We start from the raw sequence: 57,671 nt of genomic DNA on the forward strand, positions 1-57,671 counted from the left end.
TGGGTGCGGACGCCCGCACCGACGGCCACCACGCCGTCGTCCGCGGGCGGCCCGAGCTCTCCAGCGCGCCGGTGTGGGCCAGCGACATCCGGGCGGGCGCCGGGCTGGTGCTGGCCGGGCTGTGCGCACGGGGCACCACCGAGGTCTGGGACGTCGCGCACATCGACCGCGGCTACCCGCGGTTCGTGGAGAACCTGTCCGCGCTGGGCGCCGACATCCGACGCGTCGCGGGCGAGCCGGAGCGGTAGGGCGGGTCCGCCCGCTGCTGCTCCGAACGGCCCAGCAGCCCGGCGGGCCGGCCCGCGCCGTGTCACCCTTCGCGTCAACTCGACGAGGAGGCCCGTCATGGTGAGCACCCCCGACGCCGCCGACGTCTCGCAGGCCGGCCGCAAGGCGGGCCGCGGGGCGCGGGACGCCGCGCACTCGACACCGGTGCGCGTCGCCGCCCGGGCCGGCATCGCCGCGAACGGGGTGGTGCACCTGCTGATCGGGTGGCTCGCCGTCCGGATCGCGCTCGGCTCGGGCGGGCAGGCCGACCAGAACGGCGCCCTCGGGGCGATCGCCGCCGAGCCGGCGGGCCGGGTGTTCCTGTGGGTGCTGGTCGTCGGGTTCGTCGCGGTCGTCCTGTGGCGGACCGTCTCGGCGGTGTGGGGCTTCCACTACATCGGTGACGGCACCAAGCGCACGGTGAAGCGGGTCGTTGCCGGCGGGCAGGCCGTCGTCTACGCGGTGCTCGCCGTCACCGCGGCGACCACCGCGATCAGCGGACGCACGTCCGGTGGTGGCGGTGGTCGGGCGACCGCCGGACTGCTGGGCCTGCCGGGCGGGCAGGTCCTCACCGCGCTGCTGGGGCTGGGGGTGCTGATCGGCGGCGGGGTGATGGCCTGGAACGGCTACCGGACGACGTTCACCGAGGACCAGGACCTCGGTGGCGCCGACACCCGGCTGCGGCGGATCAACGCCCGCACCGGACAGGTCGGGTACATCGCCAAGGGGATCGCGATCGGCGTGCTGGGCGTCCTGCTGGGCGTCGCCGCACTGACCTTCGACCCGCAGCGCGCCAACGGGCTGGACTCCGCGCTCAAGACGCTGCGCGAACAGCCCTACGGGGTGTTCCTGCTGGTCGCGGTCGGCGTGGGGATCGCCTGCTACGGCGTGTTCTGCTTCCTCGACGCCCGCTACCACCGGGTGGGCTGAGCGCTCAGTCCAGCGAGCGACGGCTGAGCACCACGCGGGCGTCCCCGACGTCCCGGGGGAAGACGAGCAGTGCCCAGCCGCCGTCGTCGGCGCGGGAGGTCGTCGCCCGGATGCCCTCGGAGCGCAGCCGGTCGCGCAGCACCCGCGCCGCCTCCGGCCCGGGTACCCGGGAGACCTCGGTGAGCAGGCCGGTCGCGACCGGGTCGTCCGGGTCGTCGGTGGGCAGCGCGTGGTGCTTCTGGTGGCCGTAGGTCCAGCGCAGCAGCAGCGCGAGCACCGCCAGCACGATCGCGATGCCGATGACCGAGCCGAGCCGCGGGACCAGGTCCAGCTCCATCCACCGATCGTCGCACCCGGACGGGCGACACGCCCTGTCCGAGGGGGCGGGTGGTGAACCGATCCAGCGCTCGGTTTCCCGTGCGGATCGCGTACTTTGCCGAACATGCCGACTGTGACGAGGGGCGACTCCGTGCCCGCCGTCGGCTACTGACGAGTAGGATCTGTCCGCATCACAGGCAGTGCCGACTGTGCTCCCGCGACGACACGGAGGTCCCGGTGCCGTACCCCACCGATCGTGAGCGCGACCGTCCGTGGGTGATCCGCACCTACGCCGGTCACTCCTCGGCGGAGAAGTCCAACGAGCTGTACCGCCGCAACCTGGCCAAGGGCCAGACGGGGCTGTCGGTGGCCTTCGACCTCCCGACCCAGACCGGCTACGACCCCGACGACGAGCTCGCCAAGGGCGAGGTCGGCAAGGTCGGCGTGCCGGTCAGCCACATCGGGGACATGCGCACTCTGTTCGAGGGGATCCCGGTCGCCGAGGCCAACACCTCGATGACGATCAACGCCCCGGCGATGTGGCTGCTCGCGCTGTACGTGGCCGTCGCCGAGGAGCAGGCGGAGCAGTCCGGTCTGGACTACGCCGAGGTCCGGGCGAAGCTCGCCGGGACCACCCAGAACGACATCGTCAAGGAGTACCTGTCGCGGGGCACCTACGTGTTCCCGCCCGGGCCCAGCCTGCGGCTGATCACCGACATGGTGGCGTGGTCGGTCGGTGAGATCCCGAAGTGGAACCCGATCAACATCTGCAGCTACCACCTGCAGGAGGCCGGGGCGACGCCGACGCAGGAGCTGGCCTACGCGCTGTCGACCGCGATCGCCGTCCTCGACTCGGTGCGCGACTCCGGGCAGGTGCCGCCGGAGAAGTTCGGCGACGTCGTCGGACGTATCTCGTTCTTCGTCAACGCCGGCATCCGGTTCGTCGAGGAGATGTGCAAGCTCCGGGCGCTGGGCCGGGTCTGGGACGAGATCACCCTCGAGCGCTACGGCGTGCAGAACCCCAAGCAGCGACGCCTGCGCTACGGCGTGCAGGTCAACTCGCTCGGGCTGACCGAGGCGCAGCCGGAGAACAACGTCCAGCGCATCGTGCTGGAGATGCTCGCCGTCACCCTGTCCCGGGACGCGCGTGCCCGCGCCGTGCAGCTGCCGGCCTGGAACGAGGCGCTCGGCCTGCCGCGGCCGTGGGACCAGCAGTGGGCGCTGCGGATGCAGCAGGTGCTGGCCTACGAGACCGACCTGCTGGAGTACGAGGACATCTTCGACGGCTCCCGGGTCGTCGAGGCGAAGGTGTCCGAGCTCGTCGAGGGCGCCCGCGCGGAGATCGACCGGGTGCAGGAGATGGGCGGGGCGGTCGCGGCCGTCGAGTCCGGCTACATGAAGGGCGAGCTGGTCAACTCCCTCGCCGCCCGCCGTCGCCGGCTGGAGTCCGGTGAGGAGGTCGTGGTCGGGGTCAACAAGTTCGACACGACCGAGCCCAGCCCGCTGCAGGCCGAGGGCGCCGACGCGATCTTCACCGTCGACCCGGCCACCGAGCGGGCCGCGGTCGAGGCGATCCGCGAGTGGCGGGCCGCGCGGGACCAGGACGCCGTCGAGGAGGCGCTGCGGGCGCTGCGCGACGCGGCCAAGACCGAGCAGAACCTCATGCAGGTCTCGATCGACTGCGCCAAGGCGGGCGTGACCACCGGGGAGTGGGCCGGGGCGCTGCGCGAGGTGTTCGGGGAGTTCCGGGCCCCGACCGGAGTGGCGGGGGCGAGCATGTCCGGCGAGGGCGCCACCGAGATCTCCGAGGTCCGCGAGCGGGTCCGTGCCACCGGTGAGGAGCTGGGCCAGCGGCTGCGCATGCTGGTCGGCAAGCCGGGCCTCGACGGTCACTCCAACGGCGCCGAGCAGGTCGCCGTGCGTGCCCGCGACGTCGGGTTCGAGGTCGTCTACCAGGGGATCCGGCTGACGCCGTCGCAGATCGTGGCGGCCGCGGTGCAGGAGGGCGTGCACGCCGTCGGGCTCTCGGTGCTGTCCGGGTCGCACCTGGAGGTCGTGCCCGCGGTCGTGCAGGGGCTGCGGGACGCCGGGGCCGGGGAGGTGCCGGTCGTCGTCGGCGGGATCATCCCGCCCGAGGACGAGAAGCGGCTGCGTGAGGGCGGGGTCGCGGCGGTGTTCACGCCGAAGAACTTCCGCCTGACCGGGATGATGGACGAGATCGTCACCCTGATCCGGGAGTCGCAGGGTCTGGGCTGACCGTGCCGGCCGGGCGGTACGCACCGCCCGGCCGGGAGCTCAGCCCTCCTCCTTCTCGCTCCCGCGGCGGCTGAGCAGCTTGAACCCGGGGATCCCGACGATCGCCTGCCGGACCTCCTTGAGCACGTCCAGGAGCTCGTGGACGTCCGGTCCGACACGGTCCAGCGTCGTGAGGATCGGCATGATGTCGTCCTCCATGTGCTCGGTGAACTTCGGGAGCTGGTCCACCAGCCGGATCGCGGCGCGCACCTCCTCCTCGGAGAGCTCGTCGACGAAGCGCTGGGCCAGCGGCGCCGCCCGGCGGGCCAGCGGGCCGTAGAGGTCCAGCAGCTCACCGGCCTGCTCGCTGGCGCCCGCGGCCTGCCCGACGACCTCTCCGGCGCGGTCGGACACCGCCTTCGCCGCGGTGACGACACCGGTCGCGTCGGTGGTGACGGTCTCGACCTGCCCGATGAGGCCGCCGGCGCGCTCGCTGATCTCGCCGACGGTGCGGATGAGCCCGCCCGCCTCGCCGGTGACGGTGTCGACCCGCGCGAGCAGCCCGCTCGCGTTCCCGGTGACCACCGAGACCTGCTCGACGATGCCCTCGGCGTTCTGCGAGACCGTGGTGACCCGGCGGACGAGGTCGCCCGCCTCCTCGGACACCGTGGTGACCCGCCGGACCAGCTCGCCGGCCTCGTCGGAGACGGTGGTGACCCGCCGGACCAGGCCGTCGGCCTGCTCGGACACGGTGGTGACCTTGCGGACCAGGGTGTCGGCCTCGTCGGCGACCCCGCCGACCCGCGCCACCAGCTCCTCGGCGTTCCCGGCGACGCCGGTGACCCGCCCGACGAGCTCCTCCGCGTTCCCCGCGACGCCGGTGACCCGGGCGACGAGCGCCTCGGCCTGCTCGGCGACCGGGCGGATCCGGGACACGAGCCCGGTCGCCTCCTCGGCGACGGTGTCGACGGTCCCGATCAGCCCCTCGGCCCGGTCGACGACGCCGTCCACCCGGTCGAGCAGCTGCTCGGCGCGGGTCGCGATCGTGCCGATCCGGCCGACCAGCGAGCCGACCTCCTCCAGCAGCTCCCCGGCCCGCGCGGGCAGCCCGGCGACGGTCCCGGCGAGCTCGCCGGTCGCCTCGACCACCGACGCAGCGCCGGTGAGCAGGTCGGACGGGCCGGGGACGTGGATCCCCGCGATACGCAGTGCCATGACCGGGATCCTTGCACTCCCCGGCGGCGCGCGTCGGTCACGAGTCCGGGGTGCGGGCGCAGAGCTCGTCGACGGTGAGATCGCGCGGCGGCAGGTTCGCCGCGGTGAACCCGAACGGCGCGGCGAGCTCCAGCCAGCGCCCGGACTCCTGCAACGCGGTGAGCCCGCGGTCGAACTCCTCGCGGAAGGCACTGTCGGCGGGACGGAACGCGAACGCCCCGGCCCCGACGACCGGGCGTCCCGCGACCTCGGGGGCGAACGCGGCGGTCACCTCCAGCCCGATGCCCGCGTTGCGGCGGACCTCGTCGAGCAGCGCGATGCGGGTGAGCGCGCCGACCTGCGCGCCGCCGTTCGCGACCTCGCGCACCAGCGCGCCCTGCGAGTCGACGGTGACGATGTGGTCGGCGTGGATGCCCGCGGCGAGTGCGTACTCCTGCTCGGCGCTTCCCTCGAGCACCGCCAGCGTCGCCCCGGAGCGGCGGACCCCGGCCAGCGTCGCGACCCCGAGGGGGTTGCCGGCCGGGACCACCAGGCCGGTACCCGCCACGTAGTCGGGGCGGGAGAACGCGACCTGCTGGCAGCGCAGCGCGGTGATGGTCAGCCCGACCGCGATGACGTCGAAGCGGCCGTCGAGCAGACCGGGGATGAGCTGGTCGAACCTCGTCTGGACCGCGGCGAGGCCGCTGCCGCCGAGGCCGGTGACGACCGCGCGGGCCACCTCCGGGCTCTCCCCGGTGACCCGCCCGGAGCCGTCGGTGTAGCCGAACGGGCGCTCCCCGGACAGCCCGACGACGACGTCGCCGCCGGCGCGCAGCCGCGACAGCGGGTCCGACGGCCCGCCGCAGCCGCCCAGCAGCGGCCCGGCCAGCGCGGTCCCGCCGAGGGCGGCGGCCGCCCCCAGCAGACGGCGCCGGCTCAGCCGGGTGGTGGTGCGGATGTGCATGGTCCCGCGAGCCTAGGTGCCGATCAGTCGGTCCACTGCGGGGCCCGCTTCTCCAGGAACGACGCCATGCCCTCGCGGGCACCCCCGGACTGCGACATCGACGCCATCACCTCGGCCGCGACGGCGTAGGCGTCGGCCTCGGGACGGTCGAGCTGGGCGTAGAGGGTCTGCTTGCCGACGGCCTTGGACAGCCTGCTGCCCCGGGTCGCGCGGGCGAGCAACTCGTCCACGCGGGCGTCGAGGTCGTCGTCGGGGACGGCGTAGTTGACCAGACCCCAGTCGGCGGCGGTGGCCGCGTCGATCGGGTCCCCGGTCAGGGCCAGCTCCATCAGGCGTTTGCGGCCGATGTTCCGCGCGACCGGGACGGCCGGGGTGTGGCAGAACCAGCCGCCCTTGCCGCCGGGCAGCGCGAACGTCGCGGACTCCGCGGCGACGGCGAGGTCGCAGGACGCGACGAGCTGGCAGCCCGCCGCCCAGGCCGTCGCGTGCACCCGGGCGATCACGACCTGGGGCACCGACTGGACGGTGTGCATGACCGTGGTGCACAGCCGCAGCAGGGAGCGCACCCCGGCGAGGTCGCGCTCGGCGACGTCGCCGAAGTCGTGGCCGGAGGAGAACGCCTTGCCCTCCCCGGCCAGCACGATCCCGGTCGCGTCGCTGCGTCCCGCGCTCTCGAACGCGTCCAGCAGCTCCCGCAGGTGGCCCTCGGTGAGGGAGTTGCGTCGCTGCGGGCGGTTCATCGTGATCCGGACCGTGTCGCCGTCCTGCTTGACCAGCAGGTGCTCGTAGTCGGTCATGCGGGGAACGGTAGCCCGGAATCTGCTCGCCGCCGAGACCCCGGCGCGCTACCGTGACCCTGTGACCGGATTCGTCGATCCAGTCATGAAGCACGGAGGGGGAGCGGTGGCGGTATCGGACGGACCGGGTGCGGAGGACACCGCCCGGATGGAACGGGTGCTCGACGCGGCGGGCGAGCTGCTCGTGCGGCAGGGCTACCGGCGGGTGACCATCGAGGACGTCGCGCGCCGGGCCGGTATCGGCAAGGGCACCGTCTACCTGCACGTCCGCACCAAGGACGCGCTGTTCCTCACCGTGCTGCTGCGGGCGCAGCGGCGGCTGTTCGCCGACCTCGCCGACCGGATGCTCGTCGAACCGGTGGTCGCGCTGCCCTGGGGGATGTCGCGGATGTTCTACCTGCGGCTGGCGGAGGACAACGTCGCACGGGCCTTCTACCGGGGCGACGACGAGGTCCTCGGCCGGCTCGCGCACGAGGCCGCCGGGACGCTCGAGGGGCTCGGGCGCCACCACGACGGCGCCGTCCGGGAGCACTTCCTGCTGCTGCGTACCGCCGGTCTCGTCGACGACGACCTGCCCGTCGACGAGCAGATCCACGTGTGGGGCGCGGTGTCCCGGGGGTTCCTCCTCTCCGACGGCCCGGGTGGCACGTTCGCGCCGTCCGGGCCCGAACACACCGCCGCCCTGATCGAGCACAGCCTGTCCCGGCTGCTGGCCGGGCCCGCCCCCGCGGCCGGTGCCGCGGGCGTCGCGGCGGAGGTCGCCGCGCTGTACCGACCGCTCGTCGACCACATCGACGAGGAGTGGAGACGACGCGTCCGCCGACCCGAGCGCGCGAGAGAGGCAGTGGTGAGATGACCGCACCGAGCACTCCCGGTGGAGCCGTGGACCTGATGGACCCGGCCGTGACCACCGACCCGTACGCCGCCTACGGGCGGCTGCGCGAACAGGCCCCCACCGCGACCGTGACGATGATGGGCAGCCCGCCCGCCGTCCTGGCCACCCGCTACGACGACGTCCGCACCGTCCTGACCGATCCGCGTTTCGTGACCGACCCGGCGCTGGCCGGCGGGCCGGACAACCGCGAGATGATCATGGAGCAGATGGGGGTCCCCGCCGACGTCGCCGACTACCTGCTGCGCACCATCCTCACCGTCGACGGCGCGGAGCACACCCGGCTGCGCAGGCTGGTGTCGCGGGCGTTCACCGTGCGGCGGGTCGCGGCGCTGCGCCCGCGGGTCGAGGAGATCACCGCCGCACTGCTCGACCAGGTCGCGGCCGCCGGGGCCGGCGGGGCACCGGTCGACCTGGTCGAGGCGCTGGCCTACCCGCTGCCGATCACGGTGATCTGCGAGCTCGTCGGGGTGCCGGAGGCCGATCGCGCGCAGTGGCACGAGTGGGGCGAGATCCTCACGACGATGGACCGCGAGCGGACCGGCCCCGCGCTGCGGGCGGCGATCGCGCACGTGCACGCCCTCGTCGACGCCCGCCGGTCCGAGCCCGCCGACGACCTGATCAGCGCGCTCGTCGCCGCGCAGGATGAGGACGGCGACCGGCTCTCGGACCGCGAGATGGTCACGATGATCTTCGCGATCGTCATGGCCGGGCACGAGACGACCGCGCACCTGCTCAGCAACGGTGCGCTGGCGCTGCTCGGCGCCCCCGACCAGCTCGCCGCGCTGCGGGCCGACCCGGCGGGCTGGTCCGCCGCGGTGAACGAGCTGATGCGGGCCCGCGGCCCGGTGCAGTTCACCCAGCTCCGCTACCCGACCGTCGACGTCGAGCTGGGCGGCACCGCGATCCCGGCCGGGACCCCGGTGATCGCCGGGCTGCTCCCGGCCAACCACGACCCGCGGGCCTTCGACCGTCCCGACGAGCTGGACCTCGCCCGTCCGACCGGCCGTGGCGAGGGGCACGTCGGGTTCGGGCAGGGCGTGCACTACTGCCTGGGCGCCGCGCTGGCCCGCCAGGAGGGCGAGGTGGGGCTGCGGATGCTGTTCGAACGGTTCCCCGGGCTGCGCCTCGCCGTGCCCGCCGAGGAGGTCGTCTGGCTGCCCCGCCCCGGGTTCAGCCGGGTCGCGGCGCTGCCGGTGCGCGTCGGGTGACCCCCGGGGTGATCGCCGGATGATCGCCGGGAGTGGAGCCCAGGGTGCAGCCGACTGCACCCGGCGCTCCACTCCTGGCGATCATGGAGCGCCGATCATGGAGCGGCGATCACGAACGGCGGCCGTGCGCACCGGTCAGGTGCCCGCGTCGTGCAGGGTGAGCAGGGTCCAGGCGGCGAGTGACTGGGCGTCGGTGAGCTCGCCGCGCCGGATCATCGCCGTCAGCTCGGCGGCGGTGAACCAGGCGGCGCGCATGTCCTGCTCGGAGTGCTCACGGCGCGGCGGCCCCGCGGTCAGCCCGGTCGCGAGGTAGACGTGTCCGCGCTGGCTGGACATGCCCGGCGCGCAGTCGAGCGTGCCGAGCAGGGTCATGTGCGCCGCGGCCAGCCCGGTCTCCTCGACGAGCTCGCGCACCGCCAGCTCGGCCGGGTCCTGGTCGGCCCGGTCGGGTGCGGTGCCCGCGGGGAACTCCCAGCGGCGGCCGCCCACCGGGTAGCGGTACTGCTCGACGAGGTGCAGGCGGCCGTCGTCGTCGCGGGGGATCACCAGGGCGTAGGTGGGCTTGTCGACGACGCCGTAGAGCCCTTCGGTGCCGTCCGGGAGCCGGATGCCGTCCTCGCGGACGCTCATCCAGTCGTTGGCGTACACCTGCCGGGTCGAGGTCTGCTCGATCACCCGCCCAGGGTGATCCATCCACTCGGCCCTACAGTGAGGCGGGTGCGTCTCGTCATCGCCCGCTGCCAGGTGGACTACGTCGGACGGCTGACCGCCCACCTGCCCATGGCCCCCCGGTTGCTGCTGGTCAAACGGGACGGCTCGGTGAGCATCCACGCCGACGACCGTGCCTACAAGCCGCTCAACTGGATGTCCCCACCGTGCTGGCTCACCGAGGAGCCCGGTGTGTGGACGGTGCGCAACAAGGCCGACGAGTCGCTGGTCATCACCATCGACGAGGTGCTGCACGACTCCAGCCACGAGCTGGGCGTCGACCCGGGCCTGGTCAAGGACGGCGTCGAGGCCCACCTGCAGGAGCTGCTCGCCGCGCACCCGGAGACCTTCGGGGAGGGCCACACGCTGGTCCGGCGCGAGTACATGACCGCCGTCGGCCCGGTCGACCTGCTGCTGCGCGACGGGAACGGCGCGCACGTCGCGGTCGAGGTGAAGCGCCGCGGCGAGATCGACGGCGTCGAGCAGCTCACCCGGTACCTGGAGCTGATGAACCGCGACCCGCTGCTCGCGCCGGTCGAGGGGGTGTTCGCGGCCCAGCAGATCAAGCCGCAGGCCCGCACACTGGCCGTGGACCGCGGGATCCGCTGCGTGACCGTCGACTACGACGCGCTGCGGGGCATGGCGCGCGACGACCTGCTCCTGTTCTGAGGCGGCTGTCCCGAGGCGGCCTCCCCGGGCCGGCGCGGCCCCGCCGGGCCAGCACGGGCCCGGCCGGGCCTTGCCGCGGCGTCTAGCCTGGTCACGTGAGTGCCACCGCCGCTGACTCCACCCCTACGACCGCCGCCGTCCCCGCTTCCGGGGACTTCGCGTCGCTCTCGCCCCGTACCGGCGAGGAGCTGGCCCGCTACCCCGTGCACGACGGCGAGCACGTCCGCGCCCGGGTCCGGGACGCCGCCGAGGCCGCCGTCTGGTGGGACGGGCTCGGCTTCGACGAGCGCCGCCGCAGGCTCGCGGCGTGGAAGAAGGTGCTGGTCGCGCAGCTGGACCGGGTCGCGGGCGTCGTCGCCGCCGAGACCGGCAAGCCGCTCGACGACGCCCGGCTCGAGGTCGTGCTCGCCATCGACCACCTGGACTGGGCCTCGGCGAACGCGAAGAAGGTGCTCGGGCGGCGCTCGGTGTCCCCGGGCCTGCTGATGGCGAACCAGGCGGCGTCGGTGGCGTACCGGCCGCTGGGCGTCGTCGGCGTCATCGGGCCGTGGAACTACCCGATCTTCACGCCGATGGGCTCGATCGCCTACGCGCTGGCCGCCGGCAACACCGTGGTGTTCAAGCCCTCGGAGCTGACCCCGGGTGTCGGCCACGAGATCGCCCGCACGCTCGCCGAGGCGGTCCCCGAGGTGGGCCGGTACCCGCTGCTGACCGTCGTCACCGGGTTCGGGCCGACCGGCGCCGAGCTGTGCCGCGCCCCCGGCATCGGCAAGATCGCGTTCACCGGGTCCGCCGCGACCGGACGCCGGGTGATGGCCGCCTGCGCGGAGAACCTGGTGCCGGTGCTCATGGAGTGCGGTGGCAAGGACCCGCTGATCGTCGACGCCGATGCCGACCTCGACGGCGCCGCGGACGCCGCCGTCTGGGGCGGGATGTCCAACGCGGGGCAGACCTGCGTCGGGGTGGAGCGGGTCTACGTCGTCGAGTCCGTCGCGGGCCGGTTCCTGGAGAAGGTGCGGGCCGCGGCGTCGGCGCTGCAGGTCGGCACCGCCACGAACGAGGGCGACCTCGGGCCGATGACCATGCCGTCGCAGACCGAGATCGTGCGCCGGCACGTCACCGACGCCCTGGAGCGCGGCGGCCGCGCGATCGTCGGTGGCGCCGACTCGGTGCCCGCCCAGGGCGGGTCGATCTCCCCGGTCGTCATCGCCGACGTGCCCGAGGACTCCGTCGCGGTCACCGAGGAGACGTTCGGCCCGCTCGTCGTGGTCAACCGGGTGCCCGACGTCGACGAGGCGGTCCGCCGCGCCAACGCCACCGGATACGGCCTCGGCGCGACGGTGTTCTCCGCGAAGCGCGGGGAGCAGATCGCGCAGCGGCTGCGCTGCGGCATGGTCTCGATCAACGGCGTGATCTCCTTCGCCGGGATCCCGTCGCTGCCCTTCGGCGGGGTGGGGGAGTCCGGCTTCGGCCGCATCCACGGCGCCGACGGGCTGCGCGAGTTCACCCGCGCCCAGTCGATCGCCCGGCAGCGGTTCGGGATGCCGATCGTGGTCACGAGCTTCAAGCGGACCGCGCGGACGATGCAGACGCTCGTCGGGATCGTGAAGGCCCGGCACGGGCGCTGAGGCGCCTCTCCTCCCCCGACGACCAGGGCCCTCCCGCACGTCGGGGTGGTCCTGGTCGCATGTTACCCACTGGTAGCACCTCTGGATGACAGGATCGGCGCCGACGCGGAAGACAAGGTTGTCGAATCGGTGGAGGTTGCAGCGTGGCACGTGAGTTCCGGACCGTCGGAGTGGTCGGCCTCGGCACGATGGGGGCAGGCATCGTCGAGGTGTTCGCCCGCAACGGTCTCGACGTGATCGCCGTCGAGGTGGATGACGCCGCGGGGGAGCGCGGCAGGGCCCACCTCGCGGCCTCGACCGACCGCGCCATCGAGCGCGGCAAGCTCACCCGGGAGCAGGCCGACGAGCTCCTCGGTCGCATCACCGTGACCACCACCCTGGCCGACCTGGCACCGGCGCAGCTGGTCGTCGAGGCCATCCCGGAGAGCCTGGACGCCAAGACCGCGCTGCTGGCCGAGGTCGACAAGGTCGTCGCCGAGGACGCCATCCTCGCCTCGAACACCTCGTCGCTGTCGGTCACCGAGCTGGCCGTGCGCACCACGCGCCCGGGCAAGGTCGTCGGGATGCACTTCTTCAACCCGGCGCCGGTCCAGAAGCTGGTCGAGGTCGTGCGGACCGTCGTCACCGAGCCCGACGTCATCTCCGACGTCCAGGCGTTCGCCGACTCCCTCGGGAAGGTACCGGTCGTCATCGGCGACCGCGCGGGTTTCATCGCCAACGCGCTGCTGTTCGGCTACCTCAACCACGCCGCGAAGATGTACGCCGAGCGCTACGCCAGCCGCGAGGACCTCGACGCCGGCATGCGCTACGGCTGCGGCTACCCGATGGGCCCGCTGGTCCTGCTCGACCTCATCGGCCTGGACACCGCCTACGAGATCCTCGAGACGATGTACGGCGAGTCGCGCAACCTGATGCACGCGCCGAACCCGGTGTTCAAGCAGATGATCACCGCGGGCCTGCTCGGCCGGAAGACCGGGCGCGGCTTCTACACCTACTCCGCACCGCACAGCTCCACCGTCGTCCCCGACGGGGAGACCCCGGCCTCCGCCGTTCCCGAGGACGTGACCCTGCGCGACGTGGCGCGGGTCGGCGTGATCGGCACCGGCACGATGGCCTCGGGCATCGTCGAGGTGTTCGCCAAGGCCGGCTACGACGTCGTCGTCCGCGGCCGCAGCGACTCCAAGGTCGAGGGCTCGGTCGCGCTGGTCCGCAAGTCCCTGGACAAGGCGGTCGCCCGCGGGAAGCTGGACGAGGCCGGCCGCGACGCCGTCCTCGCCCGGATCAGCGGCACCACCGAGCTGGAGGACATGGCCGACGTCGACCTGGTCGTCGAGGCCGTCGCCGAGGAGCTCGACGTCAAGCGGGCGATGTTCGGCGCGCTCGACGAGATCTGCAAGCCCGGCGCGATCCTGGCGACGACGACCTCCTCGTTGCCCGTCGTCGAGTGTGCCGCGGCCACCCAGCGCCCGGGCGACGTGATCGGCATGCACTTCTTCAACCCGGCGCCGGTGATGAAGCTGGTCGAGGTCGTGTCCACGATCGGCACCTCGCGCGACGTGGCGGCCACCGTCCTCGACGTGTGCCAGAAGCTCAAGAAGGTGCCGGTGAGCTGCGGCGACCGGGCCGGGTTCATCGTCAACGCGCTGCTGTTCCCGTACCTGAACGACGCGGTGAAGATGCTGGAGGCCCACTACGCCACCGCCGACGACATCGATGCCGCCATGAAGACCGGTTGCGCGCTGCCGATGGGGCCGTTCGAGCTGCTCGACGTCGTCGGGCTCGACGTGTCGCTGGCGATCCAGAAGTCCCTGTACGCCGAGTTCCACCAGGCCGGGTTCGCCCCCGCGCCGCTGCTGGAGCACCTGGTCACCGCAGGCCGGCTCGGGCGTAAGACCGGTCACGGCTTCCGGGACTACACCAAGCGGTAGCGCTTGCGACACTGGTCGCATGGCTCGTGGACGCGGCAGGCGGCCCCGCCCCTCGGAACGGGGGCGGGGCCGTCCCGTCGCGCCACCGCTGGGCAGTGGCATGACGACCGACCTGGAGAGCGGCCGCGACGGCGAGCACTACGTCCGCCGGGTTCCGGGCGGCACCACGGTGAAGCACTACCGGTGCCCCGGCTGCGACCAGCTGCTGCCCTCGGGAATGCCCCACGTGGTGACCTGGCCCGCCGACGACGGCCGCGGCGTCGAGGAGCGGCGGCACTGGCACCTGCCGTGCTGGAACGCGCGGGACCGTCGTCGCGCGGGGTTCCGGCGGCACTGAGCCGAGCGGGGCCGACCCGGGTCAGCGGGTGCGTGCGGCGCGCTTGCCGCCGCTGTAGCCGCTTCGGGCCCGCGGCGAGGGCCGGGGACGGCCGGATCCGGACGACCCGCTGCCCGTCGACCCGGTCGGGGACCCCGACTCGTCCTCCGCGGTCGCGGCGGACCGGCGCTCCCGCGCCGCTACGGCCTCCTCGACCGTGCGGGGTGCGCTCGCGGGGGTGTCGGCCGAACCCGACGCGGGAGCCCCGGTGGTGTCGGGCGCGACGGCCCCGGACCCCGCAGGGGCCTGCTCGGCGGGCAGCCGGTCGACCGAGGACCGCTCGGCGGGCGGCTGGTCGACGGGCAGGTCGGCCAGGTCCGGGCCGGCGTCGAGGTCGTCGACGCCGGACTCGATGAGCGCGCGGGCGGCGCGCAGCTGCTCGGTCAGCCGGGCGCGCAGCCCGGTGAGCTGCTCCACCCGGCGCCGGGCGGCGGCCGTGGTCTCCTCGGCGTCGCGGCGGGCGTCGGAGCGGATCTTCTCGCCGTCGGCGTGGGCCTGGTCGAGGTCGCGGCGGATCCGCTCGGCGGCCTCGCGCTCCCGGCGGGAGATGTCGGCCTCGAGGGCGTCGCGCTCGGCGAACAGCGAGGTCAGTGCCTCGGCGCGGCGCTGGTCCATCGCGATCCGGAAGTCGTGCTCGACCTGCTCGCGGCTCTCCCGGGCCGCGGCGTCGGCCCTGGTGATCCGCTCGGTGACGGTGCGCTCGGCCTCGGCGAGCTCGCGTTCGGTGGTGCTGCGCCGCTCGGCCAGCTCGCGCTCGGTCGTGGTCCGCAGCTCGGTCAGCTCGGCCTCGGTGCGGCGGCGGAGCTCGGCCAGCTCGGTCTCGGTGCGCTCGCGCAGCTCGGCGAGCTCGCGCTCGACGCGGGCCTGCTTCTCGTCGAGGCCGCGGTCGCGCTCGGCGGAGCGGCGGGCGGCCTCGGCCGCGTGGGCCTCGGCGTCGGCGACGGTCTGCTCGGCCCGGGCCCTGGCGTCCTCGATCAGGGCGCGGGCCTGCTCCTCGGCGCGGCGGCGCTGCTCGGCGACCTCGCGGTCGGCCTTGGCGTGCATCTCGGAGACCTCGTCCTCGGCGAGGCGCAGCATGGAGCGCAGCCGCTCGCTCATGCCCTGCACGTTCTGCGGCGGGCCGGCGAGCCGGTTGACCTGCTGCTGCATGGCCTCGGCCCGGGTACGCGCGTCGTCGAGCTCGCGACTCAGCCGGGTGTTCTGGGCGACCGCGGCGTCACGGTCGGCGGCCAGCATGCGCACCTGGGCGTCGAGCCGTCGCAGGTGGCTGTCGACCTGCGCCTGGTCGTAGCCGCGGCGCGCGATCGAGAAACCGGTCCGGGGTACGGGTACGTCGTGGTCGCCGGCCATGTCGTTCACCGTACCGTCGCGGGGGTTGCCGGACCGTAAGTTCACGGCCGGGGGTCACCGGGTTCACCCCGCTATGGACAAAGGGCCCGTCCGTGTGACACGGACGGGCCCTTCGCGGGGACGAACCCCGGCGGCGTCAGACGCCCCGGAAGCGGTTGATGCCATCCAGGTGCTTCGCGCGCTTGTCCGGGTTGGTCACGCCGAGCCCCTCCTCGGGGGCCAGCGCCAGCACGCCGACCTTGCCCTGGTGCAGGTTCTGCTTGACGTCGTTCGCGGCCTGGCCGGTCTCGGCCAGCGGGTACACCCGCGACAGGGTTGGGTGGATCATGCCCTTGGCGACGAGCCGGTTGGCCTCGTAGGCCTCGCGGTAGTTCGCGAAGTGCGAGCCGACGATCCGCTTGAGGTTCATCCACAGGTAGCGGTTGTCGAACTCGTGCATGTAGCCCGAGGTCGAGGCGCAGGTGACGATCTGACCGCCCTTGCGGGTGACGTAGACCGACGCACCGAAGGTCTCGCGGCCCGGGTGCTCGAAGACGATGTCGGGGTCCTCGCCGCCGGTGAGCTCGCGGATCTTCGCGCCGAGCCGCTTCCACTCCTTCGGGTCCTGGGTGGTCTCGTCCTTCCAGAACCGGTAGCCCTCGGCGTTGCGGTCGATGACCAGCTCCGCGCCCATGTCGCGGCAGATCTGGGCCTTCTCCTCCGAGGAGACGACGCAGATCGGGGTGGCGCCGCCGTTGAGGGCGAACTGGGTGGCGTAGGAGCCGAGGCCGCCGGAGGCGCCCCAGATCAGCACGACGTCGCCCTGCTTCATGTCGGCGCCGTTCTTGCTCACCAGCTGGCGGTAGGCGGTGGAGTTGACCAGGCCCGGGGACGCGGCCTCCTCCCAGGTGAGGTGGTCCGGCTTCGGCATCAGCTGGTTGGACTTGACCAGGGCCAGCTCGGCGAGGCCGCCGAAGTTGGTCTCGAAGCCCCAGATGCGCTGCTCCGGGTCCATCATCGTGTCCGAGTGCCCGTCCGGGCTCTCCAGCTCGACCGAGAGGCAGTGCGCGACGACCTGGTCGCCGGGCTTCCAGGTGTTGACGCCGGGGCCGGTCCGCACGACGACGCCGGCGAGGTCGGAGCCGACCACGTGGTAGGGCAGGTCGTGCCGCTTGGCCAGCGGCGAGAGCTTGCCGTAGCGCTTGAGGAAGCTGAACGTCGAGACGGGCTCGAAGATCGAGGTCCAGACGGTGTTGTAGTTGATCGCGCTGGCCATCACGGCCACGAGCGCCTCACCGGGGCCGAGCTCGGGGACCGGGACGTCCTCGACGCGCAGGCTCTTGCGCGGGTCCTTCTCCTTGGTGGTCAGACCCTCGAACATGTCCACGTCCTCGGCGCGGACGGTGACGCCCCGATAGTGCTCGGGAACCTCCAGGCCTCCGACGTCGGTGAACTGCCCGGCGAGGATGGCGTCGCGGATGTCCTTCACTGCTGGCCTCCGATGGCGACGTTGTCAGGGGAGTCGGGTGGCTCACCCGATGGTGCTTGGGATACCGCAAGTTACTGCGTAGTATCTTAACCGTAGGTCGACGGTGAGGGTGATACCCGAAGCGCACTTCGTGATCCACTCCACCGGACGCCCGTACTGTCCTTCGGGACGGGGTCGTGCCCCGGCCGTCCCTCCGCTCGTCAGTGCGCGTCCGCGGCCGGCTCGACGAGCTCGACCAGCACTCCGCCGGCGTCCTTCGGGTGCACGAAGTTGACCTTCGAGTTCGACGTGCCACGACGCGGGGCGTCGTAGAGCAGGCGCAGGCCCTTCGCCCGCAGTGCGTCCGCCGCGGCGGCGACGTCGGTGACCCGGTAGGCGACCTGCTGCAGGCCCGGGCCGTTGCGCCCGATGAACTTCGCGATCGTCGAGTCCTCGTTCAGCGGGGCGAGCAGCTGCACCTTCGTGGCGCCGGCCGCCTCGCCCGGTGCTCCCAGCATGGCCTCGCGCACGCCCTGCTCGGTGTTGGTCTCGGTGTGCACCGCGACCAGGCCCAGGTTGTCCGCGTACCAGCGGATGGCCTCGTCCAGGTCGGGCACCGCGATGCCCACGTGGTCCACGGCCACGACCAGCGGCGACAGGGCGTCCTCGGTTGTCGTCATGGGGGCTGAAGCTACCGGTTCTACTCGCCGGTAGGAGTCTGTGCCGCTGGTCCCCCCCACCGTTCGGTGCGTCCGGACGGGTCGTCGCCGTGGGTATGGTGGCGGCCCACCTGACAACGAAGCCTGATGGAGGACCCCGTGTCCGGAACCGTGATCGTCGCCGGCGCCCGCACGCCGATGGGCCGTCTGCTCGGCTCCCTGAAGGGCTTCTCCGGGGCCCAGCTGGGCGGTGTCGCCATCAAGGCCGCGCTCGAGCGGGCCGGTGTGGCTCCCGACCAGGTCCAGTACACGATCATGGGCCAGGTCCTCACCGCAGGCGCGGGACAGATCCCGGCGCGCCAGGCGGCGGTCGAGGCCGGCATCCCGATGGACGTCCCGGCGCTGACGATCAACAAGGTCTGCCTGTCCGGCGTCGACGCCATCGCGCTGGCCGACCAGCTCATCCGCGCCGGCGAGTTCGACATCGTCGTCGCCGGCGGCCAGGAGTCGATGACCCAGGCACCGCACCTGCTCACCAAGTCCCGCGAGGGCACCAAGTTCGGCGACACCACCCTCACCGACCACATGGCCTACGACGGTCTGTTCTGCGCGTTCGACCAGGTCGCGATGGGCGCCTCCACCGAGAAGTACAACGAGCGCTACGGCCTGACCCGCGAGGAGCAGGACGCCTTCTCCGCCCGCTCGCACCAGCGCGCCGCCCGCGCCGCCCAGGACGGCACCTTCGACCAGGAGATCGCCCCGGTCGAGATCCCGCAGCGCAAGGGCGACCCGATCGTCTTCTCGACCGACGAGGGCGTGCGCGGCGACACCACCACCGAGGGGCTCGGCAAGCTCCGCCCCGCCTTCGCCGCCGACGGCACCATCACCGCGGGATCGGCCTCGCAGATCTCCGACGGCGCGGCCGCGGTGGTCGTGATGAGCAAGGCCAAGGCCGAGGAGCTGGGCCTGGACTGGATCGCCGAGATCGGTGCGCACGGCGTCGTCGCCGGTCCGGACGCCTCGCTGCACGAGCAGCCCGCGAACGCGATCGCCAAGGCGTGCGAGAAGGAGGGCATCCAGCCCGCCGACCTCGACCTCGTCGAGATCAACGAGGCGTTCGCCGCGGTCGGCATCGTCTCGGCCCGCAAGCTCGGCATCGACGAGGAGAAGGTGAACGTCGACGGCGGCGCCATCGCCCTCGGTCACCCGATCGGCATGTCCGGTGCGCGGATCGCGCTGCACCTGGCGCTCGCGCTCAAGGCGCGCGGCGGCGGCGTCGGCGCGGCCGCGCTGTGCGGCGGCGGCGGCCAGGGCGACGCGCTGATCGTGCGCGTCCCCTCCGCCTGACCGTCCCGACCTCCGTGTGGTCCACGTCGGCCCCCGCCTCGGCGGGGGCCGACGTGCATCCACCCCGTCCGTCCCGACGCCCGTTCGTCCCGACAAGGAGCCCGACCGTGCCCGGACCGCCGGACCCCCGCGACCTGGTGGAGCGCGCCCGCCGCGGTGAGCAGCTCGCCGTCGCCCGGCTGATCTCGATGGTGGAGAACGCCGGTCCGCAGCTGCGCGAGGTGTCCGCGGCACTGTCCCCGCACACCGGACGGGCGCACGTCATCGGGCTGACCGGGTCGCCGGGGGTGGGCAAATCGACGTCGACGTCGGCGCTGGTCACCGAGCTGCGGGCGCGCGGGCGCCGGGTCGGGGTGCTGGCGGTGGACCCGTCCTCGCCGTTCAGCGGCGGGGCGCTGCTGGGCGACCGGGTGCGGATGGGCGACCACGCCGACGACGACGGGGTCTTCATCCGGTCGATGGCCACTCGTGGGCACCTGGGCGGGTTGTCCTGGGCGACGCCGCAGGCCCTGCGGGTGCTCGACGCCGCGGGCTGCGACGTCGTGCTGATCGAGACCGTCGGCGTCGGGCAGTCCGAGGTGGAGATCGTCGGCCTCGCCGACACGACCGTCGTGCTGCTCGCGCCGGGGATGGGCGACGGCATCCAGGCGGCCAAGGCCGGGATCCTGGAGATCGGCGACGTCTTCGTGGTCAACAAGGCCGACCGTGAGGGGGCCCGCCGCACGGTGCGCGAGCTGCGGAACATGCTGCACCTGCGTCTCCCGGACGGCGGCGAGGGAGGCACGGACGCACCCGGCCTCGGTGCCGAGCCGTGGGAGCCCCCGGTGCTCTCGACGGTCGCGTCCCGCGCGGAGGGGATCGCGGCCGTCGCCGACGCCCTCGACGAGCACCACGCCTGGGCCGAGAAGTCCGGCGAGCGGGAACGACGGCGCCGTGAGCGGACGCGTCGCGAGATCGAGGGCATCGGGATGGAGCAGGTCCGGGCCCGGATGGAACGCGTGCGCGGCGGTGACGCGCTCGACGCCCTCACCGAGCGGGTGCTGGGCGGGGAGCTGGACCCGTGGGCCGCTGCCGACGAGCTGCTGGACCAGGCGGACTGAGCCGACCCGCCTCCGGTCAGGGGAGTGTGGTCCCGGGCAGCGCCGCGAGCCGGTCGAGGACGCGCTGCGACCCGGTCCGCAGGGCGAGTGCCCTGGCCCGGGCGTGTGCGGCCCGCGCGGCGGCGCCGTCGCCGGCACGCAGGGCGGCGAGCACCTCGCCCAGTGCGAGATCGGTGCGCTCGCGGACCGGGCGCTGCGGTGGGCCGTCCTCGACGGTGAGCCACGCGGGGGCGGTGTGGACGTCGATCGTCGGCAGCGCCGTCGTATCGGTTGGGCCGGTCTGTTCGGTGTCGGCGTCCGGTGCGGCGACGCCCGGCAGCTCGGCCGCCAGGCGTTCCCGCCGGTGCCGCGCCGTGTCCGCGGTGTCCGGGTCCCCGGCCCGCAGGGCCGCGGACTCCGCCTCGACGTAGGCCGCCCACGCCCGGTCCGGGGCGGCGTGGTCGCGTTCCTGGTCCCCGAGCCGCAGTGCGGCCGCGGCGAGCAGTCCGCCGAGTGCCCGCACGAGGTGCGGGTCCTGCGCGTGCGCGGCCGGCTCGCGCAGCTGGGTGACCACGGCGGTCACCGCGTCGTGGGCGGCGGCGGTGCCCAGCCGGTCGTCCAGTGCGCTGGTCGCGGCCCACTGGGCGCGCAGCAGGTCCAGTTCCTCCTCCCCGACGGCGGCGGTCCGCTCCAGCGCCGCGCGCAGCCGCGTGGCCCCGTCGAGGGGGCCCGGCCCGGGTTCGTCGGCGAGACCGAGACCGGCCGGGGTGGTCTCGTACAGCTCGGCGAGGAGCGCGCGGTGCGCGGCGTCCGGGACGGCGTGGCCGTTCTCCCAGCGCGACAGCTGGGTCTTCAGGCTCGCGGCCCGCGCGGTGCCGCCGGTCCCGGCGACGAGCGCGGCCAGCGCACGGGCCGCCTCGGACTGGGACCAGCCCCGCCGGTCGCGCGCGGCCCGCAGCGCCGGGCCGGCACCGGGCCGGTCGGACGGGGGAGGAGGAGCGTGCACGCGGCCGAGTCTGTCGGTGCCCCGTCGTAGGGTCAACACCGTTGACGCAACCCGCATCATCACCTGCCTCGACACCCCGGAGTGTGCCCCGTGGACCTCATCGACTACCTGGCGTGCGTGGGCCTGTCCGGCCTCAGCGGCGCGTTGGCCGGGCGGGCCGCGGTGCGGCGGATGCTGTGGCCCCGGCCGCCCCGCGGCTCGGTGATGCGCAGCTGGCGCGGTCCGGGACACGGCGGCCCGCCATCGGGTGGTGGGCCGCGCCGGCGGAGACGGCCGGGCTGAGGTGGGCGGGTCAGGCGAAGTCGCCGGCGGCGCGGCGCACCGAGCGCAGCAGCGCGGTCAGCTGCTCCTCCTCGGCCGGGTCCAGCCCGGTCAGACCGAAGTCGATGCCGGTCACCGCGGCGGTGGCCTTCTCCAGCCGGGCACGCCCCTCGGAGGTCAGCTCGACCAGGGTGGCGCGGCGGTCGGTGGGGTGCGGCATCCGGCGGACGAGGTCGTCGCCCTGCAGCCGGTCGACGATGTTGGTCACGCTCGTCGGGTGCAGCTGCAGCCGCTCGCCCATCACTCGCATCGGGAGGCTGCCGCGGCGCGCGAAGTCCAGCAGCACCAGCGCCTCGTAGCGGGCGAAGGTCAGCCCGTGCGGCCGCAGCGCCGTGTCGACGGCCGAGAGCAGGATCTGCTGCACGCGCATCACGCTGGTGACCGTCGCCATCGTGCGGGCGGGGCCGACCCGCTCCTCCCACAGTTCGGCCGCACGCTGGATCGGGTCGAAGGGGAGCGACCCGCGGGATGCCATGGTCCGACGCTAGCAAGTGCCGTGACCGGGTCCGTTCCGCATGCCGGGCGTGGCACGGTGTCGGCATGCTCTTCGCCTTCAGCATCGCCCCGTCCGGTTCGGACTCCGGCGACGGCAGCGTCGGTGCCGCCGTCGCCGAGGCCGTCCGGGTGGTCCGCGAGTCCGGCCTGCCGAACGAGACCACCTCGATGTTCACCACCATCGAGTCCGAGACCTGGGACGAGGGGATGGCGGTGGTCAAACGTGCTGTCGAGGCCGTCACCGCCGTGTCGCCCCGGGTCAGTCTGGTCCTGAAGGCCGACATACGGCCCGGGTACCGGGGGCAGCTGCAGGCCAAGGTGGAGCGGGTCGAGGAGCACCTGCGCGGAGGCGGTGCGTGAGCGCCCCGGTCGCACCGGGAGCCGGGGAGCCGGGCCCGGCCCGGGTCGTGCTCGTCCACGGCGCCTGGCACCGCGGTGCGTCGTGGGCGCCGGTGGTCGAGGCCCTGGCGGCCCGGGGAGTGGAGGCGGTCGCGCCGAACCTCCCGTCCGACGTCGCGGGGGTCGGCCACACCGAGCTCGTCGACGCGGTCCTGGCCGTCGCCGGTGGTGGTCCGGACGGGTCGGTACCCGGGGTCGAGGGTCCGCCGGTCGTGCTGGTCGGCCACTCGCTCGGCGGTCTCGTGGCCACCGCGGCCGCCGGCCGCATCGCCGACCGGGTGCGAGCGCTGGTCCTCGTCGCGGCACTCGTTCCCGAGCCGGGCCGTCCCTACCGGGACCGGATGCGTGCCGAGCGCGACCTGATGGTCGCCGGTTACGACGCCGAGGTCCGTCGTGGCCCGGGGGTCAGCACGTACTGGCCGGACGCGCGGACGGTCGCCGACGGGCTCTACCGGGGCGTCGCGGACGAGCTCGACGCGGCGGGACGTGACGGGCGGGCCGTGGTCGCGGACGCGGCGGCGCAGCTGAGACCCCAGGACTGGTCGCTGCTCGTCGAGCCGTGCCCGGTGCCGTCGTGGCCCGCGGTGCCGACAGTGTCGGTGGTGTGTGCGGGGGACCGGGTCGTCAGTCCCGTCGCGGGACGGCGGGAGGCGGACCGGGTCGGGGCGCGGCTCGTCGAGTTCGCGGGCGGGCACTTCCCGATGCTCACCCGGCCGGAGGAGACGGCGGACCTGCTGGCCGGGCTCGCCGCGCCGGCCTGACGGGAGGTGCCACGGCCCGGGCGCCGGGACGACGACGGCCGGTGGCGGGAGACCCGTCACCGGCCGTCGGGCGCCCGGACCGGGTCCGGAGGCCGTGTCGTCGTCGCGGCGTGCCGCGAGGAAGGCCGTGCTCAGCCCGCCATGATGGTCGAGAAGTAGTACACGCCGGCGAGGATGCCGACGAAGCTGACGGTCATGCCGATCTGGGCGAGCTTGGTCATGCCCGGCTTGCGGTAGGCGAGGAAGCCGGTGACCAGGCCCGCGGCACCCAGGATCCAGGCGGCGATCGGCACGAGGAACGCGGCGATCGCGATGATGCCCAGCGCCACCGACGCGTAGGCCAGGGTCGGCTTGTCGGTCGTCTGCATGTTGCTCATCGGGGTGGAGCCCTCCGTTGTGCGCCGGGGAGCCGGCGATCGTTCTGTCGGGGAAGGGAACCGCGGGGTGGGGCAACCGGGGGAACGCCCCGCCGCGATCACGCAGAGTCAGCATCGAGTCCCTGCAGGGTGTTCAACGAGTGGCGAGGCCCGGTGTTGCTCCGCCGGTCCGGTGATCGTGGGGGCGACCCCGCCGGTTCCGCCGGGTTCCGGGGCTCCGTGCCGTCGTCGGCTCTGCGGGCACGGGTAGGTCGGTCACCGGGGACCTGTCCCGGTGCGAACTTGCTTACCGGGTAAGCGAGTTCACGCAGGTGGGTGCCGCCGGCTCTCTCCCGGGGCGTGGTGGTGCAGCTGCGGCATCGGCGGTGCCGTGCGGGCGTCGGACCCCGGCGGACATCCCGGGACGTCGGGGCGGGGCGAGGAGACGTGGGACGCGTCGCGCGGGGGTGCGTCCGACCGGGCGGGGCGGGTCACGCCGGACACACGGACGTGCCAGGATGGATGGCGTGTCTCGCCCAGATCCTCGTCAGGCGGCCCAGCGTGCGGCGATCTCCTCGGCCATGGCCGGGGCGGTCGACCTCTCCGGGCTGAAGGCCCGTGCCGATGCGGCGAACCGGCCCGCCCCGTCCGGCGGTGCCGGGGGCGGTCCGCCCGCGCCCGGCGGGGGCGGGAGCTCCTGGGTCGTCGACGCGACCGAGCAGGGCTTCCAGGCCGAGGTCCTCGAGCCGTCCCTGCAGGTGCCGGTCGTCGTCGAGCTGTGGGCCAGCCGCTACCCGCGCGAGGAGCAGCTGTCGGCCGAGCTGGAGCGCCTCGCCTCGACCGGCGGCGGTGCGTGGCGCCTGGCCCGGGTCGACATCGACACCCAGCCCCGGGTGGCCCAGGCCTTCGGCGTGCAGCAGGTGCCGATGCTGGTCGTGCTCGTCGGCGGTCAGCCCGTCGACGCGGTCAACGGCGCCATCCCCGAGGACCGCGCCGCCGAGTGGGTGAAGTCCCTGCTCGACGCGCTGCGCGACCGCATGCCCGCCATCGCCGAGGGCGAGCGCCGGGCGGCCGCGGCCGGTTCGGACGAGCCCGTCGAGGAGCCCGAGGACCCGCGCTTCACCGCCGCCGAGGACGCCCTGGAGCAGGGCGACTACGCCGCCGCCGAGGCCGCCTACACCGCGATCCTCGACAGCGAGCCCGCCAACGAGCAGGCGAAGGCGGCGCTGGCGCAGGTCCGCTTCCTCGCCCGTGCCGAGCAGGCCGACCCGTCGTCGATCGCGCGGGCCGACGCCGCACCCGACGACGTCGACGCCCAGCTCGCCGCGGCCGACGCCGAGCTGGCCGCCGACCGGGTCGAGGCCGCCTTCACCCGGTTGGTCGACACCGTCGCCCGGACCGCGGGCGAGGACCGTGACCGGGCCCGCGGGCACCTCGTCGGGCTCTTCGAGCTCTTCCCGGCCGACGACCCGCGGGTCGCCACGGCCCGGCGCGCGCTCGCCCGCGCCCTGTTCTGAGCCGGACCCGCCCCGATGGCCCACGGCCGCAGGCACCGGCGCCCGCGGTGACCGTCGCCGCTCCTGCCGGGACGCCGGCTCCGCGGTGGGCGTCGGCGGCGCGCGACCGCGTGCACCGTCTCGCGCGGGCGGTGGCGCCGGTCGTCGCCGTCGCCGCGCTGGTGACCGCGGCGCTGCTGTTCGTGCTGGGCGGCCCGCCGCTGCTGCGCTGGATCCCGGCGACCGACATCGCGCGGATGCACGTCGACTTCGACACCTTCCGGGCCTCGGCGTACGCGCTGCTCCAGCACGGTCCGGGCAGCGCCGCGATCTACGACACCGGCGCCCGGCTGCACAACCTCAACCCGCCGCTGCTGTCGGTGCTGCTCGCGCCGCTGGCCCTGCTCGACCCGGTCACCGGCTACCGGCTGCTGACGGCGCTGTCGATGCTGCTCGTCGCCGGGTCGGTGCTGCTGGTCTGCCGGGAGCTGCGGCTCGGCCGCCGCTGGACGACCGGTGCGCTCCTGGTGGTGCTGGCGTCGTCGCCGCTGCACGGCACGCTGCTGCTGGGCCAGATCTACCCGCTGCTGCTGGCCGGGCTGACCGCGGGCTGGGTCGCCGAACGGCGCGGGCACCCGCTGCTGGCCGCCGTCTGCTACGGCGTGACGGTCGCCCTCAAGCCCTCGCTCGCGCCGGTGCTGCTGCTCCCCGCCGTGCAGGCCCGTCGGCGGCCGTTCCTGGCCGGGATCGCCGCCGCGGCGGTCGCGACGCTGGTCGGCGTCGCCGTCGCCGGGTGGCCGACGGCGTTCCAGTGGCTGACGATGGCGCTGGCCGAGCCGGTCGGCCCCACCCCGGACAATGCGTCCCTGCCGGGCCAGGCGCTCCGCTGGGGGATCCCGACCGTCGTCGGCACCCTGGTGGGCGCGGCGATCGTGGTCGGCACGCTCGTCCACCTCGGGCGGCGCACCCGCCGGTACGGCCTCGACCCGGCCGCGGGCACCGCCCCGGGTGGGACGGCGCTGTTCGCCGTGCTCGCCACCGGTCTGCTGGCGGCGCCGATCGCCTGGCACAACTACCTGCTGCTGCTCCTGCCCGGGCTGCTGGCGCTCGCCGCGTCCGGCCGGGCGGGGGACACCCGTCGCCGGGTCGTCGTCGCGATCGGGTGTGTCGCCGTCGTCCCGGTGAGCTGGTCCGACCTGTGGGCCGACGGCGGCTGGGCGACCCCGCTCGGACGGACGCTCTACACGACAGTGCTCCTGGCGACCTGGTGGTCCCTGCTGCGCCCGGCCGTCGGGCCGGTGCCCGGCGGTCCCGTCCGCACTGCGGACGAGCCGTCCCGCGCACCGGCCTGACGGTCCGGGCCCCAGGGGATCAGTCGCCCGCGGTGGTCCCCGTGTCCGAGGCGCCCGTGCCGGAGCTCCCGTTGACGAACGAGCCGGTGCGCACCGCCCGGACACCGACGGTGCCGGGGGCGGGCGCGACCGAGGTGGAGACCGGACCGGGGTCCGGGGCGTCCTCGGCGTCGTCCGGGCCCGGGTCGACGAGGTCGGCGGGCGTGACGACGACCTGCAGGTCGTCGTCCGGGGTCGCCGGTGCCTCGACGTCGGTGTCCTCCGGCTCGTCGGGCAGCGCGGCGGCCGGCAGCGGCGGCGGGACCGTCGCGGCCGGGGCGGCCTCCTGCGCCGGGACGGACAGCACCGGGCCGCCGGTGTCCTCCGGCACCAGCCACAGCACCCCCGACGGCGGCAGCCGCAGCACCGCCGACGCGGGCTGGCCGTGCCACATGACCTGCTCGGCGCGCACCCGGCCCAGGTTGCCCACCCCGGACCCGCCGTAGGCCGACGCGTCGGTGTTGACGACCTCGGTCCAGTTCCCGGCGAACGGCAGCCCCACCCGGTAGTCCTCACGCGGGGCACCGGAGAAGTTCGCGACGCAGGCCAGCACGGTGGCACGGCCCTCGGCGTCGACGCCGTGGCGCAGGAACGAGAACACGTTGCCCTGCGCGTCGTTGGCGTCGATCCAGGCGAAACCGTCCGGGGTGGTGTCCCGCGACCACAGTGCGGACTGCGCGCGGTAGGTCCGGTTCAGGTCCGCGACGAGCGTGGTGATCCCGCCGTGCAGCGGGTCGTCGCTCTGCAGGTGCCAGTCCAGCGACCGCTGCTCGGACCACTCCCGCGGCTGCCCGAACTCACCGCCCATGAAGAGCAGCTGCTTGCCGGGGTGCGCCCACATGTAGGCCAGCAGCGCACGGACCCCGGCGGCCTTGTTCCAGTCGTCGCCGGGCATCCGGGTCCACAGCGACCCCTTGCCGTGCACGACCTCGTCGTGGCTGATCGGCAGCACGTAGTTCTCGCTGAACGCGTACATCAGCGAGAACGTCATCTGGTTGTGGTGGTAGCTGCGGTGGATGGGGTCGCGCCCGGTGTAGTCGAGCGTGTCGTGCATCCAGCCCATGTTCCACTTGAGCCCGAACCCGAGACCGCCCATGTAGGTGGGCCGGGTGACGCCCGGCCAGGCGGTGGACTCCTCGGCGATCGTCACGACGCCCGGGTGCTCCCGGTAGACGGTCGCGTTCATCTCCTGCAGGAACGCGACCGCGTCGAGGTTCTCCCGGCCACCGTGGACGTTCGGCAGCCACTGGCCGTCGGCACGGGAGTAGTCCAGGTAGAGCATCGAGGCGACCGCGTCGACCCGCAGGCCGTCGACGTGGAAGGACTCCAGCCAGTACAGCGCGTTCGCGACGAGGAAGTTGCGCACCTCGTTGCGGCCGAAGTCGAACACGAGCGTGCCCCAGTCGGGCTGCTCGCCGCGGCGCGGGTCGGCGTGCTCGTAGCAGGCGGTGCCGTCGAAGCGGGCCAGCGCCCACTCGTCGCGCGGGAAGTGCGCGGGAACCCAGTCGACGATCACGCCGTAGCCCGCCCGGTGCAGCCGGTCGACGAAGTACCGGAAGTCGTCGGGCGTGCCGAACCGCGAGGTCGGGGCGAAGTACGAGGTCACCTGGTAGCCCCAGGACCCGCCGAACGGGTGCTCGGCCACGGGCAGCAGCTCGACGTGGGTGAACCCGGTGGTGTCCAGGTAGGCCACCAGCCGCTCGGCGATCTCGCGGTAGTCCAGGCCCGGCACCCACGAGCCGAGGTGCATCTCGTAGATGCTCATCGGCTCCTCGTGCGGGCGGACCTGCGCGCGGGCGGCCATCCACGCGTCGTCGCCCCACTCGTGGACGTCGCGGGTCACGACCGACGCCGTCTGCGGCGGGATCTCGGTGGCGAAGGCCATCGGGTCGGCCTTGTCACGCCACCGGCCGTCGGGGCCCAGGATGCGGAACTTGTAGCGGTCGCCGACACCGACGCCGGGCAGGAACAGCTCCCAGACCCCGGAGCTGCCCAGTGAGCGCATCGGCAGCGCCCAGCCTGCCCAGCCGTCGAAGTCGCCGGTGACCCGCACACCGCGGGCGTTCGGGGCCCAGACAGCGAAGCTGGTCCCGGCGACCGGGCCGGACGGGGTCTCGTAGTCCCGGACGTGTGCGCCGAGGACGTCCCACAGTCGTTCGTGCCGTCCCTCGCCGATGAGGTGCAGGTCCATGTCGCCGAGCGTCGGCAGCCAGCGGTACGGGTCGTCGACCGTCTGCTCGGTCGTGCCGCCGGCGCCGTCGCCGTAGGTCACGAGCAGCCGGTAGTCGCCGCCGGAGCCGGGGACGAGGCCGGAGAACAGTCCGGCGTCGTGCACCCTCGTCAGCTCGCAGGCCTGCGCGCGGTCACCGTTCGGCAGCACCGCCACCGAGACGGCGTGCGGCCGCAGGACACGGACCACGGTGCCGTCGACGTGCGGATGCGCGCCGAGGACCGAGTGGGGGTCGTGGTGGGCACCGCCCAGGAGCCGGTCGGTCGTCGCCGGGTCCGGTGCGTACGCATCGGTCTCGGAGCGGGTCGCTCGGGTCTCCTCGGAGGTCACGGCGGAACCGTACTGCGAGTGACGGATGCTCGCCGCGTGCGGTCGCACAGTGTTGCCGGATCGCAGTCGAGCGTGAGCGGAGCCGGGTCAGTCCCGCCCGCGCCGTCGCCGGTGGCGCCGCAGTGCCCGTTCGAGGACCGCCTGCAGCGCGACGGCGGCGTCGTCCCAGGTCTGCTCGGCGGCGCGGGCGCGCACCGCATCGGAGCGCTGCGTCCACGTCGTGTCCAGCCCGCGCACGGCGGCGGCGAACCCGGCGTCGTCACCCGGTGCGACGAACACCCCGGCGTCGCCCGCGACCTTGCGGAAGGCCGGGATGTCGGTGACCACGACCGGGCAGCCCCGCGCCATGGCCTCCAGCACCGGGAGCCCGAACCCCTCGTCGCGGGAGGCGGAGACCAGCGCGGTGGCGCCGTCGAGCAGGGCGCGGTAGCCGTCGTCGTCGACGCCGTCGTGGAACACCGGCCGGGCCGGTGCGGCGAGCCGCTCCAGCTCCGCGCGCACCCCCGGCGGGACGGGGGAGACCAGGTGGAGCTCGTGGTCGGGCAGCCGGGCCGCGGCCCTGGCCACGGTCGCGACGTCCTTGTAGGGCATGAACGACCCGGCGTAGACGATCCGGTTCCCCGACGGGCGGGACCGCGGCGGCGTGCCGGGCGGCAGGTGGAAGTCGGTGGCGTCCGGGACGACGGAGACCTCCCGGCGCGACAGCCGGTGCTCCGCGACCAGGGCCGCGGTCGCGGCGGACACGCACGCGACGGCGTCGGCGCCGGCCAGCAGCAGCCGCTGCGGCCACCACGACAGGTGGTAGGCCCGCCACACCGCCCGCACCGGCGCGGGCAGCCACGGCGGTGGCGCCGGGTGCCGGTAGTAGATGAGGTCGTGCACGGTCAGCACGACCGCGTAGCGGCGGCCCAGCGTGCCCATCGTCTGCATCGGACTGAAGACGACCGCATCGGGTGACCCGTCGGTGCCGTCGGTGCCGGACGTCCCGGCGGTGCCGTGGTTGCCGGACGTCCCGGCGATGATCCGGTTCACCCGCCGCGCGACCAGCGGCTCCCCGGCCCCGGTCGGCGACGGCAGGGTGTGCGCGGGCCGGTCGGGCAGCCCGTCGCGCTGGCGCGGGTCGGACACCAGCAGCTCCACCGGGGTGATCCGGTCCAGCGCGCGGACCAGTCCGGTGGTGTAGCGGCCGATGCCGTCCGGGCGTCCGGGACGGATGTAGCGGCAGTCGACGAGCACCCTCACCGGTGCAGGAAACCCCGTATCTCCCGGGCCGCCCACGCCGGGGCCTCGTAGTGCACGAGATGGCCGGTGCGGGGCAGCAGGACCAGCCGGGCGTCGGCGAAGGCGGCGGCGAGCGCGTGCTGCCCGGCCGGTGGGGCGACCCGGTCGCGGGCCCCGGCCAGCAGCAGCGTCGGCACCGTGATGCGGGGCGCCCACGGCCGCACCGAGCCGGAACCGGCGGCGCGGAAGCACTCGAGCAGCGACGCCGTCGTGGCGAAGGTGCCGAAGTGGGCACGGTGCTCGTCGGAGATCCAGTGCCGCAGCAGCGGGTCGCGGGTGGTGGTCATCGAGACGGTCGCGGCGTCGGCGAGCAGCCGGTGGCGCAGCACGCCGTCGAGGCCGAGCCGGGCGGCTCCCTCGTGGAGCAGCGCGGTGGCCGCCGTCCCGAGGCCGGTGATGCCGCCGGCCCCCGAGGCGGGCTCGGCGATCGGGTTGACCAGCACCAGGGCCCGGGGGGTGGTCGCGGCCGCGGCGCAGACGGCCGCGGCGACGATCGACCCGAACGAGTGCCCCAGCAGCACCGTGTCCGGGCCGAGGTCGGCGAGCAGCGCCGAGGCCCATCGGGCGTAACCGTCGACGTCGTGGGTGCGGTCGGTGAACGGCGGCGACGCCCCGAACCCGGGCAGGTCCGGCACGACGACCCGATACCCGGTCAGCCGCGACGCCAGCGGCGCGAGCCCGTGGTGGCTGCCGCGCAGCCCGTGCAGCGCCAGCACCGGCGCCCCGTCCGGGTCGCCGAAGGTGTGCACGACGGTGCGGGCACCGTCGACCGGGCGCTCGAGGGCGGGCGTGAGCGTTTCGGTCACCGCCGGGTGTCCGCGTGCCGGCGGGCGCGGCGCCCCGAGCGGAACGCACGCACCGGGACGACCGGGCGGGCCTTGGTCCGGTACAGCTCCTCGAAGGTGTCCACCGTGGCCGCCAGCGAGTGCTCGGACGCGATCCGCAGGCTCGCCGCCCCCAGCACGGCGGCGCCGTCGGGGTCGCCGAGCACCCGGGCCAGCCGGTCGGCGAGCGCGGCGACGTCGCCGTGCGGGTAGCGCCAGCCGTTCTCGCCGGGGCGGGCCAGGTGCGGCAGCGCACCCGCGTCGACGGCGACGACCGGCTTCCCGGTCGCCATCGCCTCCAGGGTGACCAGGCTCTGCAGCTCGGCGGTGCCGGCGTTGCAGAACACGTCCAGGGCCGGGTAGACGTCGGGGATCTCGTCGTCGGTGAGCCGGCCGGTGAAGGTGACCGCGTGCTCCAGGTGCTGGGCGTGGACCAGCGCGCCCAGCCGGGCCCGCTCCTCGCCGTCGCCGACGACGACCAGCTGCGCGTCGGGCACCGCACCGGCGCGCAGCAGCGCGGTGGCGCGGACCAGCTCGTCGACGTGCTTCTCCCGGTCCAGCCGCCCGACGAAGCCGACCAGCGGCACGTCGGCGGGAATGCCGTGCCGGGCCCGGAAAGCGGGCCCGCGACCGGTGGTGTCGGGCCGGAAGCGGCCGAGGTCCAGACCGTTGGACACCGGCAGCACCGGGCCGGGGACACCGCCCTGCTCGGCCATCGACGCGGCCAGCGGGGTCGGCGCGGTGACCAGCCCGGCCCGGCTGAGCACGCGCACCGCGTCCCACCAGAACAGCTTCTTGAGCCCGGACTCCGGCAGGTGCAGGAAGCTGATCGCCGGGATGATGTTCTCCGGGATCATGTGCGTGGTCGCCATCGACGGGACGCCGAGGTCGGCGGCCGCGGTGAGCAGCATCCGGCCCAGCACCATGTGGCTCTGCACGTGCACGACGTCGGGCCGGACCCGGCGCAGGATCGCGCGGCAGGTCTGGCGCAGCCCGGGCGGCGGGCAGAGCCGGAAGCCCGGCGGCTTGGGGACGCGGCAGGAGCGGACCCGGTGTTCGATCACCGGCCCGACCCGGCACGGTGGCCTGCTGCGCAGGCCGCGCGAGGGCGCGACCACGTGCACCTCGTGCCCGCGGGCGGCGAGCTCGGCCGCCAGCCGCTGGCCTGCGTAGCTGGCCCCGTTGACGTCCGGTGCCCAGGTGTCGGCCCCGATCAGGACGCGCACGCGTTCTCCTTCCGCGAGGTCGTGGCACGCACCCACAGCGCGCGCCCGGCCACGAGCACCAGGCCCACGCCCAGCCCCACCGCCACGATGATCCACGGCCGGTCGGCCAGCTCCGCGGCGAACCGGCCCCCGACCACCCAGCCGATCCCGACCAGCAGCGCCGAACGCAGCGCCGTCAGCGGGACCACCCAGGCCACGAACCGCCGGTACGACACCCCGGCCAGGCCGATGGCCAGGAACGCGGGGATCGCGCCGACGTCCACCAGTTTCGCGCCCAGCACCACCCTGCCCGGACGGCCCCCCACCTTTGCGCGCAGCACCTCCCGGCGACCCGCGGTCAGACCCAGCCGGACCAGCAGCGGAGCGATGCCCGGGCGGCGCCCGCCGCGGCCGAGGACGTAGAAGACGGTGTCGGCGACGACGTCGGCGGCGAAGGCCACCAGCCACACCGCCCACCAGTCGAGCAGCCCGGCGCCCGCGAGCGAGCCCGCGACGACGCTGACCACCGGGCCCTCCACCAGCACACCGAGGAAGAGGACGGCCAGCGTCACGCCGAGCGTGGGCCCGTCGGGCCGCTGGACCAGGCCCAGGACGCCGTCCAGACCGTCCACACCGAGCAGACCGGCCGGGGTCACGACAGGTCCCCGGGCCGTGTGGTGGGTGGTCGTCTCACGGTGGATGTCCTCCTGGTCGGGGAGGATTCCACGATCCCGTGCCGGGCCGCCCGGGGAGTCGGGCGTCGCCCCGGCGTCGTGGCGCGGAAGCTCCGGTGACCACCGGGTGTCGCCGGCGGCCCGGAGCTGCTACGCGGTGGTGTCCCGCTCGATCGCGGCGAGCGGGATGGGCAGCCAGGTCGGACGGCTACGGGTCTCGTAGAGCACCTGGTAGACGGCCTTGTCCAGCTCGTAGGCCCGCAGCAGCGCGGCGTGCGCGCGCGGGTCCTCACCGGCGCGGGCGGCGTAGCCCGCGCAGAACGCGTCGCGGTTCGCGGCCGACCAGTCGTGAGCCAGGCGCGCCTCGGCGGTGTCCGAACCGAGACCTGCCTCGGGCGTGTCGGACCGGGTCAGCAGGTGGTGGAAGGCTGCGTAGTCGAAGGAGAACAGCATCCCGACGACGTCGCGCACCGCGGAGTCCGGCGCGCGCCGCTCCTGCGGGGAGGCGGCGGGCTCGCCCTCGAAGTCGATGATCAGCCAGCGGCCGTCCGGGCGGCGCAGGGTCTGGCCGAGGTGCAGGTCGCCGTGCACCCGCTGCACGACGACGGGCGCGCCCAGCGCGGCCACCTCGTCGTAGACGGCGCGGATGGCGGGCACGTGCGGGGCGAGCACGGGCACCTGGTCGGCGATCTCGGTGCATCGCCGGGTCCAGTACGCCGCCAGCTCACGCGGGTCGGTCTCGCTGGTCCCGAGCTCGGCCCGCAGCGCGACGTGCACGTCGGCGAGTGCCTCGCCGAGCGCGCGGGCCTCGCCGGTGAAGTCGACCCGGTCGCGCACGGCCGCGGTGGCCCGTTCCCACCCGTCGTGCGAGCCGGCGGCGAACTCCTGCAGCAGCGCGAAGGTGGCGGGCGCACCGTCGAGGACGCCCTCGATCCCGCCCTGCAGCGCCGCGACCGAGGTCGACCCGGCCGCGCGCAGCGCCCGGTGCAGCTCCAGGTCGGGGTTCAGGCCCGGCGACAGGCGCCGGTACACCTTGAGGATGGAGCGCTCGCCCCAGCGGACCGAGGTGTTGGACTGCTCGGCGTCGACGACGCGGCCGGTCTCGGACAGCGGCAAGACGGCGCCCGGCTCGGGGACGAACGACAGGTCACCGACGGTCGCGCCCTCGGCGACCAGCCGCAGCAGCAGCGCGGTGACGGCCGGGTCGTGCAGGCCGTCGTAGAGGACCTGCCCGTCGTGGTCGCCGATCGGTGCGGCCCCCACCGGGGCGTGCGAGGCACGGGCCAGCAGCAGCTGGTAGTGCCGGTCCGGCCCGTCGGCGAAGGACACGGCGAGGACCAGCACCTCGAGCCGGGTGACGCCCTCTGCGGCGGGCAGCGGGTGCCGTGCCGCGACGGCGACGCCGGTCAGCGGGCGCCCCTTCTCGGCGAACCAGCGACGCCCGGGCAGCCAGTCGCGCAACAGGCCCGGGAGCGTCGTCAGGTCCTCGGATGCTCCGCTCGGCCGCACGCGTCGTCCCCCTCCTGCCGGGCCGTCCGCCCGGCGTGTGACACCCACCGCGGACGTCTCGGGGGACCGCCCGCACCACGTCGGAGCACCGGGCGGAGCCCCCCGGGCCCGCAGGTGAAAACCCTAACCGGGACAGGCCGACCCGGCCGGGTCAGGACGTCGGGTGGGCGGTACTGTCCGTGTCGGATCGACCACCCGCTGGTCACGGGCGGTGATCGCGCTTCCGTCCGGCATCCCCGTGCCCGGAAACCCATACTGGACGTGGTGCCCGCGGGTACCCCGCGACGGTGCGCACGCGCCCGCGTGCGGATCTCCGTCGCAGGGCGCACCGTGGGCCCGACGTGCCCAGTACCTGCCCTGACCTGCCCCCAGAGCGACCGGAGGACCGGCGGCGTGACCGAGCGAGAGTCGAAGGCCGACATCCCCCCGACGATCCCGGAGACCCAGGCCCGGATCACCCCGGCCGATCCGCTCGCCGCCGTCGAACCGGTGCCCGCCGAGGCCGAGCACGTCCCGGAGCCACCGGACGTGAACTTCGTCGAGTACTACCACGAAGCACGCCCGCGCACGCTGCGTCACCGGGCCCGGGTGCGGTCCACGGTGCGGCGCCGCTCGGTGGCCCAGGACGGGCCGGCGTCGGGGGAGAACCCGGTCTACGTGTCGTGGCTGCTGTCCCAGTCGATGCTCGGCCACGCCGACGAGCTGGCCCGCCAGTTCTCCGGGCAGGGCTCGATGTGGCAGAACCCCTACGCCAGCCCCGGGCCGCGACACGCGGTCGAGACGGCGTCGGTGTGGTTCACCGCCTACCCGATCTCGCTGATCACCGCCTCGGGCGAGTCGTTCCTGGCCGCCCTCGGCGACGAGGAGCTGTGGCAGGCGTTCGAGACGATCGGCATCGAGGGCGTCCACACCGGGCCGGTGAAGAAGGCGGGCGGGCTCTCGGGCTGGCAGCCCACCCCGAGCGTCGACGGCCACTTCGACCGCATCTCCAACGAGCTCGACCCGGCCTTCGGCACCGAGGAGGAGTTCCGCGCGATGTGCGCGACCGCCACCTGGCACGGCGGCACGATCATCGACGACATCGTCCCCGGCCACACCGGCAAGGGCCCGGACTTCCGGCTCGCCGAGCTCGCCTACGGCGACTACCCGGGCATCTACCACATGGTCGAGATCGAACCGTCCGACTGGGGGATGCTGCCCGACGTGCCGCCGGGGAAGGACTCGGCCAACCTCGACGCCGCGACCGAGGAGGCGCTGGAGAAGGCCGGCTACATCGTCGGCCGGCTGCAGCGGGTCATCTTCTACCGCGAGGGTGTGAAGGAGACCAACTGGTCGGCGACCGGCGAGGTCACCGGCGTCGACGGCGTCGTGCGGCGCTGGGTGTACCTGCACTACTTCAAGGACGGTCAGCCGTCGGTCAACTGGCTGGACCCGACCTTCGCGGGCATGCGGATGGTCATCGGCGACGCCCTGCACTCGCTGGCCGACCTCGGGTCGGGTGCGCTGCGCCTGGACGCGAACGGCTTCCTCGGCGTGGAGAAGGCGGGCTCCGGCAACCCCGGCTGGTCCGAGGGGCACCCGCTGTCCGAGGCCGCGAACCACCTCATCGCGAGCATGGTCCGCAAGGTCGGCGGGTTCACCTTCCAGGAGCTGAACCTGACCGTCGACGACATCAAGGTCACCTCCGAGGCGGGCGCGGACCTGTCCTACGACTTCATCAACCGCCCCGCCTACCACCACGCGCTCGCGACCTCGGACACCGAGTTCCTGCGGCTGACCCTGCGCACCGCGCTGGACCTGGGCGTCGACCCGGCGTCGCTGGTGCACGCGCTGCAGAACCACGACGAGCTGACCTACGAGCTCGTGCACTGGACCGCGGGGCACACCGAGGAGCTGTTCCACTTCCGCGGTGAGGAGATGCGCGGCGGGGACCTGGCCGACACGATCCGCCGCGACCTGTGCGACGTGCTCACCGGGCCGGACGCGCCCTACAACCTGATCTTCACGACCAACGGGATCGCCTGCACCACCGCGACCGTCATCGCCGCGTCGCTCGGCATCTCCGCGCTCGACGACATCGGGCCCGACGACGTCGAGCGCATCCGGCGGGTGCACCTGCTGCTGGTCATGTTCAACGCCTTCCAGCCCGGGGTCTTCGCGCTGTCGGGCTGGGACCTGCTCGGGATGCTGACGCTGCCGCCGGAGTCGGTCTCGGATCTGCTGAACTCCGGGGACACCCGGTGGATCTCGCGGCCCGCGCACGACCTGATGGGACGCCGGCCGGGTGCCGAGCGGTCCTCGTCGGGCATGCCCCGCGGCCGCAGCCTCTACGGGTCGCTGCCCGACCAGCTGGCCGACGAGACGAGCTTCGTCCGCCAGATGCAGGCCATCCTGGCCGTGCGCAAGCGCTCCGGGGTGGCGACGGCCCGCCAGGTCGACGTGCCGGACGTGTCGCACCGCGGCCTGCTGGTGATGGTGCACCTGCTCGACGACGACCGGACCAGCGTGACCGTCCTGAACTTCGCCGACGAGCAGGTGGACGCGTTCGTCCGGTCGGAGCACCTGGCGCCGGGCGCGACGGTCACCGACCTGTTCTCCGGCGAGGACCTGGGGGTCGTCGACGACCTGAACGGGTTCCGGATCGGGATGTCGCCGTTCCGGGCGACCGCCGTCGTCCTGGAGCCCCCGGCCGAGGACGCGGGAGCCTCCTGAGCCCTACCGCATGAACGGGCCCCTCGTACGAGGGGCCCGTTCATGCGACGAGGGGTTGGGGCTCGCTCAGAGCAGCGGGGCCTGCGCCGGCAGCGCGATCACGTGCGCGACGTGGTCGGTCGGGACCAGCCGCACGAAGTTGTACTCGCCCCAGCGGTAGGTCTCGCCCGACACCTCGTCGTGCACCTCGACGACGTCGGTGTAGCGCAGCCCCAGCGCCGGCATGTCCAGCTTCAGGGTGCCCTGCTGCGGCGCGTGCGAGTCCAGCGTGCACACCACCAGCACCTGGTCGCCGGTGGACGGGTCCAGCTTGGAGAACGCGATGATGTTGGTGTTGTCCACCTCGTGGAAGTGGATCTCGCGCAGCTGCTGGAGCGCCGGGTGGGCGCGGCGGATCTCGTTGAGCCGGGTCAGGTACGGCTCCAGCGAGCGGCCCTGGTTCAGGGCGGACTCGAAGTCCCGCGGACGCAGCTCGTACTTCTCCGAGTCCAGGTACTCCTCGCTGCCCGGCTTGACCGGGGTGCCCTCGTACAGCTCGAAGCCGGAGTAGACGCCCCAGGTGGGCGCCATCGTCGCGGCCAGGGTCGCCCGGATCGCGAACATCGCCGGGCCACCGGTCTGCAGCGACTCGTGGAGGATGTCCGGGGTGTTGGTGAACAGGTTGGGGCGGCACTCGTCGGCGTGCTCGGCGTGCATCGTCGCGAAGTCGGCGAGCTCCTCGGCCTCGGTCCGCCACGTGAAGTACGTGTAGGACTGGGTGAAGCCCAGCCGCGCCAGCCCGAACAGCCGGGCCGGGCGGGTGAACGCCTCGGCCAGGAACAGCACCTCCGGGTGGGTCCGCTTGACCTCCCAGATTAGCCAGTGCCAGAAGTTCGGCGGCTTGGTGTGCGGGTTGTCGACCCGGAAGATCTTCACCCCGTGCTCGACCCACTTCAGCACGACGCGCAGGCACTCGGCGTAGATGCCGGCCGGGTCGCGGTCGAAGTTGAGCGGATAGATGTCCTGGTAGCGCTTCGGCGGGTTCTCCGCGTAGGCGATCGTCCCGTCCGGGCGCACGGTGAACCACTCCGGGTGCTCGGTGACCCAGGGGTGGTCGGGCGCGCACTGCAGCGCCAGGTCGAGCGCGACCTCCATGCCGAGCTCGTTCGCCCGCGCGACGAACGCGTCGAAGTCGTCGAAGTCGCCCAGCTCCGGGTCGATCGCGTCGTGCCCGCCCGCGGCGGAGCCGATCGCCCACGGGGAGCCGACGTCGCCCGGCTCGGCGTGGGTGGAGTTGTTGCGGCCCTTGCGGTGCACCGTGCCGACCGGGTGGATCGGCGGCAGGTAGACGACGTCGAAGCCCATCCGCGCGATGCGGTCGAGCTCCTTCGACGACGTCGCGAACGTGCCGTGCACCGGGCGGCCGGTCTCGTCGCGGCCGCCGGTGGAGCGGGGGAAGAACTCGTACCAGGAGCCGTACAGCGCACGGGGCCGGTCGACGAAGATCGTCCGCTCCGGACCGCGGGTGATGAGCTCCCGGACGGGGCGCTCGGTCATGATCGCGACGACGGCGTCGAACAGGGCCGGGGCGACCCGCGCGCGCAGCGGCAACGCGGTGTCCCGCAGCGTGTTCGCGGCGCCGAGCAGCAGGTCGCGGTTCTCGGACTCGGCCGGGCGACGCCCGACCCTGGCGAGCAGCCGCGCGCCGATCTCGAGGTCGTTGGCCAGCTCCTCGGCCGTCTGGCCCGCGGCGATCTTCTTCTCCACCGCCGAGCGCCAGGTCGCCCACGGGTCGCTCCACGCGTCGACGCGGAAGGTCCAGCGACCCTCGGCGTCAGGACGGACCCAGGCCACGAAGCGGTCGGTGCCCACCCCGTCGGGCTGCATCCGCACGTACTGCGCGTCCCCCGGCGTCCCGTCGGCCGACAGCGGGGTGAACACGACGTTCGCCGCGACGGCGTCGTGTCCCTCCCGCCACACGGTCGCCCGGATCGGGACGACCTCACCGACCACGGCCTTCGCCGGGTCTCCGCTCTGCACGAACGGGGTCACGTCGTCGATTCCGAGCCGACCGGTCATCGGCTGCACCCCCAGGAAATTGTCACCGTCGGTAGATGTCCCCACCAGAGTCGAGACGGCCAGTCTGACGCCGCCACGTCACCTGTCGCCACACCCGCGGGACCATCGGCGTGAACGGATCGGAACGGATGTGGACGGAACCGATTCGACGTGCACGGACCCACCGATCCCGCGGCAGTGCGACCCTACCGGTGAGACCCCGTCCCGGCCGGGCGGGACGCCGCGTGCGTGTCGGTGTTCCCGGCTACCCTCGCGGCCGTGAGAGCCCTCCGCCGTTTCACCGTCCGTGCCCAGCTCCCCGCTCCGCTCGCGCCGCTGCAGACACTGGCGACGAACCTTCGGTGGACCTGGCACGCGCCGACCCGGGACCTGTTCGCCTCCCTCGACCCCGACGCGTGGGACGCCTGCGGCCACGACCCGGTCCGCCTGCTCGGTGAGATCCCCACAGCGCGCCTGGCCGAGCTCGCCGCGGACGAGGCGGTCGCCGCCGAGGTCGCCGAGCGGGCCGCGGAGCTGGAGACCTACCTGTCCGAGCCGCGCTGGTACGCCGAGGCCGGCGCGGACAGGCCGTCGGCGGTCGCGTACTTCTCGATGGAGTTCGGCGTCTCGGAGGTGCTGCCGAACTACTCCGGCGGGCTCGGCGTGCTCGCCGGTGACCACCTCAAGGCCGCCTCTGACCTGGGCGTCCCGCTCGTCGCGGTGGGGCTGCTGTACCGGTCGGGGTACTTCCGCCAGTCGCTGTCGCTCGACGGCTGGCAGCTCGAGCACTATCCGGCGATCGACCCGCAGGGGCTGCCGCTGCAGCTGCTCACCGACCCCTCCGGCGCGCCGGAGCTCGTCGAGGTCGCGATGCCGGGGGACCGCACGCTGCACGCGCGGATCTGGCAGGCGGCGGTCGGGCGGGTCCCGCTGCTGCTGCTCGACACCGACATCGCCGAGAACGCCGCGGAGAGCTCCGACGCCGGTGGCGGGGCGGACCTGCGCGGGGTGACCGACCGGCTCTACGGCGGCGACCAGAACCACCGCATCCAGCAGGAGATCCTGATCGGCGTCGGCGGGGTCCGTGCGGTCCGCGCGTTCTGCCGGCTCACCGGGCACCCGACGCCGGAGGTGTTCCACACCAACGAGGGGCACGCCGGGTTCCTCGGCTGCGAGCGGATCCGCGAGCTGTGCACCGGCTCGGCCGTGACGTCGAACGGCGCGGGCCCCGCGTCGGCGTCGGCGTCGTCCGGCGGGCTGGATTTCGACGAGGCGCTCGCCGCCGTCCGTGCGGGCACGGTGTTCACCACCCATACCCCGGTGCCGGCGGGCATCGACCGGTTCGGCCTGGACCTCGTGCGGCACTACCTCACCGACCGGCTGCTGCCGGGCCTGCCGACCGACCGGCTCCTCGCGCTGGGCGCCGAGGAGGACCCCGAGACGTTCAACATGGCGCACATGGGCCTGCGCCTGGCCCAGCGCGCGAACGGCGTCTCGCGGCTCCACGGCAGCGTCTCCCGGGAGATGTTCGGCGGGCTGTGGGCCGGGTTCGACCGCGACGAGGTGCCGATCGGCTCGGTCACCAACGGCGTGCACGGTCCCACCTGGGAGGCGCACCAGGTCACCGAGATGCTCGGCGAGCCCGGGAGCAGCGCCGCCGAGGTGTCCGACGCCGAGGTCTGGGGGCTGCGCAACACGCTGCGGTCCCGGCTGGTCGACGAGGTCCGTCGCCGGGTCCGCGCCGCCTGGCTGGAGCGGGGCGCCTCCGAGCCGGAGCTGGGCTGGACCGACCACGTCTTCGACCGCGACGTGCTCACCGTCGGCTTCGCCCGCCGGGTCCCCACCTACAAGCGGCTCACGCTGATGCTGCGCGACGCCGACCGGCTCCGCAGCCTGCTGCTCGACCCGCAGCAGCCGGTGCAGCTCGTCGTCGCGGGGAAGTCGCACCCCGCCGACGACGGCGGCAAGGCGCTCATCCAGCAGATCGTGCGCTTCGCCGACGACGCGGGCGTGCGCCACCGCATCGTGTTCCTGCCCGACTACGACATGTCGATGGCGCGCTACCTCTACTGGGGCTGCGACGTCTGGCTGAACAACCCGCTGCGCCCGCTGGAGGCCTGCGGCACCTCGGGCATGAAGTCCGCGCTCAACGGCGGGCTGAACCTGTCCATCCGCGACGGCTGGTGGGACGAGTTCTACGACGGCGCCAACGGCTGGGCGATCCCCACCGCGGACGGCGTCGAGGACCCGACCCGGCGCGACGACCTCGAGGCGAACGCGCTCTACGAGCTCATCGCCACCCAGGTCGGCCCGGCGTTCTACGACCGCGTCGATGGCGTCCCGCACCGCTGGGTCGAGATGGTCCGCCACACCCTCACCACCCTGCGGCCGAAGGTGCAGGCCACCCGGATGGTGCGGGAGTACGTGCAGGACTGGTACACCCCGGCTGCCCGCGCCGCTGCCGACGCGGCCGCGTCGGACTACGCCGTCGCCCGCGACATCGCGCTGTTCCGGGCCCGGCTGGACAAGGCGTGGAACCACGTCCGGATCACCGGCGTCGACGCGTCCGGGCTGCCCGACACCCCGGTCGTCGGGTCGCCGATGACGGTCCGGGCGGGGGTGGACCTGGCCGGGCTGGACCCGTCGGACGTGACGGTCGAGGCCGTCGTCGGGCGGGTCGACACCTCCGACGAGCTGGCGGACCCGGTGACCGTTGCGATGCAGCACCGCGGTGACGGGTCCTGGGAGGTCGCCGTGCCGCTGCCGCACGCGGGGCTCACCGGGTACACGGTGCGGGTGCTGCCGCACCACGCGCACCTGGCGTCGTCGGTCGAGCTGGGGCGGATCGTCCTGGCGGGCTGAGGCCGGCGGGTGTCGTCCGCCCGCGTTCAGGGACCGCAGACGTCGAGCGGGGGGTGGGTGCCCGCCACCTCGCCGTGCTGCGGGAAGTACCAGGTCAGCGTGCGGTAGGCGGGCTTGCCGTCGCAGCTGCCCGGGTCGGAGGCCACGACCGTCGCGCGCTCCTGGGTCGCCGACGCCAGCGCCTCGCCCGGGGCGGCGTAGGCGGCCGTTCCGCTGCCGGTCGCCGTCGTGTCGCCCCAGTTCTCCCAGGTCAGGTGCTCGATGACCCCGGTGGAGTCGGCGCCGCCCAGGTCGACCAGCGACGGCCGCACGGTACCGAGGCCGCGGGCCTGCGACCGGCCGGAGGAGCCGAGGACCACGCTCGACCCGTCGACGATCATCGCCGTGTCCTCGGAGGTCGGGACGGCGAGCGCGGTCGGGCCCACGGCCGTCTCCGCGCCCCGGGACGGTGCGATCAGTGTGGAGCCGGAGCACCCGGTCGCGATCAGTCCGGTCAACAGGACCGCGGCGGCGCGGGCCGCCGTGCGGGCCACCTCAGCCGCCGCAGCACCCGCCGCCGCAGCAGCCCCCGCCGCCACCGGCCGGCGCCATCGCGGGCCGGGACGCGGCACCGGACCGGCCGCCGAGCGCGATCGTCGACAGCAGCTTCACGGTGTCCGCGTGCCCGTGCGGGCAGTCCGCCGGGTCCGACGACGCGGCCATCGGCCGCTCGACCTCGAACGTCGTGCTGCACTCGCGGCAGCGGAACTCGTAGCGCGGCATGCGCGGAGCCTACGCCGCGGGCCGCGCCGCTCCCAGCCCTCGCGGTGAGGGTGCGGTGGTCAGCGGCTCCGCAGCAGGCGCACCGAGCGGGGCGGCAGGACGATCGTCGCGCCCGCGTCGACCGGCGCGGTGTCGGCGGGGGTGCCGTCGGGCGTCGTGGAGTCCAGGACCGGGTCGAAGCCGTGCTCGGCGGGCAGCACGCAGTCGACGGGCTCCTCCCCGGCGTGCAGGGCCAGCAGCCAGTAGTCGGCCAGCAGTACGACCAGAGTGCGACGGCCCCCGTCGTGCCAGTCTCCGGGCTCCATCGGGCGTCCGGACGGGTCCCACCAGAGGACCTCGCCGTCGACGTAGAACTGGTCGCGGTGCAGCACCGGGGACTCGCGGCGCAGCGCGGCGACGCGTCCGGTGAACGCCTCCATCGCGGTGGTCTCGTCGGTGGTGGTCCAGTCCACCCACGAGGTCTCGTCGTCGCGGCAGTAGGCGTTGTTGTTGCCGCCCTGGGTCCGCCAGCGCTCGTCGCCGCCGGTGATCATCGGCGTGCCGATCGACAGCAGCAGCGTCGCCATCATCGCCCGGGCGGTGGCGATGCGGGCGGCGCGGACGCCCGCGTCGTCGGTCTCGCCCTCGACGCCGTGGTTCTGCGAGCGGTTGTCGTCGGTGCCGTCGCGGTTGTCCTCGCCGTTGCCCTCGTTGTGCTTGCGCTCGTAGGAGACGAGGTCGCGCAGGGTGAAGCCGTCGTGCGCGGTCACGAAGTTCACCGAGGCCCACGGGCGGCGTCCGGACAGCTGGTAGATGTCGGAGCTGCCGGTCAGCCGCGACGCCAGCTCGGCGACGCCGCCGTGGCCGCGCCAGAAGTCGCGCACCGCGTCGCGGTAGCGGCCGTTCCACTCCGACCAGGCGACGCCGAACCCGCCGACCCGGTAGCCCTCGCCGGTGGCGTCCCACGGCTCGGCGATCAGCTTGGTCGTCGACAGCGTCGGGTCCTGCGCGATCGCGGTGAGCAGTGCCGAGTCCGGGGAGAACGGCCCCGACCGCGGCCGGCCGAGCACCGAGGCGAGGTCGATCCGGAACCCGTCGACGCCGTAGGCGTGCACCCAGTGCCGCATGGCGTCGCAGACGAGCCGGATCACCGTGGGGGAGCCGGCGTCGAGGGTGTTGCCGGTGCCGGTGATGTCGGCGTCGTGCCCGGACCCGCCGAGCGAGTAGTAGGCCGGCGCGTCGAGGCCGCGGTAGGACAGCGTGGTGCCGCCGACCCCGCCCTCGCAGGTGTGGTTGGGGACGATGTCGAGGATGACCTCGATCCCGGCCGCGTGCAGGGTGTCGACGAGGTAGCGGAACTCCGCGACCTCGTTGCCGGGGTCGCTGGCGTAGCCCGCGTGCGGGGCGAGGAACCCGAGCGTCGCGTAGCCCCAGTAGTTCGACGCGCCCCGCTCCAGCAGCGGCGGTTCCGGCGCGTTCGCCTGCACCGGCAGCAGCTCGACGGCCGTCACCCCGGTCCGCTGCAGCTGCGCGATCACCGCGGGGTGCGCCAGGCCGAGGTAGGTGCCGCGGTGCGCCTCGGGCACCTCCGGGTGCAGCCGGGTCCAGCCGCGCACGTGGATCTCCGAGATCACCGTCTCCGACCACGGCACGTCCGGCCGGGACGGGCGCGGCGCGAGGTCGGTCGAGGTGACGACCGACAGCGGCACCGAGCCGAGCGAGTCGACGGTGCTGGGCCGCCCCGACATCGGGTCGCCGTCCCACCCGCGGGCGGCGACGAGGTCGGTGACGGTGCCGGTGATCCGCGCCGCATAGGGGTCGACGAGGATCTTGTTCGGGTTCGCTCGCAGACCGTGGAACGGCCGGTACTCACCGTGCACCCGGTAGCCGTAGCGCTGGCCGGGGCGCACACCGGGGACGTGGCCGTGCCACACGCCGAAGGTGTGCTCGCGCAGCTCCACCCGGCGCTCCGTGAGCTCCTCGCCGTCGGTGTCGGAGCCGTCGACCAGGCAGACCTCGACGGTCTCGGCGCTGGTGGTGGCGACCGCGAAGCGGGTCCCGTGGTCGTCGGGGTGGGCACCGAGGGGGAAGACAGGCACGATCGGCCAGGATAGGGGGGTGACTTCGCCCCGAACCCCCGCCGCGCCCGGTGTCACAGAGATCGACGACGAGGATCTGGTCGTCGGTATGGACGCCGCCACCGTCCGTCGTGGTGACACCGTGCTCCTCGACGCCGTCGACTGGCGGGTCGAGCTCGACGAGCGCTGGGTCGTGCTCGGCCCCAACGGCGCCGGCAAGACCACCCTGCTGCGCCTGGCCGGTGCCGAGCTGCACCCGACCTCGGGCACCGTCTTCGTGCTCGGCGAGCGGATGGGCCGGGTCAACGTGTTCGAGCTCCGCACCCGGATCGGCCTCACCTCGGCCAACCTGGGTGTGCGCATCCCGGGCGACGAGATCGTCTCCGACGTCGTCGTCTCCGCTGGGTACGGCGTGCTCGGTCGCTGGCGCGAGGAGTACGAGAACGACGACACCGGCCGGGCCCGGCAGCTGCTCGACCAGCTCGGGATGGGTCCGCTGGCCGGGCGCGCCTACGGCACGCTGTCCGAGGGCGAGCGCAAGCGCACCCTGATCGCCCGCGCGCTGATGACCGACCCGGAGCTGCTGCTGCTCGACGAGCCCGCCGCCGGGCTGGACCTCGGGGGCCGCGAGGACCTCGTCACCCGGCTCGCCGACCTCGCCGACGACCCGTACGCCCCGGCGTCGGTGCTGGTCACCCACCACGTCGAGGAGATCCCGCCGAACTACAGCCACGGCCTGCTGCTGCGCGAGGGTCGTGTGGTCGCCGCGGGGCTCCTGGACGAGGTCATGACCTCCGAGCCGCTGTCGGAGACGTTCGGGCTGCCGCTGACCGTCGAGCGGCGTGGCAACGGACGGTTCACCGCCTACCGGCGCGACTGACCCCCCGCCACGCGGGCAGTGGGGGAGGCGCCGGTTGGCGAGGGATCTTCCTCGGGATGGGCCGTTCGGCGTCTTCCCGAGGTACGTCCGGGCCGGTCGCGCGCGATGGTCGTGGTCAGCTGCGGGCCGGAGAACCCGGCCGGCACGACGACCGGACGGAAGGTGCACCGATGGCGGCTCCCCGACGCGACGACCCCACGCGGCCCCAGCGCCGCACTGCGGCCCCTCGGCAGTCACTGGTCGTGGGACTGACCGCGCTCACCGCCGTCGGGGTGTTCGGGGCGGCCGTCGCCGGTGCACCGGCCGGGGAGACCGGCGACTCCACCGAGGAGTGGGCCGCCTGGGCAGCGGGACAGCGGAACGAGGCGCTGCAGCCGGACGACGCGGAGATCCGGGCGTCGCGCGATGCCGCCCCGGAGTCCGCGCCGGAGCCCGCTCCGACCCCGTCGGCCGCGGCGGAGCCGAAGCTGCCCTCGCTCGACGGCGTCGGTGTCGACGAGCCGGAGGTCGTGGCCCCCGAGACGCTGTTGCCCGCGGTGCCGTCGGCGCCGTCCGTGCTCGGCCCGGTCGTGGCCTCCGCACCGGTGGCCGCCGCGCCCGTCGCGCTGCCGGTCCCCGTGGCGTCGGCTCCGGTCTCGCTGCCGGTGCCGGCAGCCCCCGTGCGCGAGGTCGTGACGCCGGTGGCCGAGTCGGCCGGAGAGGCCACCGACACCGTGGCCGCGTCCGCCGGAGACGCCACCGACACCGTGGGCGGGGCCGTCGCGACGACGCTCGACCGGCCCGTGGAGACCGTGGACTCCGCCGCCACCCCCGTCACGTCCCTCGTCGCCGCTGACCGGCCGTCCGAGGCGTCCGGTTCCGCGACGTCCGAGGGGGCCGCGGACGTGCCGACCGGTTCCGCCCGGCAGGCGGAGGTCGCCGAGGCCCTCACCGCGTTGGGCATGCTGCCCGAGCCCGCTGCCCCGGCGGAGAGCGGCTCGCCGCAGCAGACGGAGGAGCCCGTGGCCGAGGGCACGCAGCAGGCCGCACCGGTCCAGTCCGACCCGGCACAGCCCGCTCCCGAGCAGCCCGCACCGTCACAGCCTGCACCGGCGCAGCCCGCACCGGCGCAATCCGCTCCGGAGCAGCCCGTTCTCGCGCAGCCCGCACCGTCGTCGAGCGATCCCGCGCCGGAGGAGGGGACACCCGCCGCGGAGGGCACGCCGCAGTCCGCTCCGGTGGCCGCCGCACCCGAGGAGGTCTCGGAGCGGGAGGCGCTCTCGCTCGCCGACCAGTGGATCGCGCGGATGTCGGCCGGGGCGACCGAGCGCGGGCGGTTGTCCGAGCTGGTCGCGCAGGCGCCGTCCCGCGGGGCCGCCGTCGCCGGTCAGCCGGAGCGCGCGCCCGGTGTCGACGGCACTTCCGCCCGGACCCCCACCGGCTCCGCCGCGGACGACGCGACGCCGGCCCGGACCGCCGCGGAGGTGGCCACCCAGGACGCGACCGGGCCGGCCGGGGTCGCCCTCCCGCGTGCCGAGGAGAGGACCGACCGCGCGATCGAGCAGCAGGCGGTCGAGTTCATGCTGGCCCAGCAGCAGGCCGCCCAGCAGCAGGCGGCGGAGCAGAAGGCAGCTGAGGAGAAGGCGGCCGAGCAGCAGGCGGCCGAGCAGAGGGCGGCTGAGCAGAGGGCGGCTGAGCAGAGGGCGGCCGAGCAGCAGGCGGCCGAGCAGAAGGCGGCCGAGCAGAAGGCCGCCGAGCGGAAGGCGGCGGAGCGCAGGGCCGCCGCGCAGGAGGCGGCCGAGCAGCGGGCAGCCGAGCAGCGGGCAGCCGAACGGCAGGCTGCCGAGGAGCGTGCCGCGCGGCAGCAGGCCGAGGAGCAGCAGGCCTCGGAGCAGTGCTCCACCGACGCGTCGTCGCTGTCGGTCTCGGTGAAGCAGAACGACGAGGGCAAGGTGACGGCCGTCCGCATCTCCGGATTCGACGAGCACTGCTCGGGCCGTACCGCTCACGTCACCGTGAGCACCGACGACGGCGGCACGTCCGCGACGAAGACGATCAGCGGTTCCTCGGTGACCGTGTCCCTGGACGAGCCGGTCGACCCCTCGTCGGTGAGGTCGACCGAGGTGTCGGTCGGCTGAGGACGGAGGCCGGACAGTGCAGGACCGGACGGCGCAGGACCCGGCGACGGGCGATGCCACCGACGAGTGGGTCCCCGTCGACTGGACGGTGACCTGGGACGCGGGGCGCCCGAGCGGGTCCACCGGAGGAGCCGGACAGGTCTCCGGCCCGGCTCCCGGGGCCGGTCCGGAGACGGATCCGCCGGTCCAGCCACCCCCTGCCCCGTCGTCGGCGCCGGACCTCCTCCCGCCCCCGGGCCGCGATTCCGTCGACATCGGTGCGCCGGCCCGCGGCTCTGCCGAGATCGGTGCGCCGGTCCGGGACCCTGCCGACACCGGGTCGCGAGTCCGGGACCCTGCCGACACCGGGGTGCCGGTCCGGGACACCACGACGACGGCCGGGTCCCCCGGGCCGCAGGCGGGAGCCGGGGACGCGGCCGATCCGGAGACCCGTGCCCTGCGGGTGACGCCGCAGGCAGCTCCGCCGAGGTCCCCCGAGCGGACGGGAAGTGCGACCGGGGAGACCACGACCCCCACGACCCCCGCGACCCCCGCGACGACGGCGATCCCGGTGGTCACCGGCCCCACCACCCCCTCCGGCGGGAGCACCACCCCACCGGTGGGCACCGGCTCCACGGCCGGTCCGGTGCCCCGCGACGGGGCCGACCGGCGTACACCGCCACGCGGTCGGGCGCATCCGTCGTCCCGGCCGACCGCCGCGTCGCCGGACGGACCGCCGCCCGGCCCGAGGCGGCCGCGCTCGGTCCCGCAGCACCCGGACACGCCGCCGCGGCCGCGACGGCCCGCGCCGCCCGCCGGGACGAGGCCCGCACCGGTCCCGCTGCCGGTCGAGCACGCCGGCCCGGTCCGGCCCGTCGCGCCGAACGCCCCGATCCGCTACGCCGGGGACCAGCCGATGCACGGCTGGCGTCGCGGCGTCTACGCCGTCACCGCGGGCCGTTACAACCCCGGGCCGTCCCCGGCGCAGCTCGCCCGGCAGGACCTCATCCAGCAGATCCGTCGACCGCTGGCCGGGGTCCGCAGGATCGCGGTCGCCTCGATCAAGGGGGGCGTCGGCAAGACGACCGTGTCGGCGTTGCTGGGGCTGGTGCTGGCGGAGAACCGCGGCGACCGGATCGTCGCCCTCGACGCCAACCCCGACGCGGGCACCCTGGCGGACCGGCTCACCGGCGACACCTCCGCGACGGTCCGGGAGCTGCTCGCGGGCGCCGCGCACGCGTCGTCGGTCCACGATCTCGACCGCTTCAGCAGCCTGGCCGGACGCCTGCGGGTCATTGCCTCGGAGCAGGATCCGGCGGCGGGGGAGTCGTTCAGCCGGGAGGAGTACGAGGCGGTCTGCGGGCTGATCGGCCGCTTCGCCAACGTGCTCGTCACCGACTCGGGCACCGGGCTGGTGCACTCGGCGATGGAGGGGACGCTGACGCTGGCCGACGCGCTCGTCGTCGTGGGGACCCCGACCGTGGACGGGGCGACGCGGGCGTCGAGGACCCTGGACTGGCTCCACGGGCACGGGTTCTCCGCGCTCGCCGAGCAGGCGGTCGTCGTGCTCTCCCAGGACCGGTGGAGCCGGGAGATCGACCGGGACGTGGTCCGCAGGCACTTCGAGTCGCGTGTCCGCGCCGTCGTGGAGCTGCCGTTCGACCAGCACCTCGCGCACGGTGGCCGGATCGACCTGGCCCGGCTGGCGCCGGCCACCGTCGACGCGGTCCTCCTGCTCGCCGCCCGGATCACCGACGGTTTCGAGGGCTGCCCACCGGCCGTCGACGGGGGAAACCCCTGTGTTCGGCGGCCGCGCGACGCACGGAGGCACACCGCGGGACCGGCCTGGCCATGATCGACGGTGGATCGGGTCCGTCCCGCCGGGGGCGGTGCGCGCGTGCCCGAGGAGAGCGAGGTGGGACCGGTGACCGACGCCCGGGCCGAGTCCGTCGTGGACCCCCTGGTCGCAACCCTGGTCGGGCCGCACGTCCTGATCGCCGACGGGACCGAGGCGTCCCGGGAGCGCGGGTTCCTGTCCGGCCTGGGCCCGTCGGGGCCGCCGCTCGTCATGCTGGTCGGGACGGCCTACCGCCGGTCGGGCCTCGCGGCGGAGCTCCTCGGGCTGCTGCGCGAGGTGATGTCCGGCCCCGCGGGTGCCGACGGCGAGCTGTGGCTCGCGGTCACCGACATCGCCGCCCTGGGTGCCAGGCTGCAACAGGTCGTCGACGCCACCGGTGTCGCGCTCGTCGCCCCGTCTGGGGCCATGCGGTTCTCCGTCGGGTCCGGCATCCTCACCGGCCCCACGGTCGGCGGCGCGGGATGGGTGCGTTTCGCACCGGGGGTGGCCCCGCAGGCGCACGGCACCCGCTTCCCGCGCCCGGACTGGGAGGGCGCGCTGCCCGGCGAGCCCACGGTCGTCGAGGGCGCGGCCGTCGAGCCGGTGCCCGCCGGCCTCGCGGTCCGCGGCCTCCCCGCGCCGGAGGAGGGCCCCGGGGACGACGACGTGGCGCTGCGTGCCGTTCTCGACCGACGCTTCGTGCAGCTGCTCGTCGGCGGCGCCGGTGCCGTCCCGTCGCCGGAGGCGGTCGCCGCCGCCGCGCGGACGATCACCTCCGACGGCCCCGTCCTGGTCGCGCCGCTCACCCCCGCAGCGCTCACCGACGGGTTCCCGGCGGCTCTGGGCGAGGCGCTCGGTACGGACTTCGCCCTGGGCACCGGTGTCGCGCTGCGGACGTCGTCGGGGGTGGAGACCTTCGCCGTCGAACCCGGGCGGGAGACCCGGATGCGTCCCTTCCCGACGGTGCTGCGCCAACGCCTCGACGGGGGGCAGGAGGTGCTGTCGGTCGGCCTCCCACCGGCCGGGTGGACCGCGCGGGGCTGCGGCTACGTCCGTGGCGACGCCGTCGCCACGGTCGTCCCCTCGGGCCTGGTCCTCGGTGCCGGGGACGCCGGGCCGGCGCCGGCCGATCCCCACGACCCGACGGTCTGGACCCTCCACCTCGGCCACGACGGCGAGCCCGTCGGGGCGGAGCTCCTCGCCGCCGCCCGGTCGCTCGTCGACTCCCTCGACGACGAGCGCCGCGCCCGCCACCGGGTCCGGCTCCGCGGGGTCTGGGCCACCCCGGAGGTCGCCGACCGCGCCGTCTCCCTCGGCCTGCTGCCCCGGCCGGCCCCGGCGAGCTGGGACACCACCGTGCCCGACCTGCGGGTCGAGTCGGCCGGCCGCCCGATGCCCGTTCCGGCCGTCGCGGAACCGTCCACCCCCGGCGGCCACCCGACCCTCGGTGACACACCGCAGCCGTCGGAGGCCGGCGACGGCGCGACCGGCGGTGCGGCCCCGCCACCGGCCGACGACGTCGTGCCCACGGGACCCGCCGCCGACGTCGGGCCGACCGGCCCCGTCACCGGGAACGGCGCCGCCGACGGTCCCGGTGCCGGGGACACGACCCCCGCGGCCACGACCGGGCCCGCCGACCGGGCCGGGGCACCCGAGCTGCCACCGCTCGTCGTCGAGGACCGGCCCAGCACGGGCAAGGAACGCGAACGGTTCGTCGCCGCCGCGGGGGACCAGTACACCGAGGCCCTGGCGACGGTCAACGCTGCGCTGGCGTCCTGGCCGTCGCTGCGCACCGGGGACGCGTCCGGTGTCAAGACCGACCTGGCCGCGGTGTGCCTGCACCTCGGCGACGGCGACCGTGGCGGCGGCGCCGTCAACGAGGGCGTCCGGGCCGGCCGCCGCGACCTGCCGGAGGGGCAGCTGGCCTGCCTGGTCTCCGGGCTGCGTCGCCTCCCGACGCACCGGCGCCCGGTGCTGCGCCAGGGGCAGGCGCCGCAACCGCCGTCGGACCACACCGTGGTGGGCGGGACGCTCGCCGAACCGGGTTTCCTCAGTGCCACCGGCGAGCTCGACGTGACCGTCCCCGACGCCGGGTACGACGTCCTCATCTGGCCGACCACGGCGCGCCGCACGAGCGAGCTCGTCGCGGGCCGCCCCGTCGCCGAGGTCGTCTTCCCGGCCGGTACGCGGTTCCGGACCATCGGTGTGCGGGATGCGCCCGCACCTCAGGACGTCGACGGCGGGCCGGTGGCGCCGCGCCTCGCCCTTCTCGTCCGCGAGCTCGGCGCGGACGAGGGCGAGGGCGCCGGTGGCACCCACCGAGGAGACCCGGATCGGCGAGCGCGACCAGGCGGCGCTGACCCGACTGGAGCGGGCCCTGGAGCGTCGCCGCCGGATGGTGCTGCGGACGGTGGAGGACCCGGATCTGGTCCGACGCCTCACCGTCCCGCTCCTCACGGTCGACGCGGGCGCGACCGGCGACTCGGCCGCCGCGTCGTGAGGTCGGCGAGGTCCCGCGCGGTCGGCCGGGCCGTGGCGCTCGGTGCGGCCGTGCTCGTCACGGCGCTGACCGCCCCACCGGCCCTCGCCGCGCCGCCGGCCCTCGCCGCCCCGGCGGTACGGCCGGGCTGCCTGCCCCCGCCCACGGTGACCGAGCCGACCCTGCCCTGGGCCCAGCGCCAGCTCGCGCCGCAGCGGGTGTGGCCGGTGACCCGGGGTGCCGGAGTGGTCGTCGCCGTCGTCGACACCGGGGTCGACGCCCGGACCCCGCAGCTCGCGGGCGCACACGTCCTCCCGGGTGCCGACGTCGTGTCCGACGGCCCCGCCGACGACGACTGCTACGGCCACGGGACCTTCGTCGGCGGCATCATCGCCGCGCAGCCGGTCGCGGGCAGTGGGTTCGCCGGGATCGCCCCCGACGCGACGCTGCTGCCGATCCGGGTCACGGTCCCGGGCCCGGACGGCGACGCCGGCCGGGTGACCGCCGCGTCCCTGGCCGCGGGCATCCGCCGGGCCGTGGACGAGGGCGCCCGCGTGATCAACGTGTCGGCCAGCACCAGCATCCCGGACGCCGGGCTCGCCGCGGCGGTGGCCCACGCCGCCGCCCGCGACGTCGTCGTGGTCGCCTCGGCCGCCAACGGGGCACGCACGGGCGATCCCGTCACCTACCCGGCCTCGTACCCGACGGTGATCGCGGTCGGGGCCGTCGACGCCGAGGGCGGGCGCGCCGACTTCTCCCAGACCGGCCCGTACCTGTCCCTGGTCGGCCCCGGCAGCGACGTCGTCAGCATCGGACCGGGAGGGCCCGGCCACTGGCAGGGCAGCGGCACCAGCTACGCGGCGCCGTTCGTGGCGGGCACCGCCGCCCTCGTCCGCGCCTACCGGCCCGACCTGCGTGCCGACCAGGTCAAACACCGGTTGGAGACGACCGCGACGCACCCCGCGGTCCCGCTCCCCGACCCGGCACTCGGCTGGGGCACGGTGAACCCGGTCGATGCCGTCACGGCCGTGCTGCCCGAGGAGGGAACGGGGCGGGAGGCCGCCGTCGTGGCTCCACCGGTCCGCGCACCCGAGCCGGTCGCCCCGTCGTGGGGGCCGCTGACGGCGCTGCTCAGTGTGCTCGCCGCCGCCGGTACGGCCGCGGTGGTCGTGCTGCTGGTCCGGCTGGGGCCTGCCGCGCGCCGTCGTCGGTGGGCCCCGCCCCGGCGCGTCGAGGTCCGCGGACCCGCTCCGGCCGACGGTGGCGCGGGCGGTCCGGCGGACGACGGCGGTGTGCCGGAGCGGCCCGCCGGCATCCGGGCCGGATGAGCGGGTCCCGGGTCGTCCCGGGACGACGGGGGCCCCGGTGCGCGGTCGTCGACCGCGCACCGGGGCCCGTGCCGCAGCGGCGGTCAGTGCAGGGCGGCGTCCAGGTCACGCGGCAGCGGCCGGGACGGAGCGGCCAGGCCCGTCAGCGCGGCGGGGGAGAGCAGCTCGCCGACCTCGTCGGGGTCGAGCAGCCCCCTGGCCACCGCGATGTCGCCGACCGGACGGCCGGTGGCCAGGGACTCCTTGGCGATCTCCGCGCTGGTCGCGTAGCCGAGCGCGGGCGAGAGCGCGGTGACGATCCCGACCGACCCGCGCACCCCCTCCTCCAGGTGCTCACGGTTCGCGGTGATCCCGTCGACGCACCGGTCCGCCAGCGTCCGCGCCGCGGCCTCCAGGTGCGAGGCCGACCGGATCAGCCCGTAGACGATGATCGGCTCGAAGGCGTTGAGCTGCAGCTGCCCGCCCTCGGCGGCCATGGTGACGGTGAGGTCGTTGCCGATGACCTCGAACGCCACCTGGTTGACCATCTCGGGAATGACCGGGTTGACCTTCCCCGGCATGATCGACGATCCGGCCTGGGCCGGAGGCAGGTTGATCTCGGACAGGCCCACCGAGGGGCCCGACGACGTCAGGCGCAGGTCGTTGCACACCTTCGAGAGCTTCACCGCGACCCGCTTCAGGACGCCGGAGACCTGGACGAACGCCCCGCAGTCCTGGGTGGCCTCGATCGGGTCGCCCGCCGGGACGACCTCCTTGCCGGTGATGTCGCGCAGGTGCGCGCAGGCCAGCCGTGCGTAGTCCGGGTGCCCGTTGATCCCGGTCCCGATCGCCGTGCCACCGAGGTTGCTCTCGAGCAGCAGCTCGGCGGCCTCGCGCAGCCGGAGGCAGTCCTCGCCCAGCATGGTGGTGTAGGTGCCGAACTCCTGGCCCAACGTCATGGGGACCGCGTCCTGGAGCTGGGTCCGGCCCATCTTGACGATGTCGTGGAACTCGGCGGACTTGCGCGCGAACGCGGCCGCCAGGTGCTGCAGGGCGGCCATCAGCTCGTGCAGGTGGGACCCGATGGCGAGCCGGATCGCCGTCGGGTACACGTCGTTGGTCGACTGGCCCAGGTTGACGTGCGTCAGCGGGTCCAGCTCCGCGTAGTCACCCCGTCGGTGTCCGAGCAGCTCCAGGGCCCTGTTCGCGACGACCTCGTTCGCGTTCATGTTGGTCGAGGTCCCCGCGCCACCCTGGATCGGGTCGAGGGGGAACTGGTCGGCCAGCGCGCCCGCGCGCAGCTCCCGGCAGGCCGCGACGATCGCGTCGGCCCGGTGCTCGTCCAGCCGCCCGAGGTCCCGGTTGGCCAGGGCGGCCGCCTCCTTCACCGCGGCCAGTGCCTGCACCAGCCGCGGGAAACCCCCGATCGTCTCGCCGGTCACCGCGAAGTTGGCGACGGCCCGTGCCGTGTGCACCCCCCAGTACCGGTCCGCGGGCACCTCGACCGTGCCGAGGGAATCCCCCTCCGTACGCGTCATCGCGTTCATGGCTGCTCCCCACTCTTGACAACGACTGCCAGACTACTCAATGTTGGACGCGAAGTGCAAAGCCCAGAGTGCAATATATTGCACGCGAACAGCAGCTAGGAGTCACAATGGCCGTGTCCCCGACGCCGTCGACGCCCCAGGAGCCACCGCCGCCGCGAGCCGGCCGCGGCTCCGTGGCCGCACGCGTGCACTGGCGTTTCTGGCGCTACCCGATCGGTGTCCAGTCGCTGATCGCGGTGGCCCTCGGTGCGGCGGTCGGCTGGGCGTTCCCCGCGGTCGGCGAGGGTCTGAAGATCCTCGGTGACGCGTTCCTGAACGCGGTCCAGATGGTCGTCGTCCCCCTGGTGTTCCCGCTGATCGTGCTGGGCATCTCGCGGATGGAGTCGGTCAAGAAGGTCGGCCGCATCGCCGGCAAGTCGATCCTCTACTTCGAGATCGTCACCACGGTCATCCTGCTGCTGGCCGTCGGCCTGGCGAAGGCGTTCGACCTCGGCGTCGGCGCCCCGACCTCGGGCGGCGACGCGGCCGCGGTGGGCGACCTCCAGCAGGGCGTGGACTTCCACGAGCTGCTGCTGCACGCGATACCGAAGAACGTGTTCCAGGCGTTCGCGGAGGGCAACCTGCTCGGCGTCATCGTGTTCGCGACGCTGGTGGGCATCGCCCTGGCCGCGCTCGGGGAGAAGGCCCGCCCGGTCAACGACGTCCTCGACTCCTTCGCCGGCGCCATGTTCAAGGTCGTCGGCTACGTCATCGCGTTCGCCCCACTGGGCGTGCTCGGGTTCATCGCCTACGACGTCGCGCGCTACGGCTTCGGCAACCTGGTGAGCCTGCTCGGCTTCGTCGGAGTGGTCTACCTGGGGCTGATCCTCGTCCTCGGCGTGATCTTCCCGATCATCGCGGCGATCTACGGCGTGCGCTACGTCGCGATGCTGCGCTCGATCGGCGACCTGGCCGGGCTGGCGTTCGTCACCCGCAGCTCGGAGGCGGTCCTGGCCCCGCTGCTGGGGCGTCTCGAGCAGTTCGGCGTGAGCCGCTCGACCTCGTCGTTCGTGGTCCCGCTGGGCTACTCCTTCAACACCGACGGCTCGGTGCTCTACCAGGCCGTCGCCCTCGTGTTCATCGCCAACGCCTTCGGTCTCGACACCTCCTGGGGCAGCCTGCTGCTGATGGTCGGGGTGCTCGTCGTGCTGTCCAAGGGCATGGCCGGGGTCGCCTCGGCGTCGGTGGTCGTGCTGCTCGCCGCGAGCACGACGATCGGGCTGCCGCCCGAGGGCGTGGCGCTCCTGCTCGGCGTCGACTTCATCGTCGACATGGCCCGTACCGGGGTGAACGTCGTCGGCAACTCGCTGGCGGCGGCGGTCATCGACCGGTCGGAGATCCGGGGGGCCCGGCGGCGCGGTGAGCCGCTGCCCGCCGACCTCGACGCGGCCGCTGCCGCCGACGCCGCTGCTGCTGCCGACCCCGCCGACCACGCCGGCGGTGCCGGGACCGAGGCGGCCGCGGGTGCCGGGGACGGGCGTCCGGTGCGCACCGCGCCGGTCACGGCGGACCGTGCCGGGGCGCCCGCCCCGGACGAGCGGGTCGACGCCACGCAGGGATCGCAGGGCTGATGATCGCGCCGGAACGCACCCCGCACGCGACCGGGCCGGTCGCGGCGCGGGTCCCGTCCGGGCCCGTCGCACCGGATGCCCCGGTGATCGGGATCCTGGGCGGCATGGGTCCCGCGGCCACCGCGGACTTCTACGCCAAGCTCGTGGACGCGACCCCCGCGGTCCGGGACCAGGAGCACCGCCGGGTCGTCATCTGGTCCGACCCGACGGTGCCCGACCGCACCGAGAGCCTGCAGGGGCGCGGACCGGACCCCCTGCCCTGGCTGCGCGCGGGCGCGGAGAAGCTGCAGGAGGCCGGGGCGACGCACATCGCCATCCCCTGCAACACCGCCCACGCGTTCGTTCCGGAGCTGCTGCGCTACGTCGACGTCCCGGTCGTGCACATGATCGACGAGGTCGCCCGACACCTCGCCGGCGCGGCGCCGCCGTTCCGGTGCGCGGGCCTGCTCGCGACCGACGGGACCGTCGGCACCGGGCTCTACCAGGACTGGTTGCACCGCAGGGGGGTCGAGGTGATCGTGCCCGACGCCCGCGACCAGCAGGCCGTGATGACAGCGATCCTGTCGATCAAGGCCGGTCGTCGCGGTGCGACCGAGACCGCGGTCCTGGCCGCGGTCGCCGACCGGCTCGCCCGGGCCGGTGCGGAGGCGGTCGTGGCCGGGTGCACGGAGATCCCGTTGTGCCTGGCCACGACCGACGTCACGGTGCCGCTGCTGGACCCGGCACGGATCCTGGCCCGGGCGATGGTCGCGTTGACCGCACCGATTTAACGTGTCGTTGATATATCGTGTGCTGCATGCAGATCGCTCCCGTCCCGCGCCGCCTGCTCAGCGACGAGGTGTTCGCGCGTCTGCGCGACGCCATCGTCCGGTTCGAGCTGCTGCCGGGGGAGAAGGTCCGTGACACCGAGCTCGCGGAGCGGTTCGGCCTGAGCCGGACCCCGGTGCGGGAGGCGCTCAACCGGTTGGCGGACACCGGGCTGGTCGAGGCCAAGCCCGGTGTCTACACCCGGATCACCCCGCTGGACCGGACCGATGCCGAGCGCGCGCTGGCGGTGCTGCGGGCGCTGGACACCCTCGCCGTCGGCACCGCGGTGCCCCGGATGACCGCGGCCGACCTGGAGGAGATGCGTGCGGCCAACCGCGACTTCGAGCGTGCGGTGGTCTCCGACGACACCGACGCCGCCCTGGAGGCCGACGACCGCTTCC

General features: G+C 74.4%; 47 protein-coding genes (2 of these 47 cut by a window edge). 25 read left to right on the forward strand and 22 right to left on the reverse strand.

Annotated elements, in window-relative coordinates:
• Together murA and KPL59_RS05680 are read left to right on the forward strand one after the other, a co-directional pair.
• Nucleotides 1–248 carry the final stretch of a UDP-N-acetylglucosamine 1-carboxyvinyltransferase gene (gene murA, locus KPL59_RS05675; protein WP_020621462.1) on the forward strand. 1,021 nt of this gene lie to the left of the window's left edge, so only the last 248 of its 1,269 coding nucleotides appear in the window; its start codon lies beyond the left edge, outside the window; it ends in the stop codon at nt 246–248.
• A gap of 97 nt (nt 249–345) precedes the next feature.
• Complete coding sequence (locus KPL59_RS05680; protein ID WP_226360155.1) at nt 346–1,197, forward strand: DUF1206 domain-containing protein; 852 nt, start codon at nt 346–348, stop codon at nt 1,195–1,197.
• A gap of 4 nt (nt 1,198–1,201) precedes the next feature.
• Here the strand turns inward: KPL59_RS05680 and KPL59_RS05685 are convergent, their stop codons facing one another.
• The gene (locus KPL59_RS05685; protein WP_226350965.1) at nt 1,202–1,534 is read right to left on the reverse strand and encodes a hypothetical protein; all 333 of its coding nucleotides are present in this window, start codon (nt 1,532–1,534) and stop codon (nt 1,202–1,204) included.
• Between the two features lie 218 nt (nt 1,535–1,752).
• Here KPL59_RS05685 and KPL59_RS05690 point away from each other — a divergent pair, with 218 nt between their 5' ends.
• On the forward strand, nt 1,753–3,771 hold the full coding sequence (locus KPL59_RS05690; RefSeq protein WP_226360156.1) for a protein meaA: 2,019 nt from the start codon (nt 1,753–1,755) through the stop codon (nt 3,769–3,771).
• Between the two features lie 39 nt (nt 3,772–3,810).
• Here KPL59_RS05690 and KPL59_RS05695 read toward each other — a convergent pair whose 3' ends face one another.
• From KPL59_RS05695 to KPL59_RS05705, 3 genes are read right to left on the reverse strand one after another with little or no spacing between them, the layout of a single operon-like run.
• The gene (locus KPL59_RS05695; RefSeq protein WP_226360157.1) at nt 3,811–4,965 is read right to left on the reverse strand and encodes a hypothetical protein; all 1,155 of its coding nucleotides are present in this window, start codon (nt 4,963–4,965) and stop codon (nt 3,811–3,813) included.
• A gap of 37 nt (nt 4,966–5,002) precedes the next feature.
• Nucleotides 5,003–5,908 carry a transporter substrate-binding domain-containing protein gene (locus KPL59_RS05700; RefSeq protein ID WP_226350967.1) on the reverse strand — a complete coding sequence of 302 codons (906 nt, stop codon included), beginning with the start codon at nt 5,906–5,908 and terminating at the stop codon, nt 5,003–5,005.
• A gap of 23 nt (nt 5,909–5,931) precedes the next feature.
• Nucleotides 5,932–6,705 (reverse strand): enoyl-CoA hydratase-related protein, encoded by a 774-nt coding sequence (locus tag KPL59_RS05705; protein WP_226360158.1) that lies wholly within the window; start codon nt 6,703–6,705, stop codon nt 5,932–5,934.
• Nucleotides 6,706–6,811: 106 nt separating this feature from the next.
• On the opposite strand from KPL59_RS05705, the gene KPL59_RS05710 reads away from it, so the two are divergent.
• Nucleotides 6,812–7,561 (forward strand): TetR/AcrR family transcriptional regulator, encoded by a 750-nt coding sequence (locus KPL59_RS05710; RefSeq protein WP_226360159.1) that lies wholly within the window; start codon nt 6,812–6,814, stop codon nt 7,559–7,561.
• Nucleotides 7,562–7,608: 47 nt separating this feature from the next.
• Nucleotides 7,609–8,808 (forward strand): cytochrome P450, encoded by a 1,200-nt coding sequence (locus KPL59_RS05715; protein WP_226360160.1) that lies wholly within the window; start codon nt 7,609–7,611, stop codon nt 8,806–8,808.
• A gap of 135 nt (nt 8,809–8,943) precedes the next feature.
• Here KPL59_RS05715 and KPL59_RS05720 read toward each other — a convergent pair whose 3' ends face one another.
• Nucleotides 8,944–9,438, reverse strand: a complete 495-nt coding sequence (locus KPL59_RS05720) for an NUDIX hydrolase (RefSeq protein ID WP_226360536.1) — start codon at nt 9,436–9,438, stop codon at nt 8,944–8,946.
• 87 nt (nt 9,439–9,525) lie between these two features.
• Here KPL59_RS05720 and nucS point away from each other — a divergent pair, with 87 nt between their 5' ends.
• The 4 genes from nucS to KPL59_RS05740 all read left to right on the forward strand — a co-directional run bounded on the left by nucS (nt 9,526) and on the right by KPL59_RS05740 (nt 14,078).
• A complete protein-coding gene (nucS, locus tag KPL59_RS05725) occupies nt 9,526–10,185 on the forward strand; it encodes an endonuclease NucS (protein WP_020621452.1) in 660 nt (219 codons plus the stop codon).
• 95 nt (nt 10,186–10,280) lie between these two features.
• Entirely contained in the window at nt 10,281–11,813 is a 1,533-nt protein-coding gene (locus tag KPL59_RS05730; RefSeq protein ID WP_226360161.1) for an aldehyde dehydrogenase family protein, read from the forward strand.
• A gap of 143 nt (nt 11,814–11,956) precedes the next feature.
• Nucleotides 11,957–13,741 carry a 3-hydroxyacyl-CoA dehydrogenase family protein gene (locus tag KPL59_RS05735; protein WP_226360162.1) on the forward strand — a complete coding sequence of 595 codons (1,785 nt, stop codon included), beginning with the start codon at nt 11,957–11,959 and terminating at the stop codon, nt 13,739–13,741.
• 100 nt (nt 13,742–13,841) lie between these two features.
• The gene (locus KPL59_RS05740) at nt 13,842–14,078 is read left to right on the forward strand and encodes a hypothetical protein (protein WP_020621449.1); all 237 of its coding nucleotides are present in this window, start codon (nt 13,842–13,844) and stop codon (nt 14,076–14,078) included.
• Nucleotides 14,079–14,099: 21 nt separating this feature from the next.
• Here the strand turns inward: KPL59_RS05740 and KPL59_RS05745 are convergent, their stop codons facing one another.
• The 3 genes from KPL59_RS05745 to mce form a co-directional block, all read right to left on the reverse strand.
• Nucleotides 14,100–15,467, reverse strand: coding sequence for a hypothetical protein (locus KPL59_RS05745; protein WP_226360163.1), 1,368 nt, complete (start codon nt 15,465–15,467; stop codon nt 14,100–14,102).
• Nucleotides 15,468–15,603: 136 nt separating this feature from the next.
• On the reverse strand, nt 15,604–16,935 hold the full coding sequence (ccrA, locus tag KPL59_RS05750) for a crotonyl-CoA carboxylase/reductase (protein ID WP_149663355.1): 1,332 nt from the start codon (nt 16,933–16,935) through the stop codon (nt 15,604–15,606).
• Between the two features lie 200 nt (nt 16,936–17,135).
• Nucleotides 17,136–17,594 (reverse strand): methylmalonyl-CoA epimerase, encoded by a 459-nt coding sequence (gene mce / locus KPL59_RS05755; protein ID WP_020623309.1) that lies wholly within the window; start codon nt 17,592–17,594, stop codon nt 17,136–17,138.
• Between the two features lie 138 nt (nt 17,595–17,732).
• On the opposite strand from mce, the gene KPL59_RS05760 reads away from it, so the two are divergent.
• Together KPL59_RS05760 and meaB are read left to right on the forward strand one after the other, a co-directional pair.
• Nucleotides 17,733–18,920, forward strand: a complete 1,188-nt coding sequence (locus tag KPL59_RS05760) for an acetyl-CoA C-acetyltransferase (protein WP_043277611.1) — start codon at nt 17,733–17,735, stop codon at nt 18,918–18,920.
• A 107-nt stretch (nt 18,921–19,027) separates the two neighbouring features.
• A complete protein-coding gene (gene meaB, locus KPL59_RS05765; protein WP_226350976.1) occupies nt 19,028–20,020 on the forward strand; it encodes a methylmalonyl Co-A mutase-associated GTPase MeaB in 993 nt (330 codons plus the stop codon).
• A 16-nt stretch (nt 20,021–20,036) separates the two neighbouring features.
• Here meaB and KPL59_RS05770 read toward each other — a convergent pair whose 3' ends face one another.
• Nucleotides 20,037–21,005 (reverse strand): helix-turn-helix transcriptional regulator, encoded by a 969-nt coding sequence (locus KPL59_RS05770; RefSeq protein ID WP_226360164.1) that lies wholly within the window; start codon nt 21,003–21,005, stop codon nt 20,037–20,039.
• Between the two features lie 90 nt (nt 21,006–21,095).
• Here KPL59_RS05770 and KPL59_RS05775 point away from each other — a divergent pair, with 90 nt between their 5' ends.
• Nucleotides 21,096–21,287 (forward strand): hypothetical protein, encoded by a 192-nt coding sequence (locus tag KPL59_RS05775; RefSeq protein WP_226350978.1) that lies wholly within the window; start codon nt 21,096–21,098, stop codon nt 21,285–21,287.
• 10 nt (nt 21,288–21,297) lie between these two features.
• Here the strand turns inward: KPL59_RS05775 and KPL59_RS05780 are convergent, their stop codons facing one another.
• A complete protein-coding gene (locus tag KPL59_RS05780) occupies nt 21,298–21,801 on the reverse strand; it encodes a MarR family winged helix-turn-helix transcriptional regulator (RefSeq protein WP_226350979.1) in 504 nt (167 codons plus the stop codon).
• A gap of 65 nt (nt 21,802–21,866) precedes the next feature.
• Between KPL59_RS05780 and KPL59_RS05785 the strand changes: the two genes are divergently transcribed.
• Both KPL59_RS05785 and KPL59_RS05790 read left to right on the forward strand, forming a co-directional pair.
• Nucleotides 21,867–22,181: a thiamine-binding protein gene (locus KPL59_RS05785; RefSeq protein ID WP_020623304.1), complete on the forward strand. Its 315-nt coding sequence runs from the start codon at nt 21,867–21,869 to the stop codon at nt 22,179–22,181.
• The gene (locus tag KPL59_RS05790) at nt 22,178–22,981 is read left to right on the forward strand and encodes an alpha/beta fold hydrolase (protein WP_226350980.1); all 804 of its coding nucleotides are present in this window, start codon (nt 22,178–22,180) and stop codon (nt 22,979–22,981) included. The genes KPL59_RS05785 and KPL59_RS05790 overlap by 4 nt, the downstream gene beginning before the upstream one ends.
• 131 nt (nt 22,982–23,112) lie before the next feature.
• On the opposite strand, the gene KPL59_RS05795 is transcribed toward KPL59_RS05790, so the two are convergent.
• Nucleotides 23,113–23,358 carry a hypothetical protein gene (locus tag KPL59_RS05795; RefSeq protein WP_020623302.1) on the reverse strand — a complete coding sequence of 82 codons (246 nt, stop codon included), beginning with the start codon at nt 23,356–23,358 and terminating at the stop codon, nt 23,113–23,115.
• A 506-nt stretch (nt 23,359–23,864) separates the two neighbouring features.
• Here KPL59_RS05795 and KPL59_RS05800 point away from each other — a divergent pair.
• Both KPL59_RS05800 and KPL59_RS05805 read left to right on the forward strand, forming a co-directional pair.
• Nucleotides 23,865–24,854 carry a tetratricopeptide repeat protein gene (locus KPL59_RS05800; protein ID WP_226360165.1) on the forward strand — a complete coding sequence of 330 codons (990 nt, stop codon included), beginning with the start codon at nt 23,865–23,867 and terminating at the stop codon, nt 24,852–24,854.
• A gap of 47 nt (nt 24,855–24,901) precedes the next feature.
• A complete protein-coding gene (locus tag KPL59_RS05805) occupies nt 24,902–26,185 on the forward strand; it encodes a glycosyltransferase family 87 protein (protein ID WP_226360166.1) in 1,284 nt (427 codons plus the stop codon).
• 19 nt (nt 26,186–26,204) lie between these two features.
• Here KPL59_RS05805 and glgB read toward each other — a convergent pair whose 3' ends face one another.
• The 6 genes from glgB to KPL59_RS05835 form a co-directional block, all read right to left on the reverse strand.
• Complete coding sequence (glgB, locus tag KPL59_RS05810) at nt 26,205–28,706, reverse strand: 1,4-alpha-glucan branching protein GlgB (protein WP_255676577.1); 2,502 nt, start codon at nt 28,704–28,706, stop codon at nt 26,205–26,207.
• Nucleotides 28,707–28,871: 165 nt separating this feature from the next.
• A complete protein-coding gene (locus tag KPL59_RS05815; protein ID WP_226360168.1) occupies nt 28,872–30,026 on the reverse strand; it encodes a glycosyltransferase family 1 protein in 1,155 nt (384 codons plus the stop codon).
• Complete coding sequence (locus KPL59_RS05820) at nt 30,023–30,871, reverse strand: alpha/beta fold hydrolase (RefSeq protein ID WP_226360169.1); 849 nt, start codon at nt 30,869–30,871, stop codon at nt 30,023–30,025. Before KPL59_RS05820 ends, KPL59_RS05815 begins: the two co-directional genes overlap by 4 nt.
• On the reverse strand, nt 30,868–32,115 hold the full coding sequence (locus KPL59_RS05825) for a glycosyltransferase (protein ID WP_226360170.1): 1,248 nt from the start codon (nt 32,113–32,115) through the stop codon (nt 30,868–30,870). Before KPL59_RS05825 ends, KPL59_RS05820 begins: the two co-directional genes overlap by 4 nt.
• Entirely contained in the window at nt 32,103–32,750 is a 648-nt protein-coding gene (locus KPL59_RS05830) for a DedA family protein (protein WP_226360171.1), read from the reverse strand. Before KPL59_RS05830 ends, KPL59_RS05825 begins: the two co-directional genes overlap by 13 nt.
• A 168-nt stretch (nt 32,751–32,918) precedes the next feature.
• Complete coding sequence (locus tag KPL59_RS05835) at nt 32,919–34,277, reverse strand: aminoglycoside phosphotransferase (protein ID WP_226360172.1); 1,359 nt, start codon at nt 34,275–34,277, stop codon at nt 32,919–32,921.
• Nucleotides 34,278–34,670: 393 nt separating this feature from the next.
• Between KPL59_RS05835 and treS the strand changes: the two genes are divergently transcribed.
• Nucleotides 34,671–36,989, forward strand: coding sequence for a maltose alpha-D-glucosyltransferase (gene treS / locus KPL59_RS05840; protein WP_226360173.1), 2,319 nt, complete (start codon nt 34,671–34,673; stop codon nt 36,987–36,989).
• A gap of 66 nt (nt 36,990–37,055) precedes the next feature.
• Here the strand turns inward: treS and KPL59_RS05845 are convergent, their stop codons facing one another.
• Nucleotides 37,056–39,047, reverse strand: coding sequence for an alpha-1,4-glucan--maltose-1-phosphate maltosyltransferase (locus tag KPL59_RS05845; RefSeq protein WP_043281991.1), 1,992 nt, complete (start codon nt 39,045–39,047; stop codon nt 37,056–37,058).
• Nucleotides 39,048–39,305: 258 nt separating this feature from the next.
• Here KPL59_RS05845 and glgP point away from each other — a divergent pair, with 258 nt between their 5' ends.
• Nucleotides 39,306–41,888: an alpha-glucan family phosphorylase gene (gene glgP, locus KPL59_RS05850; RefSeq protein ID WP_226360174.1), complete on the forward strand. Its 2,583-nt coding sequence runs from the start codon at nt 39,306–39,308 to the stop codon at nt 41,886–41,888.
• A 26-nt stretch (nt 41,889–41,914) separates the two neighbouring features.
• Here glgP and KPL59_RS05855 read toward each other — a convergent pair whose 3' ends face one another.
• From KPL59_RS05855 to glgX, 3 genes are read right to left on the reverse strand one after another with little or no spacing between them, the layout of a single operon-like run.
• Nucleotides 41,915–42,421 (reverse strand): hypothetical protein, encoded by a 507-nt coding sequence (locus KPL59_RS05855; protein ID WP_226360175.1) that lies wholly within the window; start codon nt 42,419–42,421, stop codon nt 41,915–41,917.
• 1 nt (nt 42,422) lies between these two features.
• The gene (locus tag KPL59_RS05860) at nt 42,423–42,650 is read right to left on the reverse strand and encodes a zinc ribbon domain-containing protein (RefSeq protein ID WP_226360176.1); all 228 of its coding nucleotides are present in this window, start codon (nt 42,648–42,650) and stop codon (nt 42,423–42,425) included.
• Nucleotides 42,651–42,709: 59 nt separating this feature from the next.
• Entirely contained in the window at nt 42,710–44,728 is a 2,019-nt protein-coding gene (gene glgX / locus KPL59_RS05865; protein WP_226360177.1) for a glycogen debranching protein GlgX, read from the reverse strand.
• Between the two features lie 88 nt (nt 44,729–44,816).
• Here glgX and KPL59_RS05870 point away from each other — a divergent pair, with 88 nt between their 5' ends.
• The 4 genes from KPL59_RS05870 (at nt 44,817) to mycP (ending at nt 53,327) form a co-directional block, all read left to right on the forward strand.
• Nucleotides 44,817–45,587 (forward strand): ABC transporter ATP-binding protein, encoded by a 771-nt coding sequence (locus KPL59_RS05870; RefSeq protein WP_083695224.1) that lies wholly within the window; start codon nt 44,817–44,819, stop codon nt 45,585–45,587.
• A 170-nt stretch (nt 45,588–45,757) separates the two neighbouring features.
• Nucleotides 45,758–47,704, forward strand: coding sequence for a hypothetical protein (locus KPL59_RS05875; RefSeq protein WP_226360178.1), 1,947 nt, complete (start codon nt 45,758–45,760; stop codon nt 47,702–47,704).
• 16 nt (nt 47,705–47,720) lie between these two features.
• Nucleotides 47,721–49,538, forward strand: coding sequence for a MinD/ParA family protein (locus tag KPL59_RS36735; protein ID WP_226360179.1), 1,818 nt, complete (start codon nt 47,721–47,723; stop codon nt 49,536–49,538).
• Nucleotides 49,539–49,580: 42 nt separating this feature from the next.
• The gene (mycP, locus tag KPL59_RS36740; RefSeq protein WP_226360180.1) at nt 49,581–53,327 is read left to right on the forward strand and encodes a type VII secretion-associated serine protease mycosin; all 3,747 of its coding nucleotides are present in this window, start codon (nt 49,581–49,583) and stop codon (nt 53,325–53,327) included.
• Between the two features lie 83 nt (nt 53,328–53,410).
• On the opposite strand, the gene KPL59_RS05890 is transcribed toward mycP, so the two are convergent.
• Nucleotides 53,411–54,844, reverse strand: coding sequence for an aspartate ammonia-lyase (locus tag KPL59_RS05890; protein WP_226360537.1), 1,434 nt, complete (start codon nt 54,842–54,844; stop codon nt 53,411–53,413).
• 116 nt (nt 54,845–54,960) lie between these two features.
• On the opposite strand from KPL59_RS05890, the gene KPL59_RS05895 reads away from it, so the two are divergent.
• The 3 genes in view from KPL59_RS05895 to KPL59_RS05905 are tightly spaced (at most 26 nt apart) and all read left to right on the forward strand, a layout consistent with a single transcriptional unit that may run on beyond the window.
• The gene (locus tag KPL59_RS05895) at nt 54,961–56,463 is read left to right on the forward strand and encodes a dicarboxylate/amino acid:cation symporter (protein WP_226360181.1); all 1,503 of its coding nucleotides are present in this window, start codon (nt 54,961–54,963) and stop codon (nt 56,461–56,463) included.
• Entirely contained in the window at nt 56,463–57,233 is a 771-nt protein-coding gene (locus KPL59_RS05900; protein WP_226360182.1) for an aspartate/glutamate racemase family protein, read from the forward strand. The genes KPL59_RS05895 and KPL59_RS05900 overlap by 1 nt, the downstream gene beginning before the upstream one ends.
• A gap of 26 nt (nt 57,234–57,259) precedes the next feature.
• Nucleotides 57,260–57,671 carry the 5' portion of a GntR family transcriptional regulator gene (locus tag KPL59_RS05905; RefSeq protein WP_226360183.1) on the forward strand. The gene runs 257 nt beyond the window's last position, so 412 of the gene's 669 nt are visible here — the first part of the coding sequence; the start codon lies at nt 57,260–57,262; its stop codon lies off the right edge, out of view.

It is taken from the genome of Pseudonocardia sp. ICBG1142 (assembly GCF_020496255.1).
Classification (GTDB): Bacteria; Actinomycetota; Actinomycetes; order Mycobacteriales; family Pseudonocardiaceae; genus Pseudonocardia.

Excerpts from the sequence above, each read along its gene's own strand:
- KPL59_RS05680 (WP_226360155.1), top strand. The coding sequence starts at position 346 with ATGGTGAGCACCCCCGACGCCGCCGACGTCTCGCAGGCCGGCCGCAAG.
- KPL59_RS05685 (WP_226350965.1), bottom strand. The coding sequence starts at position 1,534 with ATGGAGCTGGACCTGGTCCCGCGGCTCGGCTCGGTCATCGGCATCGCG.
- KPL59_RS05695 (WP_226360157.1), bottom strand. The coding sequence starts at position 4,965 with ATGGCACTGCGTATCGCGGGGATCCACGTCCCCGGCCCGTCCGACCTG.
- KPL59_RS05700 (WP_226350967.1), bottom strand. The coding sequence starts at position 5,908 with ATGCACATCCGCACCACCACCCGGCTGAGCCGGCGCCGTCTGCTGGGG.
- KPL59_RS05705 (WP_226360158.1), bottom strand. The coding sequence starts at position 6,705 with ATGACCGACTACGAGCACCTGCTGGTCAAGCAGGACGGCGACACGGTC.
- KPL59_RS05720 (WP_226360536.1), bottom strand. The coding sequence starts at position 9,438 with ATGAGCGTCCGCGAGGACGGCATCCGGCTCCCGGACGGCACCGAAGGG.
- KPL59_RS05740 (WP_020621449.1), top strand. The coding sequence starts at position 13,842 with ATGACGACCGACCTGGAGAGCGGCCGCGACGGCGAGCACTACGTCCGC.
- KPL59_RS05745 (WP_226360163.1), bottom strand. The coding sequence starts at position 15,467 with ATGGCCGGCGACCACGACGTACCCGTACCCCGGACCGGTTTCTCGATC.
- mce (WP_020623309.1), bottom strand. The coding sequence starts at position 17,594 with ATGACGACAACCGAGGACGCCCTGTCGCCGCTGGTCGTGGCCGTGGAC.
- KPL59_RS05780 (WP_226350979.1), bottom strand. The coding sequence starts at position 21,801 with ATGGCATCCCGCGGGTCGCTCCCCTTCGACCCGATCCAGCGTGCGGCC.
- KPL59_RS05785 (WP_020623304.1), top strand. The coding sequence starts at position 21,867 with ATGCTCTTCGCCTTCAGCATCGCCCCGTCCGGTTCGGACTCCGGCGAC.
- KPL59_RS05795 (WP_020623302.1), bottom strand. The coding sequence starts at position 23,358 with ATGAGCAACATGCAGACGACCGACAAGCCGACCCTGGCCTACGCGTCG.
- KPL59_RS05845 (WP_043281991.1), bottom strand. The coding sequence starts at position 39,047 with ATGACCGGTCGGCTCGGAATCGACGACGTGACCCCGTTCGTGCAGAGC.
- KPL59_RS05860 (WP_226360176.1), bottom strand. The coding sequence starts at position 42,650 with ATGCCGCGCTACGAGTTCCGCTGCCGCGAGTGCAGCACGACGTTCGAG.
- KPL59_RS05870 (WP_083695224.1), top strand. The coding sequence starts at position 44,817 with ATGGACGCCGCCACCGTCCGTCGTGGTGACACCGTGCTCCTCGACGCC.
- KPL59_RS05875 (WP_226360178.1), top strand. The coding sequence starts at position 45,758 with ATGGCGGCTCCCCGACGCGACGACCCCACGCGGCCCCAGCGCCGCACT.
- KPL59_RS05890 (WP_226360537.1), bottom strand. The coding sequence starts at position 54,844 with ATGACGCGTACGGAGGGGGATTCCCTCGGCACGGTCGAGGTGCCCGCG.
- KPL59_RS05895 (WP_226360181.1), top strand. The coding sequence starts at position 54,961 with ATGGCCGTGTCCCCGACGCCGTCGACGCCCCAGGAGCCACCGCCGCCG.
- KPL59_RS05900 (WP_226360182.1), top strand. The coding sequence starts at position 56,463 with ATGATCGCGCCGGAACGCACCCCGCACGCGACCGGGCCGGTCGCGGCG.